The sequence below is a fragment of the Micromonospora sp. RV43 genome (genome assembly GCF_001029515.1).
Classification (GTDB): domain Bacteria; phylum Actinomycetota; class Actinomycetes; order Mycobacteriales; family Micromonosporaceae; genus Micromonospora; species Micromonospora aurantiaca.
In genome coordinates this window covers 1-41408 of sequence record NZ_LEKG01000049.1, presented here as the reverse complement: position 1 = coordinate 41408, position 41408 = coordinate 1, and the positions used below count along the sequence as shown (strand labels likewise).

At 72.6% G+C, this 41408-nt stretch carries 61 protein-coding genes and 1 pseudogene; 54 read left to right on the top strand and 8 right to left on the bottom strand.

Features of this window, described 5'->3' with window-relative positions; translation table 11 throughout:
- The 34 genes from ABD52_RS40195 to ABD52_RS14585 form a co-directional block, all read left to right on the top strand.
- Positions 1 to 299 (top strand): hypothetical protein (locus tag ABD52_RS40195; protein WP_047892163.1); only part of this gene is annotated, 299 nt, incomplete at its 5' end.
- A 3-nt stretch (positions 300 to 302) separates the two neighbouring features.
- The gene (locus ABD52_RS14740) at positions 303 to 692 is read left to right on the top strand and encodes a hypothetical protein (protein WP_030270656.1); all 390 of its coding nucleotides are present in this window, start codon (positions 303 to 305) and stop codon (positions 690 to 692) included.
- Positions 685 to 1719: a hypothetical protein gene (locus ABD52_RS38260; protein ID WP_052166152.1), complete on the top strand. Its 1035-nt coding sequence runs from the start codon at positions 685 to 687 to the stop codon at positions 1717 to 1719. The genes ABD52_RS14740 and ABD52_RS38260 overlap by 8 nt, the downstream gene beginning before the upstream one ends.
- A complete protein-coding gene (locus ABD52_RS14730; RefSeq protein ID WP_030270652.1) occupies positions 1712 to 2026 on the top strand; it encodes a hypothetical protein in 315 nt (104 codons plus the stop codon). Before ABD52_RS38260 ends, ABD52_RS14730 begins: the two co-directional genes overlap by 8 nt.
- 114 nt (positions 2027 to 2140) lie before the next feature.
- Positions 2141 to 3271, top strand: coding sequence for an HNH endonuclease (locus ABD52_RS14725; RefSeq protein WP_047892162.1), 1131 nt, complete (start codon positions 2141 to 2143; stop codon positions 3269 to 3271).
- An 11-nt stretch (positions 3272 to 3282) separates the two neighbouring features.
- Complete coding sequence (locus ABD52_RS14720) at positions 3283 to 4023, top strand: hypothetical protein (RefSeq protein ID WP_030270649.1); 741 nt, start codon at positions 3283 to 3285, stop codon at positions 4021 to 4023.
- 37 nt (positions 4024 to 4060) lie between these two features.
- Positions 4061 to 4540, top strand: a complete 480-nt coding sequence (locus ABD52_RS37470) for a hypothetical protein (RefSeq protein ID WP_030270647.1) — start codon at positions 4061 to 4063, stop codon at positions 4538 to 4540.
- On the top strand, positions 4531 to 4881 hold the full coding sequence (locus ABD52_RS14710) for a helix-turn-helix transcriptional regulator (RefSeq protein ID WP_030270641.1): 351 nt from the start codon (positions 4531 to 4533) through the stop codon (positions 4879 to 4881). The genes ABD52_RS37470 and ABD52_RS14710 overlap by 10 nt, the downstream gene beginning before the upstream one ends.
- A 564-nt stretch (positions 4882 to 5445) precedes the next feature.
- Entirely contained in the window at positions 5446 to 5781 is a 336-nt protein-coding gene (locus ABD52_RS14705; RefSeq protein ID WP_047892161.1) for a hypothetical protein, read from the top strand.
- Between the two features lie 57 nt (positions 5782 to 5838).
- Positions 5839 to 6327 carry a phage terminase small subunit P27 family gene (locus ABD52_RS14700; protein ID WP_047892160.1) on the top strand — a complete coding sequence of 163 codons (489 nt, stop codon included), beginning with the start codon at positions 5839 to 5841 and terminating at the stop codon, positions 6325 to 6327.
- On the top strand, positions 6296 to 8113 hold the full coding sequence (locus ABD52_RS14695) for a terminase large subunit (protein WP_161801624.1): 1818 nt from the start codon (positions 6296 to 6298) through the stop codon (positions 8111 to 8113). The genes ABD52_RS14700 and ABD52_RS14695 overlap by 32 nt, the downstream gene beginning before the upstream one ends.
- Positions 8114 to 8128: 15 nt before the next feature.
- A complete protein-coding gene (locus tag ABD52_RS39790; RefSeq protein WP_047892159.1) occupies positions 8129 to 8413 on the top strand; it encodes a hypothetical protein in 285 nt (94 codons plus the stop codon).
- 2 nt (positions 8414 to 8415) lie between these two features.
- A complete protein-coding gene (locus ABD52_RS14685; protein ID WP_053065379.1) occupies positions 8416 to 9720 on the top strand; it encodes a phage portal protein in 1305 nt (434 codons plus the stop codon).
- On the top strand, positions 9717 to 9854 hold the full coding sequence (locus tag ABD52_RS39785; RefSeq protein WP_161801623.1) for a hypothetical protein: 138 nt from the start codon (positions 9717 to 9719) through the stop codon (positions 9852 to 9854). The genes ABD52_RS14685 and ABD52_RS39785 overlap by 4 nt, the downstream gene beginning before the upstream one ends.
- Positions 9851 to 10543: a hypothetical protein gene (locus tag ABD52_RS14680; RefSeq protein WP_152748244.1), complete on the top strand. Its 693-nt coding sequence runs from the start codon at positions 9851 to 9853 to the stop codon at positions 10541 to 10543. The genes ABD52_RS39785 and ABD52_RS14680 overlap by 4 nt, the downstream gene beginning before the upstream one ends.
- A 105-nt stretch (positions 10544 to 10648) precedes the next feature.
- Positions 10649 to 11899 carry a phage major capsid protein gene (locus tag ABD52_RS14675; protein ID WP_047892157.1) on the top strand — a complete coding sequence of 417 codons (1251 nt, stop codon included), beginning with the start codon at positions 10649 to 10651 and terminating at the stop codon, positions 11897 to 11899.
- 76 nt (positions 11900 to 11975) lie between these two features.
- Positions 11976 to 12380: a hypothetical protein gene (locus ABD52_RS14670; RefSeq protein ID WP_047892156.1), complete on the top strand. Its 405-nt coding sequence runs from the start codon at positions 11976 to 11978 to the stop codon at positions 12378 to 12380.
- Positions 12381 to 12454: 74 nt separating this feature from the next.
- Entirely contained in the window at positions 12455 to 12754 is a 300-nt protein-coding gene (locus ABD52_RS14665) for a hypothetical protein (RefSeq protein ID WP_047892155.1), read from the top strand.
- Between the two features lie 8 nt (positions 12755 to 12762).
- Positions 12763 to 13161, top strand: coding sequence for a hypothetical protein (locus ABD52_RS14660; protein WP_161801622.1), 399 nt, complete (start codon positions 12763 to 12765; stop codon positions 13159 to 13161).
- Between the two features lie 16 nt (positions 13162 to 13177).
- Positions 13178 to 14035 carry a hypothetical protein gene (locus tag ABD52_RS14655; protein WP_030270616.1) on the top strand — a complete coding sequence of 286 codons (858 nt, stop codon included), beginning with the start codon at positions 13178 to 13180 and terminating at the stop codon, positions 14033 to 14035.
- The gene (locus ABD52_RS14650) at positions 14032 to 14883 is read left to right on the top strand and encodes a hypothetical protein (RefSeq protein ID WP_235437465.1); all 852 of its coding nucleotides are present in this window, start codon (positions 14032 to 14034) and stop codon (positions 14881 to 14883) included. Before ABD52_RS14655 ends, ABD52_RS14650 begins: the two co-directional genes overlap by 4 nt.
- Before the next feature lie 11 nt (positions 14884 to 14894).
- A complete protein-coding gene (locus tag ABD52_RS14645; protein ID WP_047892153.1) occupies positions 14895 to 15263 on the top strand; it encodes a hypothetical protein in 369 nt (122 codons plus the stop codon).
- Between the two features lie 3 nt (positions 15264 to 15266).
- Positions 15267 to 15686 (top strand): hypothetical protein, encoded by a 420-nt coding sequence (locus ABD52_RS14640; RefSeq protein ID WP_053065378.1) that lies wholly within the window; start codon positions 15267 to 15269, stop codon positions 15684 to 15686.
- A gap of 6 nt (positions 15687 to 15692) precedes the next feature.
- Complete coding sequence (locus ABD52_RS14635) at positions 15693 to 16445, top strand: hypothetical protein (protein WP_047892152.1); 753 nt, start codon at positions 15693 to 15695, stop codon at positions 16443 to 16445.
- Between the two features lie 27 nt (positions 16446 to 16472).
- Positions 16473 to 16883, top strand: coding sequence for a phage tail tube protein (locus tag ABD52_RS14630; RefSeq protein ID WP_047892151.1), 411 nt, complete (start codon positions 16473 to 16475; stop codon positions 16881 to 16883).
- Between the two features lie 2 nt (positions 16884 to 16885).
- A complete protein-coding gene (locus tag ABD52_RS14625; protein ID WP_047892150.1) occupies positions 16886 to 17380 on the top strand; it encodes a hypothetical protein in 495 nt (164 codons plus the stop codon).
- Positions 17381 to 17806 (top strand): hypothetical protein, encoded by a 426-nt coding sequence (locus ABD52_RS14620; protein ID WP_047892149.1) that lies wholly within the window; start codon positions 17381 to 17383, stop codon positions 17804 to 17806.
- A 134-nt stretch (positions 17807 to 17940) separates the two neighbouring features.
- Positions 17941 to 20580, top strand: a complete 2640-nt coding sequence (locus tag ABD52_RS37465; RefSeq protein WP_053065377.1) for a hypothetical protein — start codon at positions 17941 to 17943, stop codon at positions 20578 to 20580.
- Positions 20580 to 23945 (top strand): hypothetical protein, encoded by a 3366-nt coding sequence (locus tag ABD52_RS39780; RefSeq protein ID WP_053065376.1) that lies wholly within the window; start codon positions 20580 to 20582, stop codon positions 23943 to 23945. The genes ABD52_RS37465 and ABD52_RS39780 overlap by 1 nt, the downstream gene beginning before the upstream one ends.
- Positions 23946 to 23960: 15 nt before the next feature.
- The gene (locus ABD52_RS14605; protein WP_152748243.1) at positions 23961 to 24449 is read left to right on the top strand and encodes a hypothetical protein; all 489 of its coding nucleotides are present in this window, start codon (positions 23961 to 23963) and stop codon (positions 24447 to 24449) included.
- Complete coding sequence (locus ABD52_RS37460) at positions 24449 to 26224, top strand: N-acetylmuramoyl-L-alanine amidase (protein ID WP_053065375.1); 1776 nt, start codon at positions 24449 to 24451, stop codon at positions 26222 to 26224. Before ABD52_RS14605 ends, ABD52_RS37460 begins: the two co-directional genes overlap by 1 nt.
- The gene (locus ABD52_RS14595; protein WP_047892147.1) at positions 26221 to 26499 is read left to right on the top strand and encodes a hypothetical protein; all 279 of its coding nucleotides are present in this window, start codon (positions 26221 to 26223) and stop codon (positions 26497 to 26499) included. Before ABD52_RS37460 ends, ABD52_RS14595 begins: the two co-directional genes overlap by 4 nt.
- A complete protein-coding gene (locus tag ABD52_RS39775) occupies positions 26496 to 26723 on the top strand; it encodes a hypothetical protein (RefSeq protein ID WP_047892146.1) in 228 nt (75 codons plus the stop codon). The genes ABD52_RS14595 and ABD52_RS39775 overlap by 4 nt, the downstream gene beginning before the upstream one ends.
- 214 nt (positions 26724 to 26937) lie before the next feature.
- Positions 26938 to 27291 (top strand): hypothetical protein, encoded by a 354-nt coding sequence (locus tag ABD52_RS14585; protein WP_047892145.1) that lies wholly within the window; start codon positions 26938 to 26940, stop codon positions 27289 to 27291.
- A 117-nt stretch (positions 27292 to 27408) separates the two neighbouring features.
- Here ABD52_RS14585 and ABD52_RS14580 read toward each other — a convergent pair whose 3' ends face one another.
- A complete protein-coding gene (locus ABD52_RS14580; protein ID WP_047892144.1) occupies positions 27409 to 27588 on the bottom strand; it encodes a hypothetical protein in 180 nt (59 codons plus the stop codon).
- Between the two features lie 127 nt (positions 27589 to 27715).
- Positions 27716 to 27934, bottom strand: coding sequence for a hypothetical protein (locus tag ABD52_RS14575; protein WP_047892143.1), 219 nt, complete (start codon positions 27932 to 27934; stop codon positions 27716 to 27718).
- Positions 27935 to 28015: 81 nt separating this feature from the next.
- Between ABD52_RS14575 and ABD52_RS14570 the strand changes: the two genes are divergently transcribed.
- A complete protein-coding gene (locus ABD52_RS14570) occupies positions 28016 to 28300 on the top strand; it encodes a hypothetical protein (protein WP_047892142.1) in 285 nt (94 codons plus the stop codon).
- Positions 28301 to 28499: 199 nt separating this feature from the next.
- Here the strand turns inward: ABD52_RS14570 and ABD52_RS14565 are convergent, their stop codons facing one another.
- Genes ABD52_RS14565 through ABD52_RS14555 form a run of 3 tightly spaced genes read right to left on the bottom strand, consistent with a single transcriptional unit; the run spans position 28500 to position 29640 of the window.
- Entirely contained in the window at positions 28500 to 28919 is a 420-nt protein-coding gene (locus tag ABD52_RS14565) for a hypothetical protein (RefSeq protein WP_047892141.1), read from the bottom strand.
- Between the two features lie 5 nt (positions 28920 to 28924).
- Entirely contained in the window at positions 28925 to 29329 is a 405-nt protein-coding gene (locus tag ABD52_RS40190; RefSeq protein ID WP_063778307.1) for a hypothetical protein, read from the bottom strand.
- On the bottom strand, positions 29317 to 29640 hold the full coding sequence (locus tag ABD52_RS14555) for a hypothetical protein (protein ID WP_082171289.1): 324 nt from the start codon (positions 29638 to 29640) through the stop codon (positions 29317 to 29319). Before ABD52_RS14555 ends, ABD52_RS40190 begins: the two co-directional genes overlap by 13 nt.
- 128 nt (positions 29641 to 29768) lie before the next feature.
- Between ABD52_RS14555 and ABD52_RS14550 the strand changes: the two genes are divergently transcribed.
- The 4 genes from ABD52_RS14550 to ABD52_RS14535 all read left to right on the top strand — a co-directional run bounded on the left by ABD52_RS14550 (position 29769) and on the right by ABD52_RS14535 (position 32171).
- On the top strand, positions 29769 to 30521 hold the full coding sequence (locus tag ABD52_RS14550) for a GntR family transcriptional regulator (protein ID WP_047892140.1): 753 nt from the start codon (positions 29769 to 29771) through the stop codon (positions 30519 to 30521).
- A 110-nt stretch (positions 30522 to 30631) separates the two neighbouring features.
- The gene (locus ABD52_RS14545) at positions 30632 to 31042 is read left to right on the top strand and encodes a winged helix-turn-helix domain-containing protein (RefSeq protein ID WP_030270563.1); all 411 of its coding nucleotides are present in this window, start codon (positions 30632 to 30634) and stop codon (positions 31040 to 31042) included.
- Positions 31043 to 31361: 319 nt separating this feature from the next.
- On the top strand, positions 31362 to 31661 hold the full coding sequence (locus tag ABD52_RS14540) for a hypothetical protein (protein ID WP_030270561.1): 300 nt from the start codon (positions 31362 to 31364) through the stop codon (positions 31659 to 31661).
- An 84-nt stretch (positions 31662 to 31745) separates the two neighbouring features.
- A complete protein-coding gene (locus ABD52_RS14535; protein ID WP_047892139.1) occupies positions 31746 to 32171 on the top strand; it encodes a hypothetical protein in 426 nt (141 codons plus the stop codon).
- A gap of 59 nt (positions 32172 to 32230) precedes the next feature.
- On the opposite strand, the gene ABD52_RS14530 is transcribed toward ABD52_RS14535, so the two are convergent.
- The 3 genes from ABD52_RS14530 to ABD52_RS14520 all read right to left on the bottom strand — a co-directional run bounded on the left by ABD52_RS14530 (position 32231) and on the right by ABD52_RS14520 (position 34610).
- On the bottom strand, positions 32231 to 32578 hold the full coding sequence (locus ABD52_RS14530) for a hypothetical protein (RefSeq protein WP_052166155.1): 348 nt from the start codon (positions 32576 to 32578) through the stop codon (positions 32231 to 32233).
- A 341-nt stretch (positions 32579 to 32919) separates the two neighbouring features.
- Complete coding sequence (locus ABD52_RS14525; RefSeq protein WP_030270685.1) at positions 32920 to 34149, bottom strand: tyrosine-type recombinase/integrase; 1230 nt, start codon at positions 34147 to 34149, stop codon at positions 32920 to 32922.
- Between the two features lie 17 nt (positions 34150 to 34166).
- Positions 34167 to 34610: a hypothetical protein gene (locus ABD52_RS14520; protein ID WP_052166154.1), complete on the bottom strand. Its 444-nt coding sequence runs from the start codon at positions 34608 to 34610 to the stop codon at positions 34167 to 34169.
- A 219-nt stretch (positions 34611 to 34829) separates the two neighbouring features.
- Here ABD52_RS14520 and ABD52_RS14515 point away from each other — a divergent pair, with 219 nt between their 5' ends.
- From ABD52_RS14515 to ABD52_RS14445, 15 genes and pseudogenes are all read left to right on the top strand, one after another.
- Positions 34830 to 35132, top strand: a complete 303-nt coding sequence (locus ABD52_RS14515; protein WP_152748242.1) for a hypothetical protein — start codon at positions 34830 to 34832, stop codon at positions 35130 to 35132.
- Between the two features lies 1 nt (position 35133).
- Positions 35134 to 35340, top strand: coding sequence for an AlpA family transcriptional regulator (locus ABD52_RS14510; protein WP_030270679.1), 207 nt, complete (start codon positions 35134 to 35136; stop codon positions 35338 to 35340).
- The gene (locus ABD52_RS14505) at positions 35337 to 35924 is read left to right on the top strand and encodes a hypothetical protein (RefSeq protein WP_030270678.1); all 588 of its coding nucleotides are present in this window, start codon (positions 35337 to 35339) and stop codon (positions 35922 to 35924) included. The genes ABD52_RS14510 and ABD52_RS14505 overlap by 4 nt, the downstream gene beginning before the upstream one ends.
- Positions 35921 to 36358: a hypothetical protein gene (locus ABD52_RS14500; protein WP_030270672.1), complete on the top strand. Its 438-nt coding sequence runs from the start codon at positions 35921 to 35923 to the stop codon at positions 36356 to 36358. The genes ABD52_RS14505 and ABD52_RS14500 overlap by 4 nt, the downstream gene beginning before the upstream one ends.
- Entirely contained in the window at positions 36358 to 36651 is a 294-nt protein-coding gene (locus ABD52_RS40805; RefSeq protein WP_030270670.1) for a hypothetical protein, read from the top strand. Before ABD52_RS14500 ends, ABD52_RS40805 begins: the two co-directional genes overlap by 1 nt.
- A 65-nt stretch (positions 36652 to 36716) precedes the next feature.
- Positions 36717 to 37289 (top strand): annotated as a pseudogene (locus tag ABD52_RS14490) (sigma-70 family RNA polymerase sigma factor); the annotation flags it as partial.
- Positions 37286 to 37753, top strand: coding sequence for a hypothetical protein (locus tag ABD52_RS14485; RefSeq protein ID WP_030270667.1), 468 nt, complete (start codon positions 37286 to 37288; stop codon positions 37751 to 37753). The pseudogene ABD52_RS14490 and the gene ABD52_RS14485, both read left to right, overlap by 4 nt.
- The gene (locus ABD52_RS14480) at positions 37746 to 37955 is read left to right on the top strand and encodes a DUF6011 domain-containing protein (RefSeq protein WP_030270666.1); all 210 of its coding nucleotides are present in this window, start codon (positions 37746 to 37748) and stop codon (positions 37953 to 37955) included. The genes ABD52_RS14485 and ABD52_RS14480 overlap by 8 nt, the downstream gene beginning before the upstream one ends.
- Positions 37952 to 38209 (top strand): hypothetical protein, encoded by a 258-nt coding sequence (locus tag ABD52_RS14475; protein ID WP_030270665.1) that lies wholly within the window; start codon positions 37952 to 37954, stop codon positions 38207 to 38209. The genes ABD52_RS14480 and ABD52_RS14475 overlap by 4 nt, the downstream gene beginning before the upstream one ends.
- Complete coding sequence (locus tag ABD52_RS14470) at positions 38206 to 38751, top strand: hypothetical protein (protein ID WP_030270664.1); 546 nt, start codon at positions 38206 to 38208, stop codon at positions 38749 to 38751. The genes ABD52_RS14475 and ABD52_RS14470 overlap by 4 nt, the downstream gene beginning before the upstream one ends.
- Entirely contained in the window at positions 38748 to 40220 is a 1473-nt protein-coding gene (locus tag ABD52_RS14465; RefSeq protein ID WP_030270663.1) for a hypothetical protein, read from the top strand. Before ABD52_RS14470 ends, ABD52_RS14465 begins: the two co-directional genes overlap by 4 nt.
- Positions 40217 to 40411 (top strand): hypothetical protein, encoded by a 195-nt coding sequence (locus tag ABD52_RS14460; RefSeq protein ID WP_030270662.1) that lies wholly within the window; start codon positions 40217 to 40219, stop codon positions 40409 to 40411. Before ABD52_RS14465 ends, ABD52_RS14460 begins: the two co-directional genes overlap by 4 nt.
- A complete protein-coding gene (locus ABD52_RS14455) occupies positions 40408 to 40587 on the top strand; it encodes a hypothetical protein (RefSeq protein WP_030270661.1) in 180 nt (59 codons plus the stop codon). The genes ABD52_RS14460 and ABD52_RS14455 overlap by 4 nt, the downstream gene beginning before the upstream one ends.
- 10 nt (positions 40588 to 40597) lie before the next feature.
- Positions 40598 to 40918 (top strand): hypothetical protein, encoded by a 321-nt coding sequence (locus tag ABD52_RS14450; protein WP_030270659.1) that lies wholly within the window; start codon positions 40598 to 40600, stop codon positions 40916 to 40918.
- Positions 40918 to 41408: hypothetical protein (locus ABD52_RS14445; protein ID WP_047892137.1), on the top strand; the 491-nt coding region annotated here is incomplete at its 3' end. The genes ABD52_RS14450 and ABD52_RS14445, both read left to right, overlap by 1 nt.

Here is a 41408-nt window from a genome sequence, read left to right as displayed (position 1 = left end):
ACGACGACGAGTACCAGGCGTACGTCGACGGCGACGAGTACGAGTTCTTCGGCGGCTTCTACGACCTCACAGGCGCTGAACACCCTGGCCTGACCGGCCCTTCGCCGCCGCCGTGGCCCAGGTCGCCGTCGCCGCTGGCCGGGACGACCGCGGCCATGCGGCCGTACGTGCCGCCACCGCCGCCGGGCGCGCAGCCGCCCCCGCTCTGGGGCGAGGTGCCGGCCCTCGGCCGGATCCCCCGCACCGTGATGGACGCCTACCTGGCCGCTCACCCGACCACCGAACCCGCCGAGGAATAGACGATGGGCATCAAGCCGTCGCCCGACACGCCCCCCGAATCTCCGATCAACACCGCCGAGCGCATCGCCCCCGCCCCTACGTCGCGCGAAGGCGCGAACCGCACGACCTGGATCAAGCACTACGCCGCCCGAGCGCTCGCCTGCTGGGCCACGTTCCGCGCCGAGCACCGGATGTGCCTGTGCATGGCGCCACTGTGCAGCGACGCGGACTCGCAGGGCCGGCCGTACGGGCTGTGCGTGGGCTGCGGCCACCGCCGCCAGTTCGGCGCCACCGCGGCGCTGCTCGCCCGGATGCGGATGCTCACGGCGATCCCGGCCGGCCAGCGTGACCCGGCCACCTACGCCCGGGTCTGTGACATGGCGCGGGCAGAGCGGGAGGCGAAGCATGGCTGAGGACGCCCGGCCGGAGCCCGGCCAGGATGACGAGGCCGCATGCCTCCGCCGGCAGCTCACCTCCCACAAGGCCACCATCAAGGCTCTCAACGAGCAGGTGGCCACCGCCCACAACGCCCTCCGCAACCTCGCCCGGGCGTACGCCGACGCGGTGCCCGGCGCCGCGGAGCCGGGCGTGGCCGAGCAGGGCTGCGATGACTGCTCCGTCGAGCCGGGCGAGCGGCACCGGTACGCCGGCTGCCCTGGCAACGAGCGGGCCGCGGCCCGGGGGCAGGACGTCTTCGAGGGCCTCCTGGCGAACGTCGGCCGCAGCCTCTACTCCGCCGTGGACGACGCCGAGCGGGCCGAGGCGATCGAGATGCTGCTGGACGGCTGGTATGCGGCGTGGCCGGACAGCGCGGTGACGAGCCCGAGTTACCCGCTGGCCACCGAGCTGGTGCGGCTGCTCCGCCCTCGCCCCCAGGGCGATCTCGCGGACCGGTTCGCTGCCGCCCTCAAGTGGCTGATGCGCATCAACAGAGGCGAGGGCGTTCCCTCGGCCACGTGGGACGTCTGGGTGACCCTGCTGGCCGAGCACGCCGCCAGCGCCGGGCCGATCGAGACGACGTTCCCCGGCACCATCTACGAGGTGCTGGCCGAAGTGCTGGCCGAGCGGCGGCGGCAGGACGCGAAGTGGGGCGAGCAGAACCACCCGGACGCTCACCCGGACATCCTCGGCCGGCTCACAGATGGGGCTGGCGAGTGGTGGGGCGAGCCCGCCGAGGTAGCGCGGCGACTGTCGGAGTACTACGAGATCCCGGTGGCCTCGCGTGCTCGCTACAACTGCCGGCAGGAGGCCGGCCACCACGGACCCACCTGGGTGGGTATCGCCATTGAGGAGATGGCCGAGGTCCTGGAGGCCACCGTCAGCGACCCGGCCACGTTGCGCGCCGAGTGGGTGCAGCTCGCCGCGGTGGCGGTCGCCGCCGTGGAGGCCAACGACCGTCGGCTTGAGAACGGCGCCGCCGAGGAGGACAGCCGTGGCTGAGATTGTCCGCTTCGAGCAGCGCAAGGTGACCCGCACCTGCTCCCAGGCGTGGGGCGACGGCGAGCCGGAAGTCGTAGAGGAAACAGCGGTCGTGGTGCGCAGCATCCACGGCAGCGACGCCAGCGTCATCCGCGACTTCGCTCGGGCACTCGACGCCGCTGGCGCGCCCGGCACCACACTGATCGAGCACCAGACCAACGGCGGCCGCCTGGTGCGCCTGACGGCGCGCTGGACCGAACGCCCCGACCCGCCCGAGCCCCTGGACGTGGCCTCGGAGCCTCCGGGCGCACCGGATCCACCTGCGTAGCGGCGCGTCTGCCGTTCCGCCGTCTGCTCAACCTCGGCGCGGCCACCCCAGGCGGTGGCCGCGCCGAGTGCTACCGGGAGAACCATAGATGTTGATCACTAAGGGGGTGGCTGCGTGGCGTGGCTGAAGTCGTCCGACAACAGCAACCAGCACCCCGCCGTCCTCGCGCCCCTCGCCTGGGCGCGCGGCCCGGACGACGACCTGGACGGCTGGGACCTGCGCCTGCCCGCCGTCGCCGGCCTCGTGTGGCTGTGCGCCACCTACTCCGCCGGACAGGAGACCGACTACGTCGTCCCGGACGGCACCGTCGCCCTCTACGGCGGCCCGCAGTGGCAGCGCCTCGCCGCGTGGGCCGAGCGGGCCGGCTTCTGGACCCGCATCGACGGCGGATGGCTACTCGCCGACGACTCCGAACACCTGTTCCACATCCGCCTACGCGCCGAGATCGAGTGGGAGCGCCAGCGCAAGAACGACAACGGCAACCCGATCCTGACCGTCCCGGTCCGGCTCCGCGACGGTGACGCCTGCCGCTACTGCGGCCGCATCGTCAACTGGGACGCCCGCACCGGCGCCCTCGCCGGAACCTACGACCACCGCCACCCCGGCCAGGCCGCCCGCGGCCCCGACGACCTGGTGGTCTGCTGCAACCACTGCAACGGCCGCCGCGGCAAGGACCCCCAGCCCAACCGCTGGCACACCCTGCCCGCACCCACCAGCCCCTACTACGGCAAGACCACCGTGGAGCACCTCGCCAACCACGGCCACCAGGTGCCCCTGAGCACCGGCCCGCGACCCCCGGCACCGCCCGGCGGACCCCGCATCGACCCCGCGCGACCCGACACCCAGCCGGACCACGCCCACCCACCGGGCAGCAGCCAGCCACCCGGCACCCAGCGCGACCCCGGCCCCGGGACACCGCGCTCGCACCACCAGCGCGACCCCGGCACCACCGCCGGGACACCGCGCTACCCGCGCGACCCCGGCCGCCGACCCGGGACACCGCGCACCGCGCGACGGCACCACCGCCACACCGCGCAAGCAAGATCAACACCCCCGGCCGGACCCCGGCCGGAAACCGGCCGGATCGTCAGGACCCAAGCCTCCAACGGCCAGGGCCCCGGGTCGGGTCGGGACGGGACGGGACGGGTCGGGCGCTCCCGACCCCTCCCTCCCGACCAACCGCAAAAGAGGAAGACGAGCCCGCCGCGCACGCCCTGGCCCCCCGCTCACTCCACCGCGCCCTGAGGACCACCACCATGGCTGACCAGACCACCAACACCCGCCACCTGGTCGTCGCCGAAATCGCCGGCTACGCCCACGAGCTGGCCGACACCTACCGCACCCAGACCCCCGCCTACACCCGCACCCGCGGCGGCCGGATCAAGCTCACCGGCGTCCACTCCACCGAGCAGGACGGGCTGCTCGTCCAGCTCGCAGACGCGGCCGCGTACGGCGTCACCTCGCCCGACGACGTCCAGGGCGCCCGCCCGGTCCCGCAGTCCCGGCCCCCCGGCACCTGGGAGGCCCTCGCACTGCACGCCACGATCAGCACCGACGCGGCCCGGTGGACGGCCAACCTGGGCCTGGGTCACCGCGACACGGTCCAGGCCACCGTCCGGCAGCTCGCCGCGGCGGCCGCCGAGCCTCGCGTCCTGGACGACGTTGTGGCGGCCGCGCTGGCCGGGGCGATGCGGCGGTGGCACGTGCGGGCGCAGGCCTTGATCGGGTGGATCAGCGAGCCGTACCGGCCGCGGGCGACGTGCCCGGTGGTGACGTGCGGCCGCCGGGACACCCTGCGCGTCAACGTCGTCCGGCGGGCGGCGTACTGCGCCGGCTGCCTGTCGATCTGGGACGACAGCGACGGCAGCATCCGCGTGCTGGCTCAGCACATCGAGGCGCAGACCACCAGCCGGGCCGTGCAGGCCGAGCGTGTCCGGTCCGGGCACGCGGGCCGCGGCGGCGCCTGGTCGGTACGGGAGGGCAACAGCGGTGAGTGAGCCGACCCCGCCTCGGGCTGGGACCGGAGATGAGCGGTTGATCCGGCAGGCCGCCGTCGACAACGCCATCGACGTCGCCCTCGGCACCCGCCGCGACGCCGCCGTCCGCCTGCTGCACACCGCCCGCCGCGAAGGCTGGAACGTCGACCTCGTCGAGCAGGCCCTCACCGACTGCGCCGACCGGGTCGAGTACTACCGGGACGCCTGGGCGCACGTGAAGGTCGACGGGGAACGCCGCGAGCGGGAGGCGTCTGCCCGCGCCCTCGACTGCGCCGAACACGGCCACATCATCGACGGCCTGGAGAAGCAGCTCGCCTCCGCCGACAACTACGGCCGCTCCGCCGACCGGTCCCGCCGCGGATACATCGGGGGCGTCACGCGCCTCGCCGAAACCATCGACCGGATCCGCAAACGCATCGCCGACGGCGACACCGACGGCATCCCCGCCCTGCCCGAGTTCCTGAACACCCTCGCCGAATACCTCGACAGCGTCCAGAAGGAGGCCCGATGGCGATGACCAACGACCCCGACCTGAACCGCGTGCCCGGCTATCGGCACGTCCGCGCACGTGTCACCAACGGCCCACCCGAGGTGACCGGCGGCATGTGGCGCATCCGCGAATGGCGCCGCCAGGCCGGCCTCACCCAGGAGCAGGCCGGACGGCTCCTCGGCATCAAGGGCCAGCGGGTGTGCGTCTACGAGACGGGCCGCGCGGCGGTGCCGTTCAGGGTGCTCCTTGCGATCGCCGTCCTGAGTCAGCCCGCCGAGGGGCAGACCGCGAGCAGGGCCGCGCAGGCCAAGCGGGTCCGATCCGGGCACGCAGGCCGCGGCGGCGCCTGGATGAGCGAGAACCCCTGAGCGGCGCGTCGGAGAGCCTCAGCTTGCCAAGATGTCCGATTCCGGTGCATGATCGCGGTGCAGGATTCTGTCCTGCGCCACGATCTACCGTTTGCGCGTACGGCGCATGGCAGTGTCGGGCACCAGCCCGGCCCGGCGACCGCCCCGGCCCCCGTCCGGGGCGGTCGTCGTATGCGGGGGTGAGTGGATGCCGACCCGGGCGCCGAGGCGGTGCACGACGACGGGCTGCCGAGGCAGGCCCGGTGACGACGGCGGGAAGTGCCCCGGCTGTCGAGGCCGGTTGGCCCGGGCCGCGGATCAGCGTCGGGGCAGCCCGGCGGAGCGTGGCTACGACCAGCAGCACCGTGACGTCTTCCGCGCTGGCGTGCTGGCCCGGGATCCGATCTGTGTGCTGTGCGAGGCGCGGCCGAGTGTGGTGGCTGACCACTGGCCGCTGAGCCGCCGGGAGCTGGTGGCGCGAGGGCTGGACGCGAACGATCCGGATCGGGGTCGTGGGTTGTGTCAGCCCTGCGATCGGGTGGACAAGGCGAAGCGTCAGCCGGGCGGCTGGAACAGGAGGCGACCATGACTCATCCGCTGGTGCCGGCCGAGCAGTCGATCACGATGCTGCCGTGTGCGGGCCTGGTGGTCCAGCACGGTGACACGCTGGTGGTCGGGCTGGCGGGCAACCCGAGCAACGCCGTGGCACGCCAGGCGAAGGAGCAGCTGGAAGCGATGCTGCCCGGCGTCACGGTGGTGCTGGTGGCGAACGTCGCCACGATGGCGGTCTACTCGCCGCCCGTGCTGCTCGATGCGGACGACTGGGTCGGCGAGCCGGGTATCCGTTCGGTCGGTGTCGATGCCCCGGTGGGAGGGGCGGGTCAAATCCCTGCTGGTGAAGACCTGTCTACCCCGCGCTGAGGTGCCTTTTCACGCTGACGAGTTTCGACATTCGCCGTATCCGGGGAGGTGTCCACAGTGGGTAGTCGTGGTCCGAAGCCGGCGCCGACCGCGCTGAAGCTGGTCCGGGGCACCCGGGCCGACCGGGTGAACACCGACGAGCCGGTGCCGTCGCCGGCGGCGCGGGAGATCGAGCCGCCGGCGTGGCTGGGCGACGAGGCGGTGGCGATCTGGGAGGAGTACGCCCCGGACCTGATCCGCAAGGGCGTGCTGACGGCCTGGGACGTGGAGGCGTTCGCGGTGACGTGCGACGCCGCCGCTCGCCGGCGCAAGGCCGCCGAGGCGCTCGCCACCGAGGGCGAGGTCGTGCAGCTGCCGGTGTTCGACAAGAACGGCAAGCAGACCGGCCACCGGGTCACCCGGAACCCGTGGACGGTGGTGCTCGGCCAGGCCGACCGGCAGTTGCAGAGCTGGGCGGCGCGGTTCGGGCTGACGCCGTCGGACCGGGCGCAGCTGACGGGTGGGGATGGCCGGCGTGACCCGCACGAGGACCTCCTCACCGGCTAGCGCGCCGCGGTCGCGGTCGCGGGCCCGGCCGGGCCCGGTCGACGATCCGATCCCGGATCACGACAAGCGGTGGCGGCCGCGTGACCGCAAGGGCCCGGTCTGCGGGTACACGTTCCGGGACACCAGCTGCGCGAAGAAGGGGGCGCACTACTGCCAGCCGCGGGCGGACCGTGCGGTGGCGTTCCCGGCCGAGCTGCTGCGCCACATCAAGGGCCCGTACCGGCGCAAGCCGTTCGTGCTGCGCACGTGGCAGGAACACGAGATCATCCGGCCGCTGTTCGGCGAGGTGATCTGGTCGACGGAGTGGCAGCGGTACGTGCGCCGGTACCGGCGGGCGTTCATCATCGTCGGCCGCAAGAACGGCAAGAGCGAGATCGCGGCGGCCATCCAGCTGCTGCTGTTCGTCGGCGACGACGAGGAAGCCGCCGAGGTCTACAACGCGGCCAAGGACACCAAGCAGGCCGAGAAGGTGTTCGGCCCGGCGCTGCGGATGGTGCAGCTGTCCCCGGTGCTGGCGCGGCGGTTGAAGTACTACAAGAACGAGCGCCGGCTGGTCGACGAGAAGTCCGGGTCGATCTACGAGGTGATCACCTCCGACGCGAAGGGCGAGCTGGGCCACAACCCGCACGGCTTCAACCTGGACGAGGTGCTGTCGCAGCCGGACGGGTCGCTGTGGGAGGCGATGGACACCGCCGACGGCGCCCGCGAGCAGGAACTGCTGTTCGCCACCTCCACGGAGACCGACGAGCCCCACTCTTTCGGCGCGTCGCTGATCGACGAAGCGGAGAAGGTCCAGGAGGATCCGCGGCGCGCCCCGCACGTGTTCACCTTCATCCGCAAGGCCCCGGCCACCGCGCAGGAGCTGGCGCGGCTGCACCGCGTCTTCAAGGGCCACCCGCACCTGCCGGTGTCGACCGATCCGTGGGATGAGCGGAACTGGAAGTGGGCCAACCCGGCCCTCGATCAGTTCAAAAGCCGGGAGGCGCTGCGCCGGCACGCGCTGGCGGCGAAGACGAACGCCGCGAAGGAGAAGGCGTTCCGCCAGTTCCAGCTCAACCAGCGGGTCCAGCAGCTGTACCGCTACGTCCCGCTGGACCTGTGGGACGCCAACGCCGGCGAGCTGGCGGCCAACCCGACGTGGCGCGACGGGCAGCTGGCCGGCCGCAAGTGCTGGGCCGGTCTGGACCTGTCGAGCAAGTTGGACCTGACGGCGTGGGCGTTGCTGTTCGATGACGGGTCGATCCGGTGGCGGTTCTGGGTGCCCGAGGCGGTGGTGCCGGGCCTGTCGGAGCACACCGACGGGGCGTTCCAGCAGTGGTGCGACGCCGGGTGGATCACGGTGACCGAGGGCAACGTCATCGACTACACCTCGATCTACGACGGGATCGAGGAAGACCACGGCCTGTTCGCGATCGCCGACGTCACGTACGACAAGTGGTCGGGTGAGCCGGTGCGGCAGGAGATCGTCGAGCGCACCGGCCTGGAGTGCTACGAGTCGTCGACGACGTACGACCGGATGACCGGGCCGATGACGGAGTTCACCCGGGCGCTGCACGCCCGGGAGTACGCGCACGGCGGCAACCCGGTGGCCCGGTGGATGGCCGAGCACCTGAAGGGCAAGAGCCCGGCCGACGATCCGGACCGGGTGCGGCCGGTGAAGCCGGACCGCCGCAAGGAGCACGTGCGTATCGACGGCATGCCGGCGCTGTTCTTCGCCATCGACGGGCAGATGCGCGGTGGTGAGGACGACGTCCTGGACTACCGCGGCCTGGCCTCGGTCGGCTGACCCCTGGGAGGACCTGTGAGCGAGGAAACCACGACCGAGGTCGTCCCGGCTGGCCGGGACGGCCTGGTGGCCACCGCGGCCCGGTCCGCCGGCGCCCGGGTCGCCGCCGGCGTCGACCGGGTCGACCTGGTGGTGCTGGTCGGGCTGGTGCTGCTCGGCGTGGGCCTGGCCCTGTGGTGGTCGCTGGGGGTGGCGCTGTCGGTCGTCGGCGCGCTGGTGTTCGTCGTCGGGATCGCCGCGGCGTTGCCCGCGGCCGCCGCCGGTGAGCCGGACGCGCGGCGGCGTGGGGCCGGGAGCTGACCGTGGGTTTCTTCCGCTCGGTGCTGTCGCAGCGGGCGTCCTCCACCGGCGCGTCCGGGGTGGCCACCCCGGAGAAGTGGGTGGAGGAGTGGTTCACCGGCGGCTCGTCGACGGCGTCCGGGCCGTGGGTGTCGGAGGACACGGCGCTGCACTACAGCCCGTTCTTCGCCGGGGTGAACGCGATCGCCACCGATGTCGGGAAGCTGCCGCTGCCGCTGTACGAGCGCCTGGAGCGGGGCAAGCGGCGGGCCCGGGAGCACCGGGTCTACCGGGTGCTGCACGACCAGCCGAACGAGATCATGCCGCCGGTTGTGTTCAAGCGGACGCTCCAGGGGCACGCGCTGACGTGGGGCACCGGGTACGCGCACGTGCTGCGTAACGGTCGCGGTGAGGTCACCGAGGTGTGGCCGATCCGCCCGGACCGGATCACTCCGGAGGTCACGCGCACCGGGCCGGGGAAGCTGAAGGTCACCTACCGGTACGTCGACGACGTCAACGGCATCTACACCCGGCTGTTCCCCGACGAGGTCCTGCCGATCGGCGGGCTCGGCTACGACGGGATCCGCGGCTACAGCGTGGTGAAGCTGGCCCGGCAGTCCATCGGGATGGGCCTGGCCACCGAGCAGTTCGGCAACTCGTTCTTCTCCAACGGCGCCCGTCCGGGTGGTGTGCTGAAGACGGCGAAGAAGATGTCGCCGGAGGGCCACAAGCGGCTCCAGGCCGACTGGGAGAACCTGCACCGCGGCCTGGACCGCGCCCAGCGGGTCGCGATCCTTGAGGAAGGGCTGGAGTGGCAGGACATCGGCATCCCGCCGGAGGATGCCCAGTTCCTGGAGACCCGAAAGCTTCAGGTCAACGAGATGTGCCGGTGGCTGCGCCTGCCCCCACACAAGATCGGTGACCTGGAGCGTGCCACGTTCTCCAACATCGAGTGGCAGTCGCTGGAGTACCTCCAGGACACCCTGCTCGGCTGGCTGGTCACGTGGGAGCAGTACACGAACATGCGGCTGCTCACCGAGCGGGAACGGCCGCGGTTCTTCGCCGAGCACATCGTCGATGCGATCACCCGCGGCGACCTGAAGTCCCGTTACGAGGCGTACGCGATCGGCCGGAACTGGGGCTGGCTGTCCGGCGACGACATCCGCGAGCGGGAGAACGAGAACCCGCTGCCCGACGGCCGGGGCGAGACGTACCTGGTGCCGCTGAACATGCAGCCGGCGCCGGCCCCGAACGACCCGCCGCAGCCGGGGCGGGCCTGCCCGGTGCACCCGGGCTGCACCTGCAACGCGACGGAGCACACCACGTGAGCGACGAGCAGCCCACCCACGACCAGGACCGCGACGACGACGTGCGCGGCCGCCGCCAGAGCCGGCCGCCGGCGGACCGGCAGCAGCCGGCCGCGCCCCGCGACCGCCAGGCACGACCGGAGGTGAACCGTTGAAGCAGATGGCCTTCCACCGGGCGTTCATGGTCCGCGACACCAACGCGGACCCGGACGGCCCGCTGCGGTTCATCGGCGCGACCGAGGGCGAGAAGGGCGACGGCATCTCGCTGAAGATGGACGGCGCCCGCCTCGACCGGTACCGCGCGAACCCCGTCTTCGGCTACGGGCACCGCTACTGGGGCCGCGACTCCCTGCCGATCGGCCGCTCGATCAAGACGGAGGTCGACGACAAGAAGCGGCTGATGTTCGACATCGAGTTCGACCGCAAGGACGACTTCGCGGTCACCGTCGAACGTAAGTACCGCGACGGGTTCCTCAACGCCGTGTCGATCGGATTCTCGGTCTTCGAGTGGGAGGACCCGAAGACCCAGGACTACTGGCGCGGCGGCGTCGCCGTGGACTGGGAGCTGTACGAGCTGTCGTCGGTGCCGCTGCCGATGGACGCCAACGCGGTGGTCGAGTCCGGCCGCGCCGGCGGCCTGGCCGTCGACGAGCAGCTGCTCGACAGCGTCCGCGGTCTGCTGCACCGGCTCGACGCCGACGGCATCGCCGCGCTGCGGCAGCTGCTCGACCGGACCGGCCAGCCCGCCGCGGCCGACCCCGCGCCGCTGGCGTTGGCCGCCGAGAGCAGCGGCCGCGCCTTGGACACCGTGCGCCGCCGCCTCCAGCTGGCCGGCGCGCTGTAGACCGCCGGCGACGGCGGGGTCCGGGAAGCCCTCCGCCGTCGCCGGCCTGCACCACCTCCGCCCCTGCCGGGCGGCAGTCACCACACCCGAGAAAGGACGAACGGCGTGGACATCAACGCCAAGCGGCAGGAGCGCGCGGGCCTCGCGAAGCAGGCCCGCGACATCCTCACCGCCGCGGAGAACGACGGCGGCCGGAACCTGACCGCCGAGGAGTCGACGAAGTTCGACCGGCTCATGGAGCAGGTCGACGGCTGCGACGCCCAGATCGAGCGCGAGGAGAAGCTGCGCGCGAAGGAGCGGCGCATCGACGACGAGCCCGGCGACCAGCCCGGCCGCGACGACGACCGCGACGGCGGGGAGCGCAACGGCCCCGACGGCGGCGACGCGCAGATGCGCGCGTTCCGCCAGTACCTAGTCGGCGGCCGCGCGTCGCTGTCGCCGGAGCAGTCCCGCACGCTGATCGCCGGCTCGGACCCGGAGGGCGGCTACCTGGTCGCCCCGCAGCAGTTCGTCACCGAGCTGGTGCAGGCCGTCGACGACGCCGTGCAGTTGCGCGGCCTGGCCACGGTGCACCGGCTCACCGAGGCGGCGAGCCTCGGCATCCCGACGCTGGACACCGACATGAACGACGCCGAGTGGACCAGCGAGGTCGGCACCGGCAGTCAGGACGACGCGCTGCGCCTGGGCAAGCGGGAGCTGACCCCCAACCCCCTGGCGAAGCGGACCAAGATCTCCCGCAAGCTGCTGCGGCTGACCGCGAACCGGGCCGAGAACCTGGTCCGCGAGCGCCTGGCCTACAAGTTCGCCGTCTCCGAGGAGAAGGCGTACATGGTCGGCGACGGCAACAAGAAGCCCCTGGGCGTCTTCACCGCCAGCAGCGCCGGCATCCCCACCTCCCGAGACGTGGCGATCGGTACCGGTGGCAGCATCCCCACCGCGGCGGGCAGCTTCACCGTCGCCGATCAGCTGATCGACGCGAAGTACGCGCTGAAGGCCGCCTACTGGCGGCGGGCCCGGTGGCTCTACCACCGCGACCTGGTCAAGACGATCCGCAAGCTCAAGACCACCGACGGGCAGTACATCTGGAAGGCCGGCCTGTCCGACCAGCCGGACACGATCCTCGAGGTCCCCTACGTGGTGTCGGAGTACGCGCCGAACACCATCACCGCCAACGGCTACGTCGGCATGATCGCCGACTTCAGCTTCTACCACATCGCCGACGCTCTGAACCTGGAGATCCAGCGGCTGGTGGAGCTGTACGCCGAGGCCAACCAGGTCGGGTTCATCGGCCGCCGCGAGGTCGACGGCATGCCGGTGCTGGCCGAGGCGTTCGTGCGCCTCAAGGTCGCCGCCTGATCCACCGCTCAACTCCCGCTGGCGTCGGTCAGCACCGTCACGATCGCCGTCCGAGGCGAGGAAGGAAAACGAGATCATGCGCAGTGACCTGAAGAACGACCTCGCCCTGGCGCAGTCGCTGAAGGCGACCAACCAGGCCGACCCGGCGGTCCCGGTCAACGGCAGCGGGGTGGACCTGGCCGGGTACGACGCGGCGGTGGTGTGCATCGACGCGGGCGCCATCACCGGCGCCGGAGCGTCGCTGACCTTCGAGGTGCAGCACTCCGACGACAACGCGGCGTTCACCGTCGTCCCGGCCGCCGACCTGGACGGTACGGCCCCGGTCGTGACCTCGGCGAACCACAACCAGGTCTTCAAGATCGGCTACCGGGGCATCAAGCGGTACCTGCGGGTGTCCATCACGGCGAAGGCCGGCACCACGCCGACGATGGCCTGCGCCGCGGCGGTCGTGCGCGGCAAGCCGCGCGTGCGGCCGGCCTGACCCCACCACACCACGCTGACCGGAAGGCCCGGCCCTCACCGGCCGGGCCTTCCCCACGGAAGGGGACATCCGTCATGCGGATCACCATGAAGACCCTCTACGCCACCCCGGAGCGGTCGATCGCCGCCGGCGCGACCGCCGAGGTGCCGGACAAGGAGGCCAAGGATCTGATCGCCAAGGGCTACGCGGTGCCCGAGGGCGACGACGAGGCCGATGGGAAGGCGCCGGGCAAGGCGCCCGCCCGAGGCCGCGGCCGCGCGAAGCCGCCCGCGGGCGGCAAGAACGACGGCGGCACCGGCAATCCGGACGGCCAGGGAGACGGCGACGGCCAGGGAGACGGCGGCGCTGGCGACGACGCCGGCGGCGGTAAGTAGCCATGTCGGTGCGGCTGCCCGCGGCCTCGCGTAACGCCGCCGTCGACGCCGTCTGTGGGCGGCTCAACGGCGGCACCGTCGAGATCCGCACCGGGGCGCAGCCGGCCACCGCCGCTGACGCCGCGACCGGGACGTTGCTGGCCACGTTCACCATCAACAACCCGGCGTTCGATGCCGCAGCGAACGGCGCAGCGGCGCTGGTGGTGACTCCGCAGCTCCAGGCGGCGGGGGCGGCCGCCGGTGACGCGGGCTGGTGGCGTGCCAAGACGTCCGGAGGCGCCACGGTGATGGACGGGTCGTGCTCGGCGACGGGTGGCGGCGGTGACCTGACCCTGAACACCGTAGCGGTCAGCGTCGGGCTGGCGCTGCGGTTGACGGGCGGCACCGTGTCCATGCCCGCAGGCTGACCGGGCGAGCATCCTGGTGGCGGCCGTCGTCGTGGGTGCAGCCTCGGGTAACACCGGTGCCGGCACCGTCAGTACCCCGATCGCCACGGCGTTCCACGCTGACTGGCAGCCCGGCGACCGCGCGCTGCTGTTCGGGCACCCGTCCGGCGCGGCGCTGGCCCTGACCCCCTCGGCGGGCTGGTCGGCTCCGGCCGGCCCGTCGTGGCCGGTTTCTGAGGGCAGCAACTCGCGGCTCTACGCGTGGACGCGAGAACTTCAGAGCGGCGACGCTCCGCCGACCCTGACCCCGTCCGGCGCGATCACCTGCGCGTGGACGATGGTTGTGCTGCGCGGCGTCGGCGGCATCGCCCAGGTCGCAGTCAGCTCGGCGGCCGGCAGTCCGCTGACCTTGCCGACGCTGCCGGGCGTCGCCGCCGGCTCGGCGCTCGTGGCTGCCGCTCACTGCCGGGTCGCCTCCAGCACCATCCCGACCGTCATCACGCTGCCGGGCGCGTACACGAAGCCCGTCGACCACGCGACCAGCCGGCCCACGGCCAACGCGAACATCCGCGCGGCCGCCGGCCACCAGGTGGCCGCCGCGTCTGGCTCGTACGGCGGTGACCTGGTCACCTCGGATGTGACCGGGTCGATGCTGGCGCTGCTGGTCGAGCTGCCGGCCCTCGGCACCGACGCCGCGCTCACCGCGACGCTGCCCGCGCTCACCGGCCAGATCGCCGCGGCCGCCGCCGACGACGCCGCTTTCACCGCCGCGCTGCCCGCGCTGGGGGCGCGCTGGTGGGGGCAGGCCGGGTCGTCGTCGGGCGCCGCTGCCCGCATCGTCACGGACACCACGGGCGGGCGACTCACCACGGACTCTGCCGGGAGGTGGATGTGACCAGCCGCGATGTGGGTGACCGGATCGACCTGCGGCACCGGGTCCGCGACGCCGACGGCGCACTGACCGACGCGACCGTGACCGTCGTCGTGACCCGGCCCGACGGCACGCTGCTGTCTCCGGCTCCGGCCGTGTCCCGGTCCTCCCTCGGCGTGTACGACGCGTCGTTTCTGGCCGACACCGCCGGGCAGTGGGCGTGGACGTGGACGGCGACGGGCCTCGTCGATGACGTCACGCACGGCAGTGTCGATGTCGGTGACCCGGCTCCGCCCACGTACATTCCGCTGTCCCTGCTCAAGGAGAGCTTGGGGATCACGCCCACCGACACCACGCGGGACGTGCTGCTGGGGCAGAAGCTGGCCGCGGCGTGCCGCAGCATCGACGACCACTGTGGCCGCTTCTTCTACCGCGGCCGTACGGTCATCACCCGCAGCATGCCCACGGCGGGCCGCCTGCTCGACGACAACAACCCCGACGGGCTGCTGCTGCTGGTCGACGACATCGCCGACACCACCGGCCTGGTGGTGCAGGTGCGCACCAGCCGCACCGGGGCGTGGACCACCTTCACTGACTTCGAGCCGGAGGAGCCGGTCCGGCCGGGGTGGCCCGTGACCGGGCTGCGCGGCAACTGGACCAGCCGCAGCCGGGTGCGGATCACCGCCCGGCCCGGGTGGCCGGCGGTGCCGGACACCGTCGCCGAGGCGGCGCTGCTTCAGGCGAGCCGGCTCAACAAGCGCAAGGACACCCCGGAGGGGGTGTTCGGGTCCGCCGACTGGGGCGGGGCCGTGCGCATGGCCCGCGTCGACCCGGACGTGGCCACCCTGCTCGTCCCGTTCACCCTGCGCTGAGGAGCCGCCACGTGAGCACAGACACCGATCCGATCCTGGCCGCGCTCGCTCGTCAGCGCGACGAGCACACGGCCGCCGGCCAGATGGCCGAGGTGCACCGCGTCGACCAGCAGATCATCGCGGTGCAGACCCTGGCCCGGCTCGACGCCGAACGCGCCGCCGCCGAGCAGGCCGGCGCCGCGGACGCGGTCGCCGCGATCGACGCGCAGGGCCGGTTCTGGGCCCGCCAGGTCGACCTGGCGGCCCTCGCGGAGGCCGCGGCCGCCGGCGAGCATGTCGGGACAGACGCCCGCCGCCGTGCTCCGCTGGCCAGCCTGCCCCCCGAGGAAGAGGAAAGCCCGCGGCTCCCGGGCGGCGCGGCGAAGAGCAAGGGCCGCTGACCGGTGGACTTCGCCGTGGTCTCCGGGCGCCTCGCGGACGCCGGCAGGAAGGTGCCGGGGGTCCTGCGAGCGGACCCGTTCGTGCCGGACTCGGTCGAGCCGCCGCACCTGTACGTGGGTGAGTGGGTCATCAACTACGACCAGAGCTTCGGCGGCCTGGTCGACGCCGAGGTGCTGGTGCGGCTGCTGGTCTCCCGCGCCGACGACCGCTCCGGCCAGGCCCGGCTCCAGCAGTTCATGCGTCCCGCCGGTCCGGTCAGCGTCAAGGCCGCGTTCGAGGCCGAGCCGACCCTCGGCGGGCAGATCCACGACCTGCACGTGCGCCGCTTCCAGGGGCACCGGCTCTACCGGGTCGGCGATGTCACCTTCTACGGCGGTGAGTGGCCGGTGCGGGTCATCGGGTTCGACAGCGGAGAGGGGTAGGCCGTCGTGGCGGAGATCCTGAAGGACGTCCGGCTGTTCAACGGCGGCGTCGACCTGACCGGTCGCACGAACAAGGTGGAGCCGCAGGCCGAGGCCGAAGAGCGCGACGTCACCACGTTCGGCTCCTACGACCCGGCCACGGACAAGGTCTGGAAAGAGGTCATGGCCGGCACGAAGTCGGCGAAGCTGACCGCTTCCGGGTTCTGGGAGGCCGGTGACCCGTCCAAGGTCGATGACGCGCTGTGGGCCGCGCTCGGTGGCGTCGGCGCGTGGACGGCGTGCCCGCGCGGCGCCGCGGTCGGTGACACCGCCTACGTGATGGCCGCGATGCAGGGCCAGTATCAGCTGCTCGGCGGGCAGGGCGAGGTCGCTCCGTGGGCGGCGGCCTGGTCGTCGACGTCGCCGCTGGCGCGCGGGGTGCTGCTGCACCCGCCGGGCCTGGCCCGCACCGCGACCGGGTCCGGCACGTCAGTGCTGCACGTGGCGGTGCCTGCCGGCGGCGAGCTGGTCGCCGCGCTGCACGTCCTGTCGGTGGCGGGGACCGGATCGCCGTCCCTGGCGGTGAAGATCCAATCCGATGACGCGGCCGGGTTCGCGTCGCCGACGGACCGGGTCACGTTCACGACCGCGACCGCGGCCGGTGGAGAGGCGCGCCGGGTGGGCGGCGCGAACACCGACACGTACTACCGGGCCAGCTGGACGATCACCGGCACCGGCCCGTCGTTCCTGTTCGTCGTCTCGCTCGGCGTCTCGGCCTGAGCATCACCACCACGAAGGAGATACGCCATGCCGCTCATGGTGCTCAAGGCCGCGTACCTGGCCATCAACGGTGTCGACCGCTCCGGCAACACCTCCAAGTGTGAGGTCACGGCGGAGGTCGAGGAGAAGGACGTCACGACGTTCGCGTCTCAGGGCTGGAAGGAGGTCCTGGGTGGCCTGGCGTCCGGCGGCGTCGCGGTCAGCTTCAAGAACGACGTCGCCGCGTCGGCGCTCGACAGCGCGATGTGGGCGCTGTTCGGCCAGGTCGTGACCTTCGAGGCCCGGGCGACCAACGCGGTGGTGGGCACCTCGAACCCGAAGTACACCGGCAACATGCTGATCAAGTCGTGGACGCCGATCTCCGGCTCGCCCGGCGACGTCAACGAGGCCAGTTACACGTTCCCCAGCTCCGGGCCGATCAGTCGGGCGACGGCCTGACGATGGACCACGTCGTCGTTCAGCCGGACAACCGCTCGTTCTCCCGGGTGGCCCGGGCGCTCGAGGACGAGGCTGGCGGCGAGGAGTGGCGTACCGAGCTGGCCGCCGAGCTGCACGCGGTGCTGGAGCCCGGGGTGGCCGCGGTGCGCGGCGCGCTGATGGGCATGGCCACCGGTGGTCTGGACGACGGCCACGAGCCGCTACGCGCCGCGGTCGCCGCCGGCGTCGAGTCGCAGGTACGCGTGGACGGCCGCCGCGCCGGTGTCCGGATCCGCGCCCGGAAGATCATGCTGCGCAACTTCGCGAACGCGCCGAAGCGGCTGAACAGCCGCCGGGGCTGGCGGCACCCGGTGTTCGGCGACACCGAGACGTGGGTGACACAGATCGGGCAGCCGGGCTGGTTCGACGACCCCCTGCGGCGCCTGCACGCCCGGCTGCACGCGGCGGCCGCCCGGGCCCTGGACAACCGTGCACGACGAATCGCGAGGAGAGGCTGAATGTTCCTGGTGTACCGGCCGGAGGACGGCGAGGAGCAGCGGTGGGAGTACCGGCCCGGCCGGCTGCGCGTGATGGAGATGGAGGCCATCGAGAAGCACACCGGCTTGGCGTACGCCACGGACTTCAAGGCGCAGCTGCTCAAGGGCCAGACCAGCGCCAGGCGGGCGCTGCTGTGGACGATGCTGCGCCGCCAGCATCCGACGCTGAAGTACACCGACGTCGACTTCTTCGACGACGAGCTGCTGCTGGAGCGCACCAAGAGCGAGATCGAGGCCGAGATCGCCGAGGTGGAGAAGCTGCCCGACGGTGACCTGTCGCCCGAGGACCGCCTACTGACCCTGGCGGTGCTGCGCCAGCAGCTGGTCGACGCCCCGGACGACCCGGGAAAAGCACCCTCGCCGAGCGACGCCACGCCTACGCCCTGAGCATCGCGTCGTTGCTGTACATCCCCCCGTCCGAGCAGGACCGGCTGACCGTCGACCAGTTCCTCGCCGCGTGCGAGCAGGTCGACCAGGCGCAAGCCGAGCTGGCCAAGCAGAAGTAGGGAGGTGACCTCGCCGTGTCGGATACCAGCCTGGTGTTCAACACCGTCGGCCGCGACCGCGGCGTCAGCCAGCTGCTGACCCGCACGGCGGGGCAGGTGCGTGCGGCGAACCTCGCCTCGGCGGCGTCCACGGTCGTGCTCGGCGGGGCGATGGCGTCAGCCGGCGCGCACGCGATCGCGCTTGCCTCGTCGGCGGCCGGCGCGGCCGGGGCGATCTGGCTGATGCCGGCGGCGATCGCCGGCACCATCGCCGCTGTCGGCGCGGCCCGCGCCGTCACGTTCGGGCTGGCCGACGCGTGGAAGGCGACCGGCCAGGCCGCGACGGGCGGCGGCGGGTCGGCCGCGGGCGCGGGACGTCGCGTCGCTCAGGCCCAGCGGGAGGTGAAGACCGCCACCGACGCCCTGGCCGACGCCCAGCGGGCTGCGCTGGCCGCGCAGGCAGCCGTGACTCGGGCCCGGCAGGAGGAAGCCGAACGCCTGGACGACCTGTCGCGCAGCGTCCGGGAGGCCCGCCTGGACGAGGGCGACGCGATCGATGCGGTCGCCGAAGCGGAGCGGGATCTGATCCGGGCCCGGCAGGGCGGGGTGCCGGAGGAGATCGCGAAGGCCGAACGCGCCTACGAGCGGGCGAAGTTGGCCGTGGAGCAGGTCAAGGACCGGGTCGAGGACCTGGCCGCTGAACAGGAGGACGGCGCCCGCAAGGGCGTCGAGGGCAGCGACGCGGTGCAGGCTGCGCTGGAGCGCCAGCGTGACGCACAGCGGCAGGTGGAGCAGGCCGCGCAGCGCCTCGCTGACGCGCAGGAGGCGGTGCGGGAGTCCAGCGCCGGCGCCGCGTCGGGCGGCATCGACCCGGCCGCCGAGGCGCTCGCGAGGCTGTCGCCGGCGGGCCGCGCCGTGATCCTGACGCTGCGGGCGCTCGCGCCGGCGTGGGCTGGCGCGGCGCGGGCCGGCCAGCAAGCGACCTTCCGCAACGTGGCCGGTGACCTGCGGGACCTCTCCGGCATCTACCTGCCCCGGGTGACCGGCTGGCTGGGGCGGATGGGCGGCAGCTTCAACCTGGCCATCCGCCAGTCGGCGGGGCTGCTGCGCACCAGCGCCGGCGTGCGCGACGTCGACCGGCTGCTCGACAACACCGCGAAGACCACCGACCGGCTGGCCCGGGCGGTGCGGCCGGTGGTCAACGGGCTTCTCCAGTGGGTGGCAGTCGGCTCCAACTTCCTGCCCGGGCTCGCCGGGAACGTCGGCACGATCGCGACTCGCTTCGAGCAGTGGTCGATCAACGCGCGCCGCTCCGGCGATGCCCAGCGGTGGATCTCCACCGGGCTGACGGCGCTGCGGCAGTTCGGTGCGCTGGCGTGGAACGTGGTGATGTCGGTCAAGGCGGTACTCGGCGCCGGCGACAACGGCGGCGGCACCCTGGACGCGCTGGTGGCCGGGTCGGCGGCGATGCGGCAGTGGCTGGAGTCCGCCGAGGGTCAGGAACGCGTCGGGCAGGTCCTGTCCACGCTGCGGTCGATCCTGACCGGCCTCGGGCAGGTCATCCCGGTGGTCGCCGCGCACGGCGACGAGTTCAACGACGGCCTGAACCTCACCGGCCAGGTCGTGTCCTTCGCTGCCGGGCACCTGGACACCCTGGCCAAGCTGCTGCCGGTCATCGCCGCCGGCTACGTCATCTCGAAGACGGCGCAGACCGCGGCGAACATCGCCACGGTGGTGGCCCTGCCCATCCGGGTGGCCGAGGTGGCCGCGAACTGGGGCATGCGCGCTGCCCTCCAGGCGCAGACGCAGGCGCTGATCGCGAACACCGCGGTGCACCGCGGCGCCACGGCGGCTGCGGCCGCGGAGACGGCGGCGACCAACGGCGGGATCCTCGCCCGGGCCCGCGCCGTGGTGGGCATGGCCGCGCAGCGCGTCGCGATGGTGGCCACCCGGGCGGCGACGCTGACGTGGGCGGCCGCGCAGTGGGTGCTCAACGCGGCGATGACCGCCAACCCGATCGGTCTGATCGTGCTCGCCGTCATCGCGCTGATCGGGATCATCGTGCTGATCGCCACCAAGACGACGTGGTTCCAGACCGCGTGGCGGGTCTCCTGGGGCGCGGTCAAGGCAGCGGCCGCCGCGGTCGGCGACTGGTTCGTCAACACCCTGTGGAGGAAGTGGATCCTGGGCGCGTACAACGGGATCGTCTCCGGCGGTGCCCGGTTCCTGAACTGGTACCTGTCCCTGCCGGGGCGGCTGCTGCGCGGCCTGGCCAACGTCGGCCGCATCATCCTGTCGCCGTTCAAGTGGGGCTTCAACCAGATCGCCAGCTTCTGGAACCGCACCGTCGGCCGGCTGTCGTTCCGTGCCCCGTCGTGGATCCCCGGGATCGGCGGGATGGGCTGGAGCATGCCGAACCTGCCGCTGCTGGCCCGCGGCGGCAACATCACCCGCGGCGGCGCCGCGATCGTCGGTGACGGCGGCGAGCCGGAGATCGTGGATCTGCCCACCGGCGCCCGCGTCACCCCGCTGTCGCAGGCTGGCGGCGGGGGTGTGACCACGCTGCGGCTGGAGTCCGACGGCACCCCGATGGCCGACTTCCTCGTGGAGATGCTGCGCGCCGCGGTGAAGGTGCGCGGCGGCAACGTGCAGGTCGTGCTCGGAAGGAGCGGCTGATGGCGTTCCCGGCGAGCCCTCTCGGTCTCACCACCGAGCTGCACCTTGGCCCGTCTCTCGGCTGGGTCGACGTCACTCCCGACGTGCGTGTCGGCTCCGCGAGCTCCGGCGGCGGGGTGTCGATCAGCCGGGGCCGCCCGAACGAGGGCAGCGAGGTCGAGGTGGCCCGCTGCGACCTGGTCCTGAACCACCGCGACGGCAAGTATTCGGGCCGGAACCCGGCCAGCCCGTACTACGGGCTGCTGGGCCGCAACACCCCGATCCGGGTCCGGGTCGCCGAAGCCGGCCCGGGCGGGGCGCTGGCTGTCGACGGGCGGCGCGGCGCCGGCGCTGCCGCCCAGGGCGCCGCCGTCACCGGCCCGCACACCTCGCTCAACGGCACCGGTGACCTCGACGTGCGGGTGTGGCTGCGGCTGCCGCAGTGGACCGACCACACCCGCGCGTTCATCGCCGGGAAGGACGACGCCTGGGCATTCGCGATCGGCGACACCGGGAACCTTGAGTTCTACTGGGTCAACGGGTCCAGCGTGCTGACCGGCAGCAACTCCGGGCAGTTCCGGCCGGCGCCGCTGCCGGACGGGTCGCTGGCGCTGCGGGTGACCCTGACCGTGGCGACCGGCGTGCGGACGTTCTACACCGCGCCCACGCTCGCCGGGCCTTGGACGCAGCTGAGCCAGGGCACGTTCGGCGCCACCAGCGTCAAGGCCGGGCCGTACGGCGTTGAGGTCGGCCGGGTGTCGTCGTTCGGCGCGTGGGGCATGAACGGCGAGCTGTACGGCTTCGAGCTGCGCCACAGCGGCGTCCTGGTCGCCTCCCCGGACTTCACCACCCTGCGAGCCGGGGACACCCAGCTCGTTGACTCTCAGGGCCGCACGTGGACCTGGTCCGGTGGGGCCATCCCCATCGACCGCGGCGCCCGCTTCCACGGCGAGGTGAGCGCGTGGCCGCCCCGCTGGGACGTGTCCGGCAAAGACCGCTGGGTGCCCGTCGAGGCGGCCGGCGTGACCCGCCGCATGTCGCAGGGCAACTCCCCGGTCATCTCGCCGCTACGGCGGACGCTGACAGCAGCCAATCCGGCCGCGTACCTGCCGCTGGAGGACGGCGAAAACGCGACCCGGCCGACCAGCGCCGCCGCCGGCATCGGCGCGGGCAGCTCCAACAAGGTCACCTTCGGAGTCACGAGCGGTCGGCTCGGCGGCACCGTCGCTGCGGCCCAGATGACCGACTTCACGTCGTTCATCAGCTCGCCCGTCGTCGCCCGGCCCGGGTCGTCGACCTGGTCGTTGATGCTGTTCCTGAAGCTGCCGGCGCAGCCCAGCGGCGGCGACGTCACCTACCTGCGGCTGCACACAAGCGGCGGCACCGTCGCCCGGTGGGAGCTGCAGGCGTCCTCGGGCGGCTTCCGGTTCGTCGGTTACAGCCGCACCGGCGCGGTCGTCGACGACGAGGGCATCCTCAACGGCGGGGTGCTGCTGACGAGCTGGATGCTGATGTACGTCGAGTTTTCCCAGGTCGGCGGCAACGTCTCCTGGCGGCCGTACTGGACGAACGCCGGCAACAGCTTCTACGCGTCGCCCGTCTCCCCGTTCACCTACGCGGGCACCTTCGGGTACCCGACCAAGGTCGAGGTCGTCGGCTCGGCCTACCTACAGGACGGCCTCGTCTCCCACCTGGCCGTCGCCGACCAGCGGCTGTTCCTCGCCGACAACCTCGCCCAGGTGTCCACCGGCTACGCGGGCGAGACCGCCGGTAACCGGATCATCCGCCTCGCCACGGAGGAAGGCGTCCCCGTGACCGTGTGGGGCTACCCGCACGACACGGAAGTCATGGGGCCTCAGCCCATCGCGCCGCTGCTCGACGTGCTGAGGGATGCGGCCAAGGCCGACGGCGGCATCCTCACCGACGCCCGCAGTCACCTGGGCCTCACGTACCGGACCCGGGCGAGCCTCTACAACCGGCCGGCAGTGCCGCTCGACTACTCTGCCGGGCACATCAGCCCGCCGTTCGATCCGGTTGACGACGACGACGCGACCCGCAACGACATCACGGTCAGCCGGCCGGACGGCGGGTCCGCGCGGGCCGTGCAGACCACCGGGCCGCTTTCCACCGCCAACCCGCCCGTCGGGGTCGGCACCTACGACACGTCGGACACCGTCAACGTCGCCACCGACGACCAGCTCCCCGACCAGGCGGGCTGGCGGCTGTGGCTCGGCACCGTGGACGAGGCACGCTACCCGCGCATCCGGGTCGACCTCGCCGCGCAGGCGCTGGCGTCCGATCCGGCGCTGACGCAGGCGGTGGCGCGGGCCGACGCCGGGGACGCCCTGTCCCTGACGAACCTCCCGCCGTGGCTGCCGCCCGGTCCGGTCAAGGTGATAGCGCAGGGGTACGCCGAGCACCTCGACGTCTACGGCTGGTCGATCACCTACAACGCGTCTCCCGGCTCGCCGTGGGACGTGGCGGTGGTCGACGGCGCGGCCCGCGTCCCCGCCGACGGCAGCACCACCCTCGGCCTCCCGGCCGGGAACCTGTCGATGCTGCTCGCGTCCACCGACGAGAACGGGCCGTGGACCGAGGACGCCGCCGACTTCCCGCTGAGCCTGCGGGTCGGCGCCGAACAGGTGTCCGCCTCGGCGATCGGCCCGGCCGTGGCGGACACGTTCACCCGCACCGTGTCGAACGGGTGGGGGACGGCCGACACCGGGCAACCATGGACCGTGCTCGGTGGCGCGACGTCGGACTACAGCACCAGCGGAACCGCCGGGCGGATCTCCAATGGCACGGTGAACGTGCTGCGGCACGCCCTGGTCGACGTCGCCACCACCGACCCGACGCTGCTGGTGGAGATCACGAACCCGCTCGCCGCGCCGACCGGCGCGCCGGTGACGCACTGGGTGCTGTTCCGGGCGGCAGACACCAACAACTACTACTGCGCGCGGCTGGACATCAAGGTCGGCGGCGGCGTCGACCTGGTCCTGCTGAAGCGGGTGGGCGGCGCCTTGTCCGGCAGCCTCGCGTCGGCGGCCGGCATCGGCACCCACGCGGCCGGCGCGACCTGGCGGGTGGCCGTGTTCGCCCGGGGCTCGCTGCTGCGCGCGAAGGCGTGGCGAACGACCGTCGCGGAACCGGGCTGGCAGGTCGAGGCCACCGACGGTGACCTGACGGCCGGCACCCTCTGCGGCGCCGTCACCCGGCTGGAGTCCGGCAACACCAACACGCTGCCGGTCGTGGTGTCGGTGGACAACGTCCGGCTGATCAGCCCGCAACTGGTGACCCTGTCCGCCCGCGGGCTGAACGGTGTGACCCGGACCTGGCCGGCTGGCACGGAGGTCGACGTGTGGCAGCCCGCGGTGCTGTCGCTGTGAGAGAGGTGGCCTGACGTGCCTATCACCGTGCGGTCGGGCATGCGGTTGACCCCGGCCCGGCTCAACGACCCTGCCCGGGGTCAAGCGTTCTCGCCGGCGGCGCAGACGGGTGTCTCAGCGGAGGCGGTGTCGCTGACCGTCACGAACATGGTCTTCAAGGCCGGGTGGGCGTACCGGGCGTACCTGCGGGGCCTGCTCTACGCGTCCGCCGCCGGCGTGCTGGCCCACTTCCGGTTGCGGCAGACCGGGCTGGGTGGCACCGATTACGGCGAATACGGCCGCGTCGAGGCGAAGGGGTCAACGGTCGGTACCTCGGTGATGGTGTCCGGCACGGTCGTGTTGACCCGCTCCGCGGCCTCCGACCTGACGACCGATGTGGCGCTGACGGTGGCGGCGTCCACCGGAACGGTCAACGTGCACGCGTCGGCGGCGTCGCCCCGTTACCTGTCCATCGAGCCGATCGGCCCGGCGTCGGAGTACCTCGGGCTGGGAGTGGATGTCTGATGATGCCGATCGGCTGGAGCCTCGGCGGCCGGACCGTCGCCGAGATGCTCGGCTTCTACCCGCAGTCGTCCGCCGGGCGGGTGTTCTACCGGCCTGGCCAGGGCCTGCCCGCCGGCGACTGGTCGGATCCGCGCAAGCCGCTGGCGCAGCTGCCGCCGGGCGCCACCGTGGTGGTGAGCCACAAGGACACCGGCGTGGACTCGGCCGCGTTCGTCGCGGCGTGGCTGACGCATCGGCCCGACGTCGACCTGGAGCTGATCGCCCACCACGAGCCGGAACAGGGCAAGGGCGGCGACCCGACCCGGGCGCAGTTCCGGGCCAGCTGGACCCGGCAGCGGGAGCAGGTCGGCGACCACCCGGCCCGAGTCGAGGGCCGCCTGCGCCTGTCGGTCTGCTACACGCTCCAGTGGATCCGCGCCGGCGGCGACTGGAGACTCTGGTACCCGGAGCACGAAGCAGACGCCGTCGACCGGGTGCTCTTCGACTCCTACCAGTTCGAGCCGGGCGCACCGAACCCGTACCGGCCCCGCTCGTACGAAGATCCGGCGTCCGCGCTGGCAACCATGCTGGAGATCGCCAAAGCGACCGGCAAGGCGTGGGGCATCGCGGAGATCGACCATCTGCGGATCACGAAAGCGAACGGGTTCTCCGCCGACCTGGACCCGACCGGTGAGCTGTGCGCCGACTGGTACCGGCGGATGTACGCCGCGGCCCGGGCGGCCGGCTGCCAGCTGTGGTGCCACTACCACAACGAGCACGGCGACCTGACCGAGCGGCTGCCCGAGCAGCGGGCGCTACGTGACCTGATCATCCAGGAGGACACCGTGTCCCGACTGCTGTGGCTTCCGCAGGTGCTGCGCGCCGCCGGCCTCACCGCCCACGAGGTCGACGGGTGGCGCACCCGCGGCTCGTCGACGTACGACCCGCGCGGTGTGATCTGCCACGCGACCGCCGGCAGCTCGACGTCGACGGACGCCGGGGAGATCCGGGTGTTGCTGGAGGGTTCGACGTCGGCGCCGCCGCCGATCGCCCAGCTGTACCTGTCCCGGTCCGGCGCGTTCCACGTCGTGGCGTCGGGCCGCTGCAACCACGCCCTGCAGGGCTGGGGCGGCAACCTGAAGGGCTACGGGAACACCAACCTGATCGGCATCGAGGCGCAGAACGACAACCGCGGCCAGGACTGGCCGGCCGTGCAGCTCGACGCCTACCAGCGCGGCGTCGCGGCGATCTGCAAGCACATGGGCTGGAAGGCCGGGCGGGTGGCTGCGCACCGCGAGCACCAGCCGGGCGCGAAGAGCGACCCGTCCGGCATCGACATGGACCAGTTCCGGGCGCGGGTGACCGCGATCCTGGCAGGAAAGGACGACGACGATATGCCGAGCGCTGAGGAGATCGTGGCGGCGTTGCTCGCCACCGACCTGAACTACACCGGCAGCGGATCCAAGTCGCTGCCGCTGCGGACGCTCCTGCGGAACCTGCACCAGCAGCAGCACGGCCCGTCGTTCCCTGACTGGCAGGCCACCAAGGACACCGAGACGATCAAGGCGAACCTCGCGAAGCTGCCCGCGATGATCAGCGCGGAGGGCACCAACCCGGCCGAACTGGCCGAGGCGCTCGCCGCGCTGATCCGGTCGGACGACGTCGACGAGCAGGCGATCGTGGCCGGGGTCCTGGCAGGGCTGCCGCCGGAGCGGATCGCCGCGGCGATCCCGCCCACGGTCGCCGTCCAGGTCGTCGACGAGCTGGTCGCCCGCCTGGGGCAGGCACGTGAGTGAGCAGCGAGCGCGTCCGCCAGGCGGTCCGGGACTGGTGCTCCGTCCTGCTTGGCCTGGGCATCATCAGCCACCAGGCGTTCATCGTGCCGCCGGGCAAAGCGTCGGAGATGCTCGTCCTGGCCGGCATCACGCTGCTGACCGGCCCGGCGCTGGGCGGGGCACTGGGGCTGCGCCGGGAGGCCAACGCGGGCGGATCTGGCTCTCCGCCGCAGCCCTCGCCGTCGCCATCGCCATCCTCATCGTCTCCAGCGTCATCCGGGGCGGGTGAGGCATGACGTTCCAGGGATGGCGGGTCATGGTGGCCTGCCTATTGGCCGCTCTCGGATCGTCTGCGGTGTCGATCCTCTACACCAATGCGTCAGCGCACCAGTCCGAGCGGCAGTGGTGCGGAGTGGTCACGACGATGGACGACGCGTACCGGCAGACTCCGCCGCAGACGCCTGCCGGCCGGAAGATCGCCAAGGACATCGCGCAACTGCGCATCGATTTCGGCTGCTAGCGGCCTCGGTGTTCGTGCCGGTGCTGCGTCTCTCCGTCGCAGCCCGGCTGTCGGCAGCGCCATTGCCGGCCCATCTCCCAGCAGCCCACCACCGGGCACGCACCCCAGGCCGGGGTGGTGTCGGTGTGCCCGTCCGGGCAGGGCTGCGGGACCTCTGCCAGCCCGTCTGGCGTCCGTACGTACCGCTGCACCCATCCACTCTAGGAGACCCAACGTGACGACCTTTGGCCGTGAGCCCACGCTCTACATCCAGGCGCTGAGCGCCCTCCTCGGCGTGCTCGTGACCTTCGGCATCGACGGCCTGTCCGCCGAGCAGTCCGCCGCGATCATCGCCGTGCTGTCCGCCGTCCTCGCCGCCGTCAACGCGACGCTGGTCCGGCCCGTCGCGCCGGCTGCGTTCACCGGCCTCGTCACCGCCGTCGCCGTGCTCGTCGCCGCGTACGGCCTCGACGTGTCGCAGGAGACCGTCGGCGCCGTCCAGGTCGCCGTGGTCGGTGTGCTGGCGTTGCTGACCCGCAACCAGGTGACGCCGAAGACGACGCCGGCCGCGCAGCTGCGCCGGAGCTGACCCACACCCCCAGCTGCACGAGAGAGCGCCCCTCCTGGCTTCGGCCGGGAGGGGCGCTCTCTGCATGTTCGAGTCGGGAAAGTTGACCTTGGGGCCGGTTGCCCGGCCCCCGGGGCGTCAGCTGATCGGGTCGTAGCCGAGGCGGGCCACCACCTGCTCGTACTGGCGGACCGTGAACCGGTAGCCCATCCCGTCCGGGTTCATCGCCTTGAGCTGGTCTGCCAGGCGGCGGGCCTCGGCGAGGTCGCGGGCGTCGGCGTCGGTGGCGGTGGCGGTGGCCTGGATCGTGGTCTGCATCTCGGTCTCCCTCTCGCTCTCTGTACCTAAATTCTACAGTGCCCTAGCATTCCGCGCAATAGGGTGGCCTAGAATTTCCCGGCGGAGGGCGACCCGCGCCCTCGCCCGCCGCCGGCCCGCCGGCTGCTCAGTAGAGGTGGCCCCAGGCGCGCTCCGCTGCCGCCTTGCAGGCCGGGTGGGCGACCTCGCCGGTCTCGGCGCAGATCGCGTGGGCCTCGCCGGGGGCGATCTGGCCCAGGCAGCCCGTGCACTGGCTGGCGGTCTCGCAGTCGGGGCAGGCGTGGCTGGCCTTGTGCGCCTCGGCGTCGCAGAACTTCTTGCTGCTGTGCCAGGTGAAGCTCGCCATCTCGGTGCCCCTCTCGCTGCCTGTGCCTAAATTCTATAGCGCCCTAGCATTATCCGCAATAGGGTGGTGTAGAATTTTGGCATGGACACGCTCCGCGCCCTCGCCGACCAGCTCGCCGCCGCTGCGGCCGCCGCCGACCCGCTGCACCGCTACCAGGCTCTACGCGACCTCGCCCCGGCACTGAAGGGCGCGATCGCCGCTGAGATGGACGCGGCCATCGCCGAGGCCCGCGACATCCAGCCCGAGGACCAGGTCGCCGAGCGCGCCGGCGTGACGGTCCACGAGGTGCGTCGCCGGGTCACCGCGCACCGCAAGCGCACGGGGCCGCCGCGCGGGCCTGGGCGCCCGGGGCGGGCGGCCGAGTAGCGCGCGTACGCAAAGCGCCCCGCCTGGCTGCGGCCGGGCGGGGCGCTCTGCTGCTGTCGGGTCTCGTCACCGTGCGTTGGGTGGCGCATACTGTGGGGCGTGACTGCTGCTGGTTGGCGCCTGAACCCGCCCGAGCCTTACCGCCGCGCCTCGGTGCGGGAGCGGGTCCGGCTCGCCCTGGCCCGGCTCGCTCGCGCCATTACCGCGAGGTCGTGAGCTTGCACTGCACCGTGCCGGCCGCCCGGTCCCGGACCCGGGTGGTGCCGTCGGTGATCTCGCAGGACAGCGGGTCCGTGCGGTGCCCGGTGGCCGTGATCGTGATGGTGATCCGCAGCCCGGAGGTGTAGTCGAGGGTCTGCCGGTACGCGCCGCCGGCGACCGACTTGCGGGTGTAGTCGCCCCGGTCGTCGCCGGCTTTCGCCGCGCGGACCACGACGGAGTATGGGCCGTCGCCGCTGGCGTTGATGACGGCGGTCATCTTCCGCTTCGGGTCGACCTGCCGGTCGGCGGGGTCGCGGTCGCTGCGGGTGCCCTCGCCGTCGCAGGCGAGTCCGACGGCGAGCAGGGCGACGGCGGCCGCGACCTTGACGGCGCGGCGGGGGTGACGAGAATCGAGCATGATGATCAGGCCTCCTTGGTGGTCTGGTCGAGGCCCCGGCCGGCGCTGCGATCGCCGCGTCCGGGGCCGCCCCTGTGTTGGGGCGGGCTGGTGGGCGTCCGCCGGGGCGGTACGCGGGTGGCTGGCGGCCGCGGCTGTCCGCTGGCGGGCCGGGCGGCGCGCCGGGTGGCCGGGCTGGACAGGACCTCCACGCCGGCGGTGACGTCGATGTAGAGCTCGCGCTTGGCGGTGGCGTCACCCGCGGCGTTGAGGACGTAGCCGGTCACCCAGGCGCTGCCCTGGTAGGTGGGGCGGGGGTCGACGGAGACGACCCGGATGGTGAGCGCGCGGTCGCCGCCGTACTGGACGCCGGCGGCGCGGCCGATGCGCAGCACGGTGCCCGCGGTCCAGGTCTTGGCTACTGGGTCCACGAGATGAACCGCTCGTTCAGCTCGTGCGCCGGGGTGGCGGTCAGTTCGGCCGCGGCAGCGAAGAGCAGCTGCCCGATGTAGATGGCGAGATCGGCGCGGCCCGGGCCGTACGCCTCGGCCAGGATGGTGCGCGCCGGCGAGCATGGCCAGGCGGCGCCGCCGCAGGCCGGGCAGGTCCAGGCGGGCTGCTCGGGTACGTGGGCGCCGCCGAGCAGCTGGGGCAGGGCTTCGAGGCTGCGGGCGATGGTGCGCGGACTCATCAGGTCGCGGTCCGCCTGGGCGCGGTGGCGGCGGGCGAGCCATTCCGTCATCGTGCGCCTCCCCTCGGTCATGATTTGCGTACGCAAAACGCTGTGCTACCGAGTGTGAGGAGGATCTGCTGGCCCGTCAAGGATTTGCGTACGCATACTGGTGGCGTGATCGGACGAAGGGAGGATCCATGACCGGGTATCGGGAGATCGCCGCGCAGCTGCGCGCGGCGATCGAGTCCGGGCAGTACCCGCCGGGCAGCCAGCTGCCGACCGAGCACGACCTGGCCGCGCAGCACGGAGTGTCCCGGGAGACGGTGCGCCGCGCCCTGGCCACGCTGAAGGCGGCCGGCTTGCTGACGTCGGCCACCAAGCAGGGCACGACGGTGGCGCGGCCACCGGTGCGGCTGGAGCTGGCGCACTACGCCGGGTCCGCCGACCCGGCGCGGCCGGGCCGGGAGCTGGGCCCGTGGGAGACCGCGTGCGCCGAGCAGGGCGTGGCCGGCCGCGCGGAGGTGGTCGACGTCGCGGTGGTGCCGGCGTCGCCGGCGGTAGCCGCTCGGTTCGGGGCCGCGGCCGGGACGCCGCTGGTCCGGCGGACCCGGCGGATGTACGCCGGAGACGACCTGGCCCAGCTCCAGGAGTCGTACGTACTCGAGGAAATCGCGGCCGGTACACCGCTGGCGGGCGAGGGCAAGCTGGTCGGCGGTCTGTACGCGGCAGCCCGGGCCGTCGGCGTCGACCTGGCCGACGCCACCGAGGAGGTCGCGGCGCGGCTGCCGACCGCGGCCGAGCAGGACGCGCTCGGGCTGCCGGACGCGGCGTGGGTGCTGGAGACCTGGCGGGCGACCCGGGACCGGGACGGCCGTGTGGTCGAGGTACTGCACAGCGTCTCGGACGCGCGCCGGGTGGCGCGCGTGTACGGAGCGCTGCCCATCGGCTGATCCGCGCGCTGATCCCACCCCCCCCCTCTGCCGGCCCCGTGTGGCCGGCTTACTCATGCTCACGTGCCCACGTGTGGACGTGAGGATGACGCGCCATAGCGTGACCGTCCATGATCGACCCTGCGTCGGGTGTGCCCGCGTGGCGCCAGCTCGCCGACGATCTGCGGCGGCGGGTCGTCACCGGCGAGTGGCGGCCGGGCACGCGCCTGCCGTCGGAGACCCGACTCATGCAGGAGACCGGCGCCGGCCGGACCACCGTCCGCCGGGCGATCGCCGCGCTCCGCGCCGAGGGCGTGGTGGAGGTGCTGCACGGCTGGGGCACTCGCGTGCCGGAGCGGCGGGAGCCCGAGAGCGTTCAGGCGGGACCGGGGTCGGTGATCACGACCCGGATGCCGACGCCACAGGAACGTGCGACGTTCCGGGTGCCCGACGGCGTGCCGATGCTCGTGGTGACCGGCCCTGACGGGCTGGCGGACGCTTATCCGGGTGACCGCGTCCGGGTCGAGGTGCAGTGGCCATAGCACCCCCGGCTTCCGATATAGGCTCTTTACGCGATTTTGCAAGTCTCGCCACAAAGAATTGATGAGGCGACAAGCTGCATTGATGGGCACCTTAGTGATCGCTCACGCTCGGTGCATGGTGCTGGGATGCTGACAAGCTGTCAGCTACAGATCGTGTCCCCGGTAGCATCGATACCCGGCGCTGTCCAGACCCCCGTAGGGCCGACAGCCGCCGCTCATCTGATCGGGGGTACCGCGCTCCGGCAGGCCGGGTGTTTGATCAGTCTCCTTAACTCTTCATTAAGCAAAATTTTGCGTGGGGGAAATGAGGGGATCCTGGATGCCGATCAAGGGATTAGTCGCCGGCGTTCTGGTCGCGTGGATGCTGGTGGCGACCGTGGGAGCGCGATACCTCAGCGACCGCGCTTTTGTGCTCGCCGTCAGCGCCGTAATGGTGGTCACGCTTCAGGTGGCCCAGCGGCCGGCGGTGCTGCTGGAGGTGCTGCGCCTGGGCGAGTGGATCGGGTGGCGCCGCGCGCAGGCGTCTCGTCGTAGCCTCGTGGACTCTCCGACCGTTGACCTGAGTCAGTACCGTCAGCAGCGGCAGCAAGATCGACGGGTACACCACGGGTACAACTGAGGCCGGTAAACAAGGGTAGAACCGAGTAAAGTCCGGTAGGTGAAAGTCCAGCTCAGACCGCAGATCACGCGGTGAGTCGAGGCCATGAAGAGGCGGGTCGCCGGCACGGGACCTGCCGGCGAGGAGCCGGTCATCAGCACCATCTACCTGCGGCAACACGCCGCCAAGATCGTTGGGAACACGGCGGGTACAACTCGGACCAGATCCGCCGGCCGGCACCGGGCGCCGTCGCTCGTCCGTGAGTACGCCGAGGGCATGTGGTGGGGTTTCTGCAACCCCGGCCAGGCAGTGCGCGAGGCGTGGTTCGACTGGCGCCGCTCGCAGGGCCCGCGCCCGCCTGTCGTCGAGCCGGCGCCGCCGACGGCGAGCACCCCCGGCAGCGCCCGGGCCAGGGTTCTCGACGCGGCCAGGCGAGCGCACGACAGCGTCTGCGCGTGCGACCCGAGGTACGTCATGTCGTGCCCGGTCATGGCCCGGGCGATCCTTGCCCTCGGTCCCCGGTTCCGCTGACTACGGGCGAACGACGAAGCCCCGGCCAGGCTGGCCGGGGCTTCGAGGTTGGCTGAGGCTCAGACGTACTCGAGGAGCATCTCCCGGGGCCGGTAGTCGGCTCCGAGGTCGTCCGCGGCTTCCCACGGCGTTGCTCCGCCGATGGCATGGATGGCTGTCCGCGTGATCATCAGCGACTTCTCCACCGCTTCGGCTTCGCTGTCGGCGGTGATCAGCAGCTCGACGAGCACCCGGCCCTGGGTGGCATCGGTGGCGGTGGCGGCATCACTGACGTCTTCGTTGCACGCCTCCAGGTCGAGCAGGGCTTGCATGAGCCGCTCACCCTCGACGTGCAGGTCCTCGGCGGTGAGGCGGCGGCCTTCGGTGGTACGGACATCGAAGTGTCGGCCGATCTGGACTTGGATCATTGACGCTTCCCTCCGTCCTGGTCGTCGTCTTCCTGGCTCGTCCAGCACGACAGACGCATCGCCCACTTGAGGGCGTGGTTGCCGTGGTAGGGGCTGGACGGCGTGAGGTGGAGTTGTCGTTGGTGCTGGCCACAGGGGCAGCGCAGCGTGTAGTAGGTAGGCGGATCCTTGATCGTGTACCCGTGTCGGTCGAATACACGCAGTACCTTTTCTAGATCCTTATTTGGGTGCTTTTTCCAGTACCCCAATAGTGCCTCCCTACGGGTGCTTCAGGGTAGCGGTTGTGAAAAGAAGCGCAAGCCCTGAGAAGTAAAAGAGGCAAAGCGGGCGAGTCATTCGCGTCACCGGGCTGCCGCCGGACGCCGGCCGTCCGGCCGCTTGAGCGCGGCGTCGACGAGCGTGCGGACCTGCTCGGTGGCCTCGGGCCAGAGCCCGGCGTAGGTGTTGAGCGTGATGGTCGGGTTGGCGTGTCCGAGGGCCAGCTGCACGGTGGTGACGCTCGCGCCGGCGGCGATGAGCAGGGTGGCGTAGTAGTGCCGTAGGGCGTGCATCGTGTAGTCCTCGGGAAGGCCGGCCGCCGCGCAGGCCCGCCGCCACGGCTTGCTGAAGCTGCCTCGGTGGATCGGCTTGCCGGCCGCGTTGAGGAAGATCAGCTTCGCTTTGCGGGTGCGTGGCCGGCGGGGGTCGGTGAGGTCGTCGACCTCCACCTCCCGGATCGGGTGCCGCTTCAGGTGCTCGGCGAGCGCCTCGGCGGTGACGTCGGGCAGGTCCAGGTCCCGGACGCTGGTGGACGTCTTCGGCGGCGCCAGGAACGGCTTGCGCCCGCTGATGACCTTGAGCTGCTGCACGACGTGGATCCGCCGGCGCAGGAAGTCGACGTGCTCCAGTTCCAGGCCCCAGATCTCGCCCTGCCGCAGTCCTGCGCCGGCGGCGACGTACACCTGCGCCCGGTAGTGGCCGCCCTGGGCGTACGGCCGGCCGGCCGGGGCGAACCCGTCGGCCAGGGCGTGGACCTCGTCGGTGGTGGCGATGTACCGCTTGGCGACGACCAGCTCGGGCAGGGTGATGCCCTGGCACGGCGAGTGGCCGATGACCCGGTCGAGCACGGCGGCGCGGAACATGCCGGCCAGGTAGGCGTAGACCGGGTGCAGTGACGACGGCTCCAGCACCTTGGCACGGTCGAGCACCCACGCCTGGACGTGGCTGCGGCGGGCCTGCGCGATCGCCATCCGGCCCAGCGGGGTGGGCGCGATGTGCAGCCGGTGCGCCCACTCGGTCTTGATCTCGGTGGAGTCGGCGTGCAGCTGGAGCTTGCGCCACTCGGCGAAGTAGTTCGCCACGGTGACCTTGCCGGCGGTCGGGTCGACGTAGACGCCGCGGCTGACGTCGGCGCGCATCCGGGCGTCGTGTGCCTCTGCGTCGGCCTTGCGCTCGAACAGCAGCGCCTTCGGCTTGCCCTCGTCGTCGATGTATCGGACGCGCCAGCGCTTGCCGCGGCCGTACCGGGACGAGCGCAGTCGCTCGTCGTTCGGGCCGCGCTTGGTGAGGTACCAGAGGTCGTCGACGGGCACGCCGCTCCCCCGATCGGTCAGGTGGGCCGGGCGACCCGGCGGGCCATCGCGAGCAGGCGCTCGGCGAACGAAGCCCGCTCGTCGACGTGCTGCTGCTGGAGCCGTCGGATCTCGCCGACCAGGTCTGACTTGACGTCCTCGGGCAGATCCGAGGCCATGATCATGCGGATCGACTCTTCGTCCTCGGCGGGCAGATCGCTCGGGACGGCGACGCCCAGATCGTCGTGGCTGTAGAAGCCGACGTCGATGAGTAGCTGCGTGGTGTTCAGGTCGAAGACCCTGGCCACCTCGCGGACGCTCTCCTCACTGACGTCGACCTCTTGCTCCAGCCAGCGACGGACGGTCTTGATGTCGACGCCGACGTCGCGGGCGAACTGTGCCTTGTTGCGGCGCGGGATGGTGTCGAGCGCGGCATTGACGATGCCGGCCCATGCCGCACGGTCGACTCCTCCTCGGCGCATAGAAGCACGATACCGGACACGTATGCCCTTAGAAATGGGCGGACGTGTCCGGGCGTGCGCGCCCGTTTTCACCCCTGGACTCACCGGCCGGGTGATCGTCATGCGTCGATGGCTGGACATGCGGGGAACTGTAGCGGGGCACGCATGCCCTGTAAATGGCGCGAACGAATTCTGCCGGTGCACTGGACAGGGCATGCATGCCCTGTTTAGAGTGCCCTCATGAGTCAGGACATGGATGCCACGGAGCAGGGCGCGCAAGCCGCGATCCGGCTGCGGGAAGAGCAGTTCGACGCCATGACAAGCCTGCTCGGTTACGGCAACGACACCACGCGCGCCAAGCTGATCGGCGTCTGGCCGAAGACCGTGCGCCGTGCTCGCGAAGGCATCATCGGCGAGCGGTTCATGGCCCAGACCGTGGCGGCGCTGGGTCAGCACGCCGACCGGCTGGCCGAGTACAACCTGCGCCCCACGCTGAACGACCTCTTCGAGGTCGTCTCGGCGCGCGCCGACCAGGCGGCCTGAGATGCCGACGACGGCTGCCCCACGCCGGGAGCGGATGGCGTCGCTGGCCGAGGTCGCGGAGTACCTCGGTGTCAGCCCGCAGACGCTCTACAACTGGCGGCACAAGGGCATCGGCCCGAAGAGCCGCAAGGTCGGCGGCCTGGTCAAGTACCGCCTGGCCGACGTCGACGCCTGGCTGGAGTCCCGCAGCCGCGGTGACGCCGGATGACCGGGGTCTCGCTCGCTGCGGGCACCAAGCCCGGCCCGGCCCGACCGGCCGACACCCGGCCGCCGGCCAAACCGGCTCAGCCCGCCAAGCCCGCCAAGCCCAAGCGCAACGAAGGGGTCACGCCCGCTGGAACGGCCGTGACCCCGGAATCCCGTACCCGCACCAACCCACTCAGGAAGGAACTGGTCGAGATGAACAACGTACCTGCCACCCCCGAGGTGGCGCAGCTCCCGCACGTCGAGCGCGCTATGGCCGACGCCGCCGGGCAGGACGCCGTGGTCCGGATCGCCCGCGCCGGCATCCTCCGGGCGATCAGCCGTGAGTGCTACGCCGTGGACCAGGACGCGCTGCCCGCGCCGGAGACGGTGACGGTCCACGGCGACAACCGGGTGTCGCTGCTGTTCGACACGGCCGCCGAGGTGACCGCCTGGGCGGAGCGGCACGGCAACGCCGGCGACGTCCGGGAGACGCACCAGGTCGACCCGGAGGGCCGCCGGTGGCACTTCGCCGCGGCCCGGATCGTGTGGCGCGGTTTCAACGTGTCGCTGGGCGCCGCCGAGCGCACCTCGGCGGTGGCGGCATGACGGCGGCGGAGCGTCCGACGTACGTGCCGGGCGACCTGGTGGCGATCGCCATCCGCCAGGCAACGGTTCTGCAAGTCGGTCAGTCCGGCAACTGGATCCGCGTCTCGGGCGAGGACGGGGCCCAGTACGAGATCCCGTTGCACCACCAGGACGTGACCGTCGAGCGGGTGGCGCCGGCGGAGTGGCCGCCGGTCCTCGGTGACCTGTGGCGCGACTCCACGGGCGACCTGTGGTTCGCGACGCTGAAGGCCGCCCGTGTCGGTGACGACGGCCGTGTCTTCGAGAGCGCCCGGCTGGTGATGGCACCGGCGCGGGAGACGCCGCACCTCTACCGCGAGCAGCGCATCGCCCCGGACAAGCTGCTCAGCCAGTACGGCCCGCTGGAGCTGGTGCACCGCGAGCCGCAGCCCGCCGACCCGGACGGCGACGAGTGATGGCCGCCGACATCCTGGCGGGCATCGCCACGGGCATCCGCGAGGCCGCCGGTGAGGTCGCCGGCCTGGCGCTGATCACCGCCGTGGTCGCCGTGCTTGCCTGGTACGGCCGGCGTCAGGAGGTCCGGCGCGCGGCCGAGCGCCGGGCCCGGGCGGAGGCCCGGCGTCGGCCGCCGGCGCTGGACCCGGCCGAGCTGCCCGACGCGGTGGACCCGTGGCCGGACGCCGACGACGACCACGAGATGTTCCGGCTCAACCGGTGGGACGTGCTGCTGCCGGCGGGTGTGTGGTGACCGCGCGGACGCTGGTGCGGGTGCCGGCCCAGCCGGGCCCGCCGCGCGCCGAGCAGGATCCGGAGGCCACGTGGCACCTGGTCGTCGCGGCGCAGGCCGGTGACCGGGACGCGTTCGGGCAGCTCTACGCCCGCTACCGCGACGTCGTCTTCCGCTTCATCTACTTCCGCAGCGGCAACCGGTTGTTCGCCGAGGACCTCACGTCCGAGACGTTCATCCGGGCGCTGCGCCGGATCGAGACCGTGCAGTGGCAGGGCCGGGACATCGGCGCGTGGTTCGTCACGATCGCCCGCAACATCGTGGCCGACCACTACAAGTCCGGCCGCTACCGGCGGGAGTACATCACCGCCGACGTGCACGACCCCGATTCCGGCATGGACCGCTACGACCGCAGCCTCGAAGGGGATCCGGCCGGGGCCACGGTCGCGCACCTCGTCAACGTGGAGCTGCTCACCGCCGTCAAGACCCTGACCGTCGAGCAGCAGGACGTGATCGTCCTGCGGTTCCTCCACGGCCTCTCCGTCGCCGAGACCGCCGCCGCGGTCGGCAAGAACGAGGGCGCCGTCAAGGCCATCACGTACCGGGCCTGCCGCACCCTCGCGCGGCTGCTGCCCCCCAGCATCCGGGAGACCTCGTGACCACCGACCCGACCACCGCCGCCGTGACCATCGCCGCCGTCCTGGCCGCCGGCCTGACCCTCGGCGCGATCCTGGCCGGCCTGGCCGCCCGTAGCCGCCAGCTCGACGACAGCGACCGGCACGCCCGCGCGTTCCGGGCGCTGCTCGCCCTGGCCGGGGAGACCGTCGACCCGGTCCACCGGGCCCGGCTGATGCGCGGCGCCGCCGACATCTGGGACAACCTGCTCCCCGACGGCATCGCCCTGGAGGTCACCGCCCCGCCGCCCCTCACCCCGGCGTACGCGCACCGGCTGCTCGACGCCTACGCCACCGGCGACCCGATCGACTTCTCCGGCTGCTGGGTGCCCCCGGACATCCAGGGCCGCGTCCGGGCGATCGTCGCCGGCGCCAGCGAGACCACCGCCCGCATCCCCCGCCCGGCCGGCGACGACCGGCTGGCCCGGACGAGGACCAGCGATGGGTGAGCCCAAGAACTGCTCGGAGTGCGGACGCCGTCTCCGCACCGCGGCCAGCCGCGCCCGCGGCATCGGCCCGGTCTGCGAGGCGAAGATCCGCCCGCCGCAGCCCGCGCCGGCCACGCTGCCCGGCCTGTCCGGGCAGCGTGGCCCGGCCGGCCAGGACGGCCCGGACCTGCTCGACACCGACGACGAGGACGGCCCGCAGTGAGCGCCGCGAAGAGCACCCCGGCGCCGCGGCCCTGCCCGACGTTCGAGCCGGACACCGAGCTGGGCACCGACTGGCGCGGCGAGCGGCAGATCTGCCGCAACTGCCGCCGCCCGGGCACGGCGGATGACGCGGCGCACCGCCCGCCGTCGCCCCCGCCCGTCCCGAAGACCCGCATCTCGCCCGCGCTCGCCGCGGCCGCTCAGGCCCGCGACGCCGCGATCCTCGGCGAGCACGACCCGGAGGAGTACCGGTGACCGAGCGCCTGACCGACGACGAGTGGCGCGCGGTGGCCGCGAGCCGGCCCGGCTACGCCACGTACCCGGTCGGCCGGCCGTGCCAGCCGGAGCGCCTCGGCCAGCTGCCGCCGCTGCGGCGGCTCCTGCCGGTGTGCAAGCACGGCTACGTGGCGCTGGTTAACCGCAACGCAGTGATCGTGCACCCGGACGGCGTGCAGTGCCACAACCCGAGGCCCTGGCGCAGCACCAGCACCAGCACCGAGCCCGCCGCGGAGCAGCCCGCGCCAGCCGCGCTCCCCGCGGTCGAGCGCGTCGCCGCGGTGCTCGACGGCCGTCCGCCTGCGACGGACACCGAGCCGCCGCCAGCGACCTTGGCCGCGCTGCCGCCCGCTCCGGTGTTCGACTTCCAGCCGCACCGGCTCGCCCACCGCCGGTGGTGGCAGCCCCGCTGGCACTGGGCCGTCATCGCCGCAGACAACGGCGTACGCCACGGCTACGCCTGGACCGAGGCCGGTGCCCGCCGCCGTACGGCCCGGGTGGCCCGGAGGGCAGCGCGGTGACCGTCGACGAGCTGACCGTGCGGTCCACCGAGCCGGCTGCCCGCGAGCGCGCGGAGCGGATTCGCGCCGGGATCCACAACTACCTGGAGACCCTCGCCGAGATCGCCCTCGCCTGGGAGCGCCGCGACTGGCAGGTACTCGAGTACGCGGACTGGCAGGCGTACGTGGATGGCGAGTTCGGCGCCGACCGGTTGAAGCTGCCCACCGAGCACCGGCAGAAGGCCGTCGCGGAGCTGCGGCTGGCCGGCATGTCCACCCGGGCGATCGGCACGGCGCTCGGCGTCGGGCAGAGCACGGTCCGCGACGACCTCCGGCAACTGAGTGGAACCACTCAGTTGCCGGACAAGGTCCGTGGCACCGACGGCCGGGAGCGCCCGGCGTCGCGGCCGCCGGCCGCCGCCGTACCGCCGGCCCTGGCCGGCCACGGCCCGGCGCCGACCGAGCGGGTGTGGATCGCGGCGGCCCGCAAGGCCATCGCGGCCCATGCGCTCAAGTCGACGCTGCTGACTCGGTGCAGCCGGGCGACCCGCACTGGGCTGACTCTGACCGCCGAGCAGGCGGCTGACCGCTGGCAGGCCACCTGGTGCCAGGTTTGCTGGCCGCCGCAGGAGACCACCCGTTTCGCGGCGGGTGACACGGCCCCGACCGGGCCGTCCGACGAGACCCATGTCCCCCGGGCCTCGCGGGAAGCCGGGGTGGAGATTCGCGACTCCGCCCCGGCGGGCACCCCAACCCAGACGGCCGCCGGCGTCGAGTTCCCGTCGGCGGATGGAGCGGCCGAGACCGACGGCGATACCAGGAGCGTCGCCGTCACCGAGTCCGCTCCAGCTCCCGCCCCACCGGCCGCTTCCCTGGCCGGTGGGGCGGGGGTAAGCCCCGACTCGGAGCGGCCCGGCTGGTGCTGCGGGTCGACCACGCTTGACGACGTGTGGCACTGCCGCGGCTGCGGCAACCACTGGCGCCGCACGTCCACCGGCCCTGGTGCGTCGACGTGCCCGCGCTGTGGCATGGCCGCGGACTGGCGGTCCGTGCCGGTCACCGGCCGACCGTCGTCGGGCGACCTGACGCTGGCCCAGATCGGCCGGCTGCGCGCCGTGTTCGCCTGGGCCCGGGCCGGCCTGGCCAGCCACCCACGCGACCAGCAGGGACGAGGGAAGCCCTGCACCCTCGGCATGGAGTACGCGCCCGGCGAGCCGACCCCGCCGCTGCCGCTCGACGGCCGCGACGGACAGCCCCTCGCGCACGTACAGGTGTCGTGGGACGACGGCGCGCTCTGGGTGTTCTGGCGGTCGGACAAGTACGTCCTGAGTAACGCCGACCTGCCGCCGGTTGACGTCGACCAGTCGATCGACCTGCTCTGCGCGCTCGGGATCGTGCCGGCCCGGTTCTCCCGCCAGTACGTCGCCGGCGTCCAAGACGGACTGCGCCGGGGCTCGGCGATCGACGGCGAACTGGTCGACCAGCGATGACGGCGCCGCTGCTCGCCCGGCCCGGTGTGTGGCTGGTGGCCAGCGCCGCGCTCGGCCGGCCCGTCACCGCCGCCGACAACCCGCACATCTGCGGGACCACGGTGTGGGAGACCAGGTCGGGCCAGCCGTACCGCTACACCAAGCGCGACTGCCCGGCCTGCCCGCCGCGCGCCCCGGGTGGCGAGCGGTGACCCGCGACGAGCTGCTCGCCGAGCTGGTGGTGGAGCGGTACGGCCCGCGGCCGCTCCCGCCGGTCATCCCGGAGCCGCTCGTCCGGCCCGGCGTCGACCTGGCCGCTCCCCCGCCGCCGCGCCGTCGCGGGCACCTGGTGGTGCTCGACGGCGGCACCACCACGAACGCCGCCTGACTGACCTCGCATGAACGGAGACACCCTGATGGAGATCGCCCTGGACACCGACCAGGTGCAGTTGCTGGTCGCCGTCGAGCAGCGCCGCGTCCACGCCGACCCCCGCTACCGCGCGCCGGACTTCGAGCGCGACCCCGGCCCGCCCGTCGTGCTCAAGCGGGCCACCCAGCGCCTCCAGCCGCTCAAGCGCATGCACCTGGTGCAGCTGGTCGACGAGAGCGAGGCCGACCAGTTCGGCGTGCGCCTCTACAAGCTGACCGCCCGCGGGGAGCAGGTCCTGGCCCAGGTCCGCGACATGGAGGCCGCCGCCCGCGCCGAGGCCGGCGCCTGATGGCATCCACCGCGCCGACCATCACCAGCCGCACCCAGTACGAGGTGCTGCGGCTGTTCGCCCAGGGCAAGACCGAGCTGGCGATCGCCGACTACACCACGCTGAACATCAGCGCGGTCCGCCGCACGATCAACGAACTGGCCGCCGGGGATCGGGAGCTGGCCGCCACCGCGGTGGCCGCGTTCGAGCACCGCGCCTCGGCCGTCGCCGCCGCCCAGGGCAAGCCCGGCGTGCCCGGCACGCCCCGGATCACCACCGTGCCCCCGCCCGGGACTCTCCGCCCGCCCGCCGACGCGCCCCGGCCGGCGCCGCCGGCGGACACCCTCGCGCAGCTGCTGCACGACGCCGCCGCGTCACCGTCCCGCCGCGTGCAGGCCCTCGGCGACAAGCTGCGCGCGCTCGTCGACGAGCTGCGTACCGCGCTCGACCGGGAGCAGCAGGCCGCCGAGGCGCAGCGCCGCGTCGACGAGCTGGCCGCGCAGCTGGAGGA

Bases quoted from the DNA above. Each gene is read 5' to 3' on its own strand.
- ABD52_RS14505 (WP_030270678.1), top strand. From the start codon at position 35,337: ATGACCGGGGTCTCGCTCGCTGCGGGCACCAAGCCCGGCCCGGCCCGA.
- ABD52_RS14535 (WP_047892139.1), top strand. From the start codon at position 31,746: ATGAAGAGGCGGGTCGCCGGCACGGGACCTGCCGGCGAGGAGCCGGTC.
- ABD52_RS40805 (WP_030270670.1), top strand. From the start codon at position 36,358: ATGGCCGCCGACATCCTGGCGGGCATCGCCACGGGCATCCGCGAGGCC.
- ABD52_RS14555 (WP_082171289.1), bottom strand. From the start codon at position 29,640: ATGACGGAATGGCTCGCCCGCCGCCACCGCGCCCAGGCGGACCGCGAC.
- ABD52_RS14720 (WP_030270649.1), top strand. From the start codon at position 3,283: ATGGCTGACCAGACCACCAACACCCGCCACCTGGTCGTCGCCGAAATC.
- ABD52_RS14740 (WP_030270656.1), top strand. From the start codon at position 303: ATGGGCATCAAGCCGTCGCCCGACACGCCCCCCGAATCTCCGATCAAC.
- ABD52_RS14670 (WP_047892156.1), top strand. From the start codon at position 11,976: ATGCGCAGTGACCTGAAGAACGACCTCGCCCTGGCGCAGTCGCTGAAG.
- ABD52_RS14565 (WP_047892141.1), bottom strand. From the start codon at position 28,919: ATGCTCGATTCTCGTCACCCCCGCCGCGCCGTCAAGGTCGCGGCCGCC.
- ABD52_RS14480 (WP_030270666.1), top strand. From the start codon at position 37,746: ATGGGTGAGCCCAAGAACTGCTCGGAGTGCGGACGCCGTCTCCGCACC.
- ABD52_RS14545 (WP_030270563.1), top strand. From the start codon at position 30,632: ATGATCGACCCTGCGTCGGGTGTGCCCGCGTGGCGCCAGCTCGCCGAC.
- ABD52_RS14625 (WP_047892150.1), top strand. From the start codon at position 16,886: ATGGACCACGTCGTCGTTCAGCCGGACAACCGCTCGTTCTCCCGGGTG.
- ABD52_RS37460 (WP_053065375.1), top strand. From the start codon at position 24,449: ATGATGCCGATCGGCTGGAGCCTCGGCGGCCGGACCGTCGCCGAGATG.
- ABD52_RS14710 (WP_030270641.1), top strand. From the start codon at position 4,531: ATGGCGATGACCAACGACCCCGACCTGAACCGCGTGCCCGGCTATCGG.
- ABD52_RS14665 (WP_047892155.1), top strand. From the start codon at position 12,455: ATGCGGATCACCATGAAGACCCTCTACGCCACCCCGGAGCGGTCGATC.
- ABD52_RS38260 (WP_052166152.1), top strand. From the start codon at position 685: ATGGCTGAGGACGCCCGGCCGGAGCCCGGCCAGGATGACGAGGCCGCA.
- ABD52_RS14530 (WP_052166155.1), bottom strand. From the start codon at position 32,578: ATGATCCAAGTCCAGATCGGCCGACACTTCGATGTCCGTACCACCGAA.
- ABD52_RS14510 (WP_030270679.1), top strand. From the start codon at position 35,134: ATGCCGACGACGGCTGCCCCACGCCGGGAGCGGATGGCGTCGCTGGCC.
- ABD52_RS14705 (WP_047892161.1), top strand. From the start codon at position 5,446: ATGACTCATCCGCTGGTGCCGGCCGAGCAGTCGATCACGATGCTGCCG.
- ABD52_RS14575 (WP_047892143.1), bottom strand. From the start codon at position 27,934: ATGGCGAGCTTCACCTGGCACAGCAGCAAGAAGTTCTGCGACGCCGAG.
- ABD52_RS14450 (WP_030270659.1), top strand. From the start codon at position 40,598: ATGAACGGAGACACCCTGATGGAGATCGCCCTGGACACCGACCAGGTG.
- ABD52_RS14550 (WP_047892140.1), top strand. From the start codon at position 29,769: ATGACCGGGTATCGGGAGATCGCCGCGCAGCTGCGCGCGGCGATCGAG.
- ABD52_RS14500 (WP_030270672.1), top strand. From the start codon at position 35,921: ATGACGGCGGCGGAGCGTCCGACGTACGTGCCGGGCGACCTGGTGGCG.
- ABD52_RS14630 (WP_047892151.1), top strand. From the start codon at position 16,473: ATGCCGCTCATGGTGCTCAAGGCCGCGTACCTGGCCATCAACGGTGTC.
- ABD52_RS39775 (WP_047892146.1), top strand. From the start codon at position 26,496: ATGACGTTCCAGGGATGGCGGGTCATGGTGGCCTGCCTATTGGCCGCT.
- ABD52_RS14620 (WP_047892149.1), top strand. From the start codon at position 17,381: ATGTTCCTGGTGTACCGGCCGGAGGACGGCGAGGAGCAGCGGTGGGAG.
- ABD52_RS14540 (WP_030270561.1), top strand. From the start codon at position 31,362: ATGCCGATCAAGGGATTAGTCGCCGGCGTTCTGGTCGCGTGGATGCTG.
- ABD52_RS14515 (WP_152748242.1), top strand. From the start codon at position 34,830: ATGAGTCAGGACATGGATGCCACGGAGCAGGGCGCGCAAGCCGCGATC.
- ABD52_RS14520 (WP_052166154.1), bottom strand. From the start codon at position 34,610: ATGCGCCGAGGAGGAGTCGACCGTGCGGCATGGGCCGGCATCGTCAAT.
- ABD52_RS39780 (WP_053065376.1), top strand. From the start codon at position 20,580: ATGGCGTTCCCGGCGAGCCCTCTCGGTCTCACCACCGAGCTGCACCTT.
- ABD52_RS14570 (WP_047892142.1), top strand. From the start codon at position 28,016: ATGGACACGCTCCGCGCCCTCGCCGACCAGCTCGCCGCCGCTGCGGCC.
- ABD52_RS14460 (WP_030270662.1), top strand. From the start codon at position 40,217: ATGACGGCGCCGCTGCTCGCCCGGCCCGGTGTGTGGCTGGTGGCCAGC.
- ABD52_RS14580 (WP_047892144.1), bottom strand. From the start codon at position 27,588: ATGCAGACCACGATCCAGGCCACCGCCACCGCCACCGACGCCGACGCC.